This is a genomic window from Candidatus Saccharimonas sp. (assembly GCA_015256915.3).
GTDB lineage: Bacteria > Patescibacteriota > Saccharimonadia > Saccharimonadales > Saccharimonadaceae > Nanogingivalis.
The window spans coordinates 1-57,671 of record CP076101.2; the positions used below are offsets into that span (position 1 = coordinate 1).

A 57,671-nucleotide genomic window follows, 5' to 3' on the forward strand; every position below is an offset into this window, starting at 1 on the left:
ATGAATGAGTTGTGGAAAAATATCTTAGCTGAACTCGAAATGGATCCTAAAATTCAAGGTGCGAATTTTAAGACTTGGTTTGCTGACACGCAACTTCTATCTTTAGAAAATGATCATGCAATTGTTGGTGCTAAAAATTCTTTCATAACTAACACTATCAAGAAAAAATATATTGAACATATTAAAAAAGCTTTTCGAAACAATGGTAAAAATCCCGAAGTTATTTCTTTTGAGGTTATTTCTACAAAAAAGCTTAAAAAACAAGCCGAAGAAATCCCGGCACCTTCTCTAAAAAAACCTTCTATTGAAGATTTAATCAAAAAGAAAACTGAAAAAGCTAAACATTCTAGTGGTTTGAATAAAGATTATACTTTCGAAAATTTCATCGTTGGTGGCTCAAATGAATTAGCATATTTTGTTAGTCAAAATGTTGCAGAAAATCCTGGTAAAAAATATAATCCACTTTATTTTTATGGTGATTCTGGGCTTGGTAAAACGCACTTAATGCAAGCGATCGGAAACGCAATTGAAGAAAAGCATCCAGAAATGACTGTTCTTTATATTACAATCGAGAATTTTTATCGTGATTTTTTGGAAAATGTACGCTCAAAAAAGCAAGGCTATGCCGATAAATATCGAAATGTCGATGTTTTAATTGTTGATGATATTCAGTTTATTTATGGAAAAGATAAAACTCAAGAGGAATTTTTTCATACATTTAATGAACTTCATCGCGTAAATAAACAAATAATTCTTTCAAGTGATCGTGCGCCTTCTAGTATTCCAACTTTAACAGATAGGCTAAAAAGTCGTTTCGAAAGTGGAATGATGGTTGATATTCAACTACCGGATTTCGAAACTCGCCAAAGTATTGTTGAAGCTCGCGCTGAACACGAAAAAGTTAAACTTGAACCAGAAGTTTCAGAATTTATCGCTGAAAATTATCGTACAAATATTCGAGAAATTATTGGAGCAGTTACTCAACTGATTGCAATGGCAGAACTTAGAAACATTAAGCCAAGTCTCGAGCTTGCACAAGGTTTAATTCAAAACAGCCGGCCAACAAGACCAAATCACTTAAATTCAAAAAAAATTATTGATAAAACCGCTAAATATTTCGGGGTTTCGAAAGAAGATATTTTAAGTAAATCTCGGCAAAAAGATATTAATCATGCTCGTCAAACAGCCTGCTATTTGATGAAGTATGAGCTAAAAATGAGTTTTCCACAAATCGGTAAAGAATTTTCACGAGATCATTCGACCATTATGAATGGAGTTTCGAAAATTGAAAAAAGTATTAAATTAGATGCCGAAATTCGTTCACAAATTGAAGGATTACGAGATTTAATTTATGAATAGAGCTATAAAAGCTCTATTTTTATATCTGTTAATTTGACAATTATTTTGGTTTAGTTTATAAAAAGCGAACAGTTATTTTTGTTCGCTTTTGACTTTTTAAAATTATATTTTATTTATTTGCTATAAAAATACATATTTCTCCCTCCACTCATCTTGCAAAATATTATTTTTATTTCTTTATTATATTTGACATTATTTCTATAATATTTTAATAAAATGTTGAAAGCTTGTGGAAAAATAGCTAATTTGTTGAGTGAAAGTTATTTAAATCTTACCGAAAAAATCACCAAAGTTTTACACAGGTTGGTTGTGCATATTTTCGAAAGCTTAAAATTATGGAAAAGTTGTTATTTTTCCACAAAGTTTTTCAGAAAGTTTTACTTTGATTTTCCACACAAAAAATGGTATAATTTTAAGTAGTGAAAGCTTGGTTTTCCACAGTTTCCACAATACCTATTATTATAATTAACACTTTTTAAGAAAAAGGATTTAAATTTTTATGGAACTGACTGTTAAGAAAGATGATTTATCTAAGGCACTCAATAATATCTCAGGAATTGCAAGTAGTAAAACTAGCTTGCCAAGTTCTGAATATATTCTTTTTCAAACAGACGGTTCAAGACTTCTAGTTGCTGCTACAAATTTAGAAATTGCAATTTCGCAAAAAATTAGCGCAAGAATTGAAAAAACAGGTTCCATTTTAATGCCAGAAAAACTAACAAAAAGTTTTATTGATAGTCTACCTTCAAATAGCGAAGTTTCTTTTAAAGTTAATGGTGGAAATATTTCAATAGAAAGTGGAAATTATAAATCAAAAATTAATGGTAGTTTGGCTGAAGAATTTCCAGAGATACCGACTGTTGATGAACCTACTGCAAGATTTTTTATTGGTTCTGATATTTTTAAAGAGTCGGTTAGTCAAGTTGATACGGTAAGTAATGATACTTCCCGACCAATCTTGACTGGAGTTTTTCTTCATACTTTTGAGAATAATATTTATATGGCGGCGACTGATGGATATCGTTTGAGTGAACGCAAGCTTTTCGAAACAGATCAAGAATTTGAATCGCTTGTCCCAAGTAATGTTCTAAAAAAGGTTTCAGGCGTAATTCCTGAAAAACTTGATGAAATTGAAATTCTGATCAATGACAATCAAATTCAATTTATGGTTGGTGAAATTCTGGTTGTGAGTAATTTAATTGATGGAAAATATGTTGAATATCGGCGATTAATCCCAGAATCGACTGAAACTGTTTTAAAAATGAAACGGGCTGATTTTATGCAAACAATTAAAGTTGCTGAGGTCTTTACGAGAGATTCTGGTGGAAGCATTACTTTACGAGCCAATGAAGAAACTTCGAAATTATCAATTCATACAATTGCGAGTGAAATTGGCGAAAGTACATCTGAAACTGAAGCTGAAATTACTGGTAGTGGTGAAGTTACTTTAAATGTTAATTATATTAAGCAAGCTTTATCAGCAATTAAATCGCCTGAAGTTTCTTTTGGATTTTCTGGTAAACTTGCGCCAACAGTTTTTAAAAGTACCGAAAGTGATGATTATATTCATATCGTGATGCCACTGAAAAGTTAGGATTTAAATGATTTTAAAAACTCTGAGGGTTCAGAATTTTCGAACGCATTCTGATTTTATTTTAGAAATTGGCGAAAAATCAACTCTTATTTCTGGCGCTAATGGTAGCGGAAAAACTTCCCTTCTTGAGGCAATTTATTTTGCACTGCAGGGTACGAGTTTTCGCTCGAGCGATAAAGAAATTTTAAGAAATGATGGATCGAGCTGGTTCCGAATTGATTTAGAAGATTCAAGGGATTCGTTGAGAACGATTATTTTCAATGATGCTGTTCAAAAATCAAAAAAACAGTTCCTTGTCGATGGAAATAAAAAAGCACGTTTGAGTGCTAATTTGCGCATTCCTGTTGTACTTTTCGAACCGGATGACCTGCAACTTTTGAGTGGATCACCAACGCGACGAAGAAATTTTTTAGATTATTTTCTTTCACAAATTTTCCCCAGTTTTCAATTAGCTCTTACAATATATAATAAGGCTTTAAAGCAACGCAATAATCTTTTGAAACGCGATAATGTTTCGAAAGATGAGCTTTTTCCTTGGAACTTGATGTTGGCGGAATATGGCGCAGAAATAATCTCTAAAAGACAAGATTTTTTAGAGCTTTTAAATTCAAAAATTGAGGAAGTTTATTTTGAGATTTCAGGCGTTAAAGATGAAATTGAAATTGATTATTTAGGCGAAAAGGTTTCGAAAAATGAAATTTTAGCTATTTTAAGTGAAAATATTGAACGAGATAAGATTCTGGGTTACACGAATTTTGGCCCGCACAAGCATGATATTCAATTTATTTTTAATAAAAAGCCTGCACAGAATGTGGCGAGTCGGGGTGAAAATAGAAGTTTAGTTTTAGCTCTGAAATTTATTGAGACTGATATTTTGGCTGATTTAACTTCTAAAAGACCGATTGTTCTTTTGGACGATGTTTTTTCTGAGCTTGATGATGATCGACAGAAATTATTAACTAAGCATTTTTCGAAATATCAAACAATTATTACTTCAACAAATGAAATTGAAGTTGAAGATTGTAAAATAACCTCGCTAGAATAGCAGAGGTTATTTAAGTAAAACGTATTAATGAAGACTGCAAGTTGGATCTATGAAATCAACTTTATATTTTTTGAAAATATTCTTTTCTTTAGATTCAAGCCAATTTGTTGCTAAATCTTTGTAAAAATCATAGTTCGAACTATTACATTTACTGAATATTCTAACCGATATGTCTTTGACTTCTGTTTTATCTTTCGCATCCAGATTGTAAGTTATTGAAAAGCCTGTAGGTAATGATGTTTTTGTTGAGTTTGTGTATGGTAAATGTTTAACTATAGGGTGTTTTTCGGTCAATATCTTCATTGTTTCTGTTATTTTTGCATAACCAGCACCACTTCTAATTATATCATCTTTCTCATGTTCGTTATACCAGGTTCCGTTTGGATCATTTTGAGCTAAAGCTAATGAAATATTTGTTTTTTGACCAGATTTAATTTCGAACTCTTTCGAGGCACTTTCGAATCCATCCTTTGATACCTCAACTTTATATTTGCCTGGCGTTATTGTATGGGTTCCGTTTTGGATTTTTTTACCATTAATTGTTATATTTGAACTTTCTGGCGCAATACTGAGTAATAATTTACCGCAATAAATATCAGACCAAATCCACCAGCCTATAATTACTAACGATATTGTTCCAAAAATGGCCAAAACAGAATAAATTTTAACTTTTGTAGAATTATCAATATTTTGCATATTTTAACCTTTCCATCGCCAAACTTCAACTTCGCCGAGACTTTCCATAATCTGAAGATTCATTGGCTCAATAACGCCAGTTGTTCTACTGTGTCCAGCATTTGCAACTTTATCTTCACCATTAACCTGAACATAGAATTCTATGTGAGCTGCAGGTCCACCACCAGTTCCTGATGATATAATATCGCCTGGCTTCATATTGCTTGTGCTTCCATTATAAGGGATTTTTTCATATTTATCTGGGTTACTGCGCATATATTGAACAAGATTTACAACGCCACAACAATGCTTAGCATATTCTGGATCGACAGTTGTACTCATAACCATAGAAACGAAAGCATCACAACTCATACCTTTTTGAACATATGGTTCACCATAATTAATTAAGCCAGTTGCACGCAAGGCTTCCAGCTGCTTATCTGTCACTTCTCCAGCATAAGCAGCTGCTTTTTCTGATTCTGGGCGGGCAAGTTCCATTGCTCTATCTACGATTGTCGCATTTCCAAGTTTTCCTCCTGAAGACGAGCTACAGCTTCCTGATGAATTTGAAGAGCTATTTCCATCATTTGCAATTTCTTCTTTAAGGAATTTTACATAAGCTTCTTGACCTTCTGTACTATGATGAACTCCATCTGCTGCATAAAGTTTATCTCTACCACCATTCTTTTCAACATAACTCTTCCAATCTAGAATCTTCACTTCGTTGTGTCTAGATGTGAAAGCTGAAATTTTTTGGTTCACTACATTATAATCAACATTTTGGTTTTTTGAAAAGTTATTTACCCAATAAATTTTCTTGCCTTTAAGCTTGCCGATCAAAGCTTCTGCAGCATTTTCATCAAAGTTATCGTTAGTTCCTAAGTTAATAACGACCGTATCATGAATTGTATTTGGTAATTTTGATGTTGCAGCAGCAATTGAATCACCAACTGTTGCAGATACATTCGAACCACTGAAGGTTGATGATAATTTTTCTTGAACACCGACTGTAATTGAATCTCCAATGAAAGTTATAGGCCCTGAAGCTTTTCCTCTACCGCTAGAACCTTTTCCTGCGAACTGTGAAAGCATTTTGTTTCCAACTTCTTCACCTTCTTTAATACGGCCAGGTCGTAGATCTTCTCTTGGTCTTTCGAAGCCATTAGTCCAAGCTATGGTAGCCTCTCGGACTGTCGATGCTGATTTCACCATATTAAGAGCTCTATTCTCTGGGCCTTCTAACTCTTGCCATAAGAAATTTAGCTGAACGCCAAGGTCAGATACTGGTTTCCCTTTTTCTTTAGCATAATTTTCGAGATTTGTTCGCCGCCCAAATGACCACTGGGCAATACCGTAGCCGATTCCGTTTCCAGCTTCAACTAGATCTGGTTGGAAATGGTTAGATTCACCCCAGAGACTTCCCATAATACCAGCAGTTTGCTCATCTGTTAATCCTTTTGATTTAAAAAAGTTCCAAATCTTTTCAGCATTATCATTACCCTCAAGATTTATATCTGCCATATTACCGCTAGATGCTGGAGCACAATCCTCGCCTGCATCATAATAGATTATATCATTCAGTTTATAAAAACGTTCATCAAATTCAGCCCTCGCAACATTTGAAAGAGTGGAAGCTAAAATCAATGAGATTAAGATAATTGATGATATTTTTTTATACATTATGTGTCCTGTTTAATTAAATCTGGTGGATAGAAAGATGCCGATGTTGATGGTATTGCGGAACCCTTCGAAAGTTCGAAATGTAAGTGTGATCCAGATGAACAGCCATAGTTTCCAATAGTGCCAATATTCTGACCTTTTTTGACTTTCTCTCCAGTTTTAACCGAGTGTGAATCCATGTGCCAATAGAAAGAATATAAATCTCCTTTATGTTTAATAATTACGGCATGTGGGCCGCCCATCATATCAGCTGTTCCATATGTACAACCATTGTATGGGGCTACATCAAAACCACCATTAACAACCTCACCATCAGCTACAGCATGCACTTGCGCTCCGTGTGTCCACCCTTTTTCTTCATTGGCGAAATCAATAGCTGGGTGGTTTTGTCGAACTGGTGTATTAAAACCTTGGCCATCTGATACTCCCTGTATCTGTCCATTTTTAACTTTAGTGTTTTTTAGCGGCCAAATAAATTCACCACTTAATTTTGATAGTTCTGGATCTATTCCTCCTTTTGAAGTGGATGAGTTATTATTTCCACGACTTCCTCCGCTTGAGTCTGGCTTAAATTCTTCATTCATTCCCATCTCTGTTCGAAGATCAGTTAAAAATAGTGAATACCAGTTTGCTTTAGGATTTTTTTCAGTATTACAAATTCCACCACGAGTTTCATCGTCGTCATCTTCTGATGTTCCAATTGGTGATTTTCGGTTGAAACAATATTTATCATATTTTTTCAGGTCACCACTCATTTTGAAGGTATCTAGTAGATTATTTGTTTCGCTACTATTATCTTTCTCTACAATATCACCCCATTCTTTAAGTTTATTAACAACTTCTTCAGTATCGGTTTCAGCGATACTCATATCAATACCAGTATAAACATTGCAAAAAATATCGGTTGCAGCACCAGTTTCTGTGATTGATTTATCTTCACAAGTTTCCATATTGGCCGCAAAATTTGCACTATTAGCTGCACTTGCTCCTGGCGTAATTGATGCGAATGATCTCTGTGCTCCACTAATTATAGATGGTAATAAACCTTTAATTGAACCTAAAGTCCCAACATAGGGCATCATATTACTTACAATTGAACCCAAGAAAGTATGCCGTGTAGTTGGATCAAATGGACTGTGGGTTTTTCGAATATCTTCAGCATTTTCAGCAATTTGGCGGTCGGTTTCTTGGCGAAATGCAACTGCTTGAGATTTAGTTAAAACTCCACCACTTCCAGCCATTGAATTCTTTGACATTAATGCTGCAGATCCGGACATTATAGCGTTTCCAAAATTCTCTCCAGTTGTTGAGTTATTTAGGATTGTGCTGGTTAAAGCTTCACTTACATATTTAGAAACTACACCCATGGCTTGATCTTTTAGTATTTCAACGGCAACAGAAAGAGCCAATCCTAATGCTACTCCCCATGCTGCCACTTTTACAACTTCACCGATGCATCCTAGAAAACCAGTACCCATACATTTGAGTATTGTTAGCGATATTTGAGCTATACCTACTGCTACAGTAGCTATACCTGCAACTTTACAGCTTTGTCGTATAAACCAACCCACCATTCCTGTAGTTAATGTATTCATTAAACTTGCGAACCATCCAGTAATTCCAACCTGGTAGTCCTTTGCTGAATCATCTAGTTTCGAAATGCGATCATCATAAGCTACTGCTCGCCAACCTTGTGATTCAGTGGCGCTTTTAATACGATCGTTATTTGATGTAGAATCTGCAAAAAAAGCAAAAGCATTTTTTAGTCTTGAAGTATTAGAATTTTTACTGTCAGGATTTTTATTTTCTTGAGAATCTTTTCTATTAGCAATCCCCATTAAATTATTGCCTTGCGCTGTAACTTCTTGCTGGGTTGCTTCTCCAGCTTTAATTTTTGATGCCATTGAGAGGAAAGACAAACCAAATTGAGCTAACACTTCCACTTTAGCTATTTTAGCAACGCTCCAACCCATTGATACTAATGCATAAACTCCACAAACTTTATCTACCGCATTTAAACCATTCAAAGCACTACTTGCTCCTTCAAGTATTTCCAACCCCATAGCTGCTTTTTCAGATACACTTTGTGCACCTTTCTTGAGCTTATCTTTATATGTTTTTAGTTTTTCTTTAACTTTTCTAGTTCCTTTATCACCTTTTTGTGCTTTATTTTTACCTTCATCGTCAACATCTTCTTTGTCACCTGATAATTTTTTAGAATCAGTTTCCCCATCTTTACTATGGTCGTTTGCTGTTTTCTTTATATCCTCATCAATTTCTTCTTCGGTTTTACCTTTATTGTCTTTTTTGGCTTTTCGAAAGTTAAACCAACCCTTGAGCTTTTGCCAAGATTTATCAAGAAAAGATGCAAAACGACCGCTAAAACCACGGCGAAAAGCTTGCCGCACATCTGGGTTTTTAGTTAAAATATTTTTAATATCCTTAGAAGAATTTTTTATTTCAATATTTTTCCCATCTTTAATGTAGGTTAGTTTTGAAATTTTTTTCCTTCCAAATAAGCTTTCCTTCTCATCTAAATCAACTTTAAAACCAGCTTTTTCAAGATTTTTGATGTTTCGGTCTGTTACTTTTGACATTCGGCAAACTAAGCCGGCTGGACTACAATTAGTACCTTTTATTTTTAGCTTCATCACTTTAACAGAGCGATTATTCATACTTGTTGAGGCGGAATTGAGTTTTTCGGTAATAATTTCTTGAATATGAACTGGTGCAAGTGAAGCAATTCCTGTTGAAATTACAAAAATAAATGCACCACCACCACCAAGAAGGCCGCCAGTTGCCGCCATTGCTCCTTTATTTTTGAAGAATGATTTTGCACGGTTTTTCCAACCGCCTCCTGCTGAGTTTGCTGCGTTTCGAGATTTATGAGTTCCACCGCCGCTCACATTGTTTTGCCAGCCACCAGATTGGACTGGTTTTTGATCTTTCGAAAGTGTTTCTGAGTCGCTAATGTCGGAATTTGAAGTAGTAGAAGTTGAAGAATTTTCGGCATTCGCCAAAGCAGACGGATTATAACCGTCATTTCCTCGAATAACTTCAGCGTTTCCCCATCTACTTTTTGCTCGTTCGAGCGCAGATTGATTCGAATCACTCAAGTCGCTAAAATCAAGATTTTCATCTCTTTCGAAATCTCTAGCTGCTCCCATTTTATTCCTAAAACTCTATAATTTATAAATTAATTTTACCACATTTACGCTTGTGCTTCAAGCTTAAAATAATTCATTCGGGTCGGCGTAACCGTTAGTCATCATATTATCACCCTGACGGTTTTTTGAACTATTTGGGCTGGTTGAAATAAGCTGGTGTTCTGTGTCGCTGGCGATGATTTGAATATGAACGTGATTTTGGCCTGCAAAGAATAATCCTTGCCCAACTGGGAAGTTCGAAAGGCGCTTTCGTTCTTCTTCAGTTAATTTAAAGACATCACTCAAAACATCAACCGCACTTGAAGACTGTTTTAAAAGTAGTTGCATTGAGCTGTTCGAAACAATCGCTCGACCCATTTTCGAACCCATAAAGTCTTCGACGTCCTGCGAAATTGTAGTAAGGCCAAGATAATATTTTCGAGCGCGTTTTGCTAAACTGAACAAGAAGTTTGCCGAATCGTCGTATTTCATTAACTGCCAAGCTTCATCCACAATAAGCATTCGTTTTTTCTGTTCAGAACGCACAATATTCCAGATGTGAGAAAGTACGATATACATCGCAACTGGGCGAAGTTCATCTTCAAGGTCGCGAATATTAAATACAACCATCGAGTTATTGATATCGATATTTGATTGTTGCGAGAAAATTCCTGCGAAAGTTCCAGTTGTGTATTTTCGAAGGCGTTGCGCTAAGCTTGGGCCACTACCATCCATATGAACCAAGGTGTCATAAAGATTATGAATTGTTGGTGGTGTTGAATTATGCGTGAGAGGATCTGAAGTGATTCCAGCTCGAGCATAAGTGTCAATAATTGCTTGATCGAGGTCAGCTTCTTCATTTGGTGAAAGTCCAATTGATTGCCCTGCACTAGTTCCGCCAAGCATTAAACGGAATAGACCGTGAAGAGTTACGATATTTGCACGAAGCGCGTTATCTGCTTCTTCGGCATCAATAACGTGCGGTAAATCGAAAGGATTAATTCTAACATCCGAGTTTAAGCTGAGGCGAATATAACTTCCGCCAACAGCATCGCTCAATTTTTGATATTCATTTTCTGGGTCAATAATTAATACCTCTGCACCCATCATCATTGTTCGAAGAGCTTCAAGTTTCACTGTGAAAGATTTACCAGCACCAGATTTCGCGAAAACCACCATATTTGCGTTTTCAAGCGTATAGCGGTCAAAAATTACGAGCCCATTATTGTGCATATTAACGCCATAAAGAACACCATTTTCTTGGGTTAAATCGGCGGAAGTAAATGGAAATGAAGTTGAAATTGCGCCTGTGTTCATATTTCGACGAATTTGAAGTTGGTCAGAGAGTTGTGGCACGGTAGATTTTAAGCCTTGTTCCTGCTGGCTTGACGCAACTTTCGAAAACAGCATTTGTTGGCCAAGCATTGTTTCAACTTTGCTTCGAACGAAATTAAGCTCATCAAGACTGTCGGCGTAAATTGTTAAATATAAGCCAAAACGGAAGAATTTTTCAGCACCAAGTTGTAATTGATCTCGGAGTTCTTCAGCATCATTCAGAGCAGCTTCAAGCGCTGGATCTCGGGTTCTACCTTTTTCATTATTAATCGAAAGATCGGCTTCAAGCTGAGTAACTTTTCGACGAAGGTTTTTCATGACAATTTCAGTTTCAACAGGATAAATAAACATTGAAACATCTAAAACTTCATCAGCATTTAAGATTGGTGAAGCCCATCCAGTATAAAGCTGGCGTGGATAACCATAAACATAAATTGTTTGACCATATTTTGTGCCAAGTCGAAAATATCCTGAGTGAAATTCAAGACTTGATGGTGCGATTAAATCTCGCAAAGTGTTAATACCAGTTAAAAACGCTTGTTCAACTTCAGCTTGTTCTTGTGCTCGCTGTTGGGCTGCAATATCAACCGCATCTTTTTTCTTCGCCATAATTAAAATCCTCCTTGATCTGGTCGCTCACCTTCAGCTTTTCGAACGAATAAACTTGCTGTATCACGAAAATCGCCCAAAGGTTCATAAACAGCTGTATCTGGGTTATAAACATTATAATAAAGTTCACCGAGTTCTTTGGTGTTTAATTGAACTGATTTAATTCCCATTTGGTAAAGACCGCCAGTAATTGAATCAACGCGTTTTTTAATTTCTTCGCGTGCTTTATCCCAAGTGTTGCGGTCGATTTTCGAAATTTGACCACCTGGTTTTGCAAAAATTTTACCAAAAAATCCTTTTGCTGAACCCTTTAAATTGTTTAAATCGCCACTCGGATAATAAGGAACCACAATAAAGAAAGATTTATCCATAATATTCGCACTTCGGCTAAGGCTATCAATAAAGTTAATGTAATCTTCCATTAAGTCGCCAAGCAACATATTGTCTTGCGCTACTTGAATTTCAGCCAATTTATTTAAATAGGGCTCAATATCAACTCGTTGTGAGCGAACCAAAATCTGAATTGGAAAAGTTAATGCGTTCAAAAAACTTTGATAAGAATATTCTACACCCTCGCGTTCTCGTGAGCTCATAAGATCGAAGTTAATTGATTTGCAAGCAATAACAGCACGAAAGCTTCCGTCGCGCATTACAACCATTCCTTCGCGAAGTTCGGCAATGTCAAGCGAATTTTGCGTTGAAGATGGATTTGTTGGAGCACTTATATTTGTTTGATTTTGGCTCTGATTTTGTTGATTATTAACTTGATTATTATTCATATTACCTCAATGAAATTACTACTTCTTTTTCACCCAAGTCGACCTCGTTCGAATTTTCTTGGGTTTTCTTTTCCTTATCTGCTAGTTTATTTGCTTGGCGCGCAAGCGTTTCTACCGAAAGGTCTTTTCCTTCTGAAACTAACCTTTTCATTTCTGCGCTAATCTTATTTACAGATTCTCGTTCTGTGAAGTTTCTTCTATTTAAAAAAGGATTATTCTCTGGATTAGTAGAAATTCTAACTTTCGGATCTCGCTTTTCACGTTCAATAGTTTCATTATTTTGCCTAATTCGTTCAAAACTGTTGTTAATTCCTTCTAAATCTTGATTAAAATCATCTGGCGGATTTTCGAAATGGTTTTGTGACTCTGATTGTTGAGCTGGTTGTGGTGCGGGTGGTGTAAAATTCGAAAGTGGCTGTGGTGAAGGCTGCGTAAATTGTTGTGGTTGATCTTGCCAATTTGGTGAAATAACTGTTTGATTCATTGAGTCTGGGTAAGGATTGTAATTTAAATGAATATTTTCATCAAAATTTTGTTGCGGTTGATTTTGCCAATTTTTATTTTGCTGAAAATTATTATAATTTTGCGCTTGCGATTGATTCCAATTTTGCAAATTTGAAAAAGCCCCATTTTGCATTTGTGGCTGATTGTGGTTAAAATTCATTTGGTATTGATTTTGCTGATTTTGAGAAAAAGCCGTTGGCTTAACTTCAGCTGGTTCTAAAACTTGAACATCTTCAAATTTAATGTTGTCTGAACCTTCGTATCGATTTTTAGGGTCGAAATAATAAGTTTTGTCTTGAATATTTTCCGAATTTTCATTTGTAAATTGCGCTAAATTTCGTGCCATATCAAGATTTTGCATAATTTGCTGTTTTCGTCTCTGGTCGTGTTGGTTTAATAAATTATCAACATTTGAAGAAACTCGTGAATTATCAAACATATCTTCAGCTGCACGAGCTTCATTCGAATATTCTTCACGAACAGTTGTATTGATCGGTGCAATAGAGTGTTTAATAGCCCACCCTTCAGTATCAACAATATCCGCCAAGTAGCTGAGTCTGCGTGAGGCTTCATTTTGTGAAAGTTCTTTTGTGAGGTGTTCTTCTCTATTTACCGGTGCAGAAATTTGAATTAAATGTTCCACGCCATCTGGCTGCCAAAAACGCTTGTTTGGTTTTAAATAAAATGAAACAACCGCTGCAAGATAAGTTTCCATTGGTTGGTCTTTTCTAAGCGGTAAAGCGAGCGCACCGAAAAAGATAATAATAGGTAGTGGTAAAATAATTAACCCCGGGAAAATTCCCCAAAGAAAAATCTCCAGCGCAATACAGCCTGCCACAATAATCAGGTAAATGAATTGCCGAAAGTTAAACGGCCCAAGCAATTTGTCATCAGCCTCAACGTCTTGAGGAACTTTATAAACGCTCATTCTTTATTTGCCCACTTCTCCTTATTTCAATAATATTAATTTTAACATATTTTCGAAAAAAAATAAAGCTTAAAAATAAAATAGGCAAAACATTTAGATTCTGCCTATTTCTTGTCTTTAATATTTTCAGGTTTCCAATTTCCACCCAAAACTTTATCATAAAGATCTCTATTATTTCGTTCAATCTCTTTAAGCATTTTGCGAATTTCAGCACCTTGCACAGCATTGAGTTTTCCGTATTCTGAAGGGTTTTCATTAATCGCCTTAACACTTTCGAGTGTGGATCTAATGGTTTCATTCGACATATTCGAAATTGCTGATTTATCCCAAATGATTTTCATTGCGTCATTTGAAGCTTTAATAATTTTATCATCTGAGACATTTTTAGCGTAATTGTCGTGAATGGCATTATAAACTTCTTTCGAATTCATACCATTTACAGCAATATTTTCAAGTGCTGCACCACCAATAAATTGAAGATCGTCTTTTTTGGTTTTCTTGAAAGCTTCAACCAAGTCGTTGCGGTTAGCGTTTAATTCCCCACCAATTTCAGTTTTACCAAGTGAATCAATAGCACCTTTTAAGTCGGTCGTTCCCATAAACTTTTCGGCTGTTGCAGCGCGTAAGTTTTTAGTAATTTCGAAATTAATTCCATCTTTCTGGATTTTTTCACCCATATTTTTCGAAAAGATTTCGCTATAATCACTACCTGAAAAATTAAGTGATTTTGTGAGGTTTGTGAGTGATTCGACTTCTTCTTTGTTCTCTTTCGAAGCTGCTACTAAAGAACTTGCAAGCGCCGAGACTTTTCCAGCTTCACCACGCACACCAGATGCGGTTTCAAGCAAGTCGTTGCTATAGCGCATATTATTTGCCATTGCATTATTGAGTGAAAGATTATTATTCTTTTCAGCCAGTTTAAGAGCATTTGTTTGATTCATATTATCAACAAATCGAAGTGCTTGCTCGCCAAATTTCCCACGTAGAGCTTTTAGTGATGCTTCACTTAAATCAACAACACCAGTAATGTTTCCATTATCATCTTTTTTAAGCGTTGAATTAAATAATTCTGCTTTAATTTGCGAAAGTCCAGCATTTGTGCTTGCGGTTGCACGATTGAGAGCTTCGGTAGCTAACATTTCTTGATACTGAGTATCTGAATTTATTAAATGCTTTTTGCGAGCATTATAATACATGTTTGAAAATGCATTCGAACCTTCTGGCATATTTTGAATTGCATCTCGTCTTTCATTTTCAAGCTCCGCAAAGCGTTCTTTTTGATATAATTCTGCAATCGATTTTGAAGCACCTATTCGACGTTGGCGGTTGTAGTTCATCTGATTAATTCGTACAGGAAGTGAATTTGGCTTTTCTGCAATTGCACGATTTCGATACATTTCTTGGTTTTCTGAAAGGAATTTCTTTACACGATCAACCGGACCTTTATTCGGATTATTGATAATTCCGGCAAATTTACCAAGCAGACTACCGCTAATTCGCATAATTGTTGGCGTAATCGCTAGCGGCACAACTTGTACTACGGCACCAAGTAAGAAAATTAAAAAGCTACCGTTCGAACTTGCAATAATTGTTGTTCCAATTAATTGAGAACCCCCAAAAAGAAGTGAAATTAAAGGATACATCACGAGCATTGTTGTGAATAAATCTTTCCATTTTTCGAACCATTTTTCAGTATTTGGTAGAATATTCGCTGCAAATGCAAGTGGTGCTAAGAAAACTAAAACAATAATGATTGCCTGTCGTGCAGCTAAAATTACTAAAGCTACAACTGCCGAATAAATTACTGCAACTAGTGCTCCAAGAATCATCATTACTGCAGCACCAATATTACCCATAGTTGCAACCGTTACAGTGTAAGCACCATAAGCCACCACGCCAGTTCCGCTCAAAACCGCAGCGGTCATATTTGACCAATCAAGATTAGCTGTTTTTACCTTATTTTCACCACCACTGTTAAAAATGCTATCTCTAATTCCAATTAAAAGATTTTGAGTTTGTGCTCCTAAGATATTCGAAATATCAACTAGAATTGCACAAATATAATAGGAAACATTAATTAAAATTGCTGCAATAATTAGTTTTGGTAATAATTTTTTAATTCCGTAATTACTAATCCCAAAACCTGTTATTTGCGAATAAATTACGAAAACAAATCCAATCACAAAAAAGACGTTTGCGACATTTCGCATATAATCCCAAACTTGAAAAAGACCAGATTGATTTGATGTATAAAGTGGTTGTACTCGTAAAAATGCTTGGAGCCAGTCATAAATACCGTCCATCCATTTCGAAATTGTATTAGCAACCATACAAACCATCCAGCCGCCCCCACCTTCAACACTACAAAGTGACTTATCTTCGTCTTTCGAAACGCCATCAACTTTAACATCTTGTGCTTCACCGTTTTGTTTTACATTCCCGAGTGCGCTTACATCAAATGAATAAATTTTTCCGCTTGAAGTATCATTCTCATTATCAAGAGCGATTACTGTTGTTTTGTTTTCACCAGCATTTAATGAAGAATTTTCGGCATAAAGTTTTTTTGAACGAATTGATTCTGGAAATCTTGAAGTGTCAGAAACTTTTGAGTATGTTTTTCCGTTATATGTTATGCCATTTTTTGAAGAATCTGTCCATTTTGCTCCGTCAAGAGCAAGAGCGATATTCGAATTAAAAAATCCCAAGATTGCGACTACTGTAAAGATCGCGACAAAAAATCCATTTCGAAAATCTTGAGTTTTTGCTTTTTTAAACCTCGCCAAAGTTTGCATATGACCTGATTTTATCATAATTTAACCCTTTTGTCAACCTTAAAATTAAGTTTTTTAGAATAAAACACTTGCTTTTTCCCTAAAAATGGTTTAAAGTATAATTATCATGGTAAACAAAATAAAAAATATAATAATAGTTGGGTTAGTTTTGATGAGCTTTTTTACGTCTTTTCAGAGTGTTTTCTCTTTGAATTATACTTTTGCGAAAGAAGTGGTTCAAGATAGTAATGGTAATTATGTGGACCCTAGTGATTTAAAATCAAAATCGGATTCAAACAGTAATTCTGACAGTAAAAAAAATAAAGATACTCCCTCTACTGAAGCAAAAACTGCAATTCTCCCTTCAGACTGGAAAATTGAAGATATTTTAAATATGGTTTTAGTTGTAGTAACTACTGGTGTTGGAATTGCAGCAGTTGGCTCGATTGTTTTTGCTGGCGTTCTATATATTACCGCTCGTGATAATGCTGCACAAGTTTCGAAAGCTAAAACAATGATTACGAATACAATTATTGGTATTATAGCTTATATTTTAATGTGGGCGTTCTTAGAATGGATTATTCCAGGAGGAATTTTATAATGAAAAAGATTATTCTAGCGATTTTTATAACTTTTATGCCAGTTTTATATTTTTCGAATAATGCTTATGCGGCTGGTTGTAACGATAATCAAACTTTTTTCGGTCTCCCCGCTTGGTATCGTGGATTAACTAAATCTGGCGAAGGAGGATGTCAAATTAAAAATATTGGGCCATCTGGAAAGGGTGAAGTTACTTTAGAACAGTTTGTCTGGACAGTGGTTGCGAATGTTATTGATATGGCCTTTCGAATCGCTGGTGTCGCTGCAATAGGATTTATTATTTATGCAGGTTATCAATATATGATTGCTGTTGGTGATCCAGGAAAACTTGCGGGTGCTAAAAAATCACTAACCAATGCGATAATCGGACTAGTGATTGCGGTTCTTGCTTCAACAATAGTAACGTTTATATTAGGAATTTTAGGATAATGAAAGAATATAAATTTTTAGCAGAAGCATCCTTTGATAAATCAAAAGTATTAAACGGAATTGATACTTCGAATAAAAACAAAGCTAGTGATGCTTCGATGCAGAATGCTTTCAATACTGCTTTTATCTGGGCTGGAATTATCTGTGTAATTATAATTATCGTGGCTGGATTAACATTTATAACGGCTGCCGGAAATCCAGGAACAATTTCGAAAGCAAAATCTGCACTAATTTACGCTTGTGTAGGTATTGTTGTAATTATATCGGCTGCACTAATTGTTAACTTAATTCTTGGCGGATTACTAACGGGGTCAATATAATGAGAAAAATAATTTTAATAATTAGTATTTTATTTTCAATAATTCTATCACCTATCGCTTTTGCGGAAGGTGGAACTAACGGGACTAATGGTAGTGGAGGAACATTTAACGCTTGTAAACATGTTGTTTCTGGAAAGACTGCAGTTTGTTCTGGTGATTCGAAAAATGCTACAAATATTGCTAAAAATATAATCTCTATCCTCCTGTGGGTTGTTGGTATAGCGGCGGTTATTGTTATTATTTACGCAGGAATAACATTTGTAACAGCAGCCGGCAATCCTTCGAAAATTTCTCAAGCTAAAACTATGTTAATCTATGCTGTTGTTGGTTTAGCGGTTGCAATTCTTGCTTATGCGATTGTTAATTTCGTTATTAACACTTCAAGTGGAAAAGGGGTTGGCGGAGGATCATCTTGAAGCTAAGGCATATCTGTCGAATCTAATAATTTAAGTGACTTAACTAATATTGAATCGCAAAGCAAAAAAATGGTGAAAATAATTCAGGATAAAGTTCGAGCGGTTCGAACAGTTCAAATAATAATTAAAACAATATAAGGAGAATAAAATGAAGAAAATTTTAATAACTTTTGGATTAATCCTTGCGGTAGTTGGCTCTTTTGCCTTCAATGCTGGATTTTTCGAAAAACAAGCTTATGCAAATAGTGCAGCAGATTTAATTAAACAAGGTGCAGATTCAACTGGTCAAAAAGATACTCGTTCAGCTGGTGATATTGCTAAAGATGTTGTAAGTATAATGTTCTTTATTATTGGTGTTATGGCAGTTATTATGATTATTTGGGGCGGAATTCGATATGTTCTTTCAGCCGGAAATAGTGCTGCTCTCACTAGTGCAAAAAATACAATTGTCTATTCTATTATAGGTTTAATTATTGCAATCCTTGCATATGCAATTGTGAACTTTGTTATTAATACAGTTGCGGGTGGTAATCGGTAATCATAAGACTTCAAACTTAATTTTGTTTAGTTGAATGGATAACTAATAATTAAAATACTTGCAAAATAGTAAAAATTTGATATAATTTAAGTATATATAATTTAAGAAAGGAAATGTAATTTAAAATGAAAAATATTGTAAAAATGGCTCTATTGACCGCCGCAACAATATTCGCTGTTGGTGCTACTACATTTGCAACAATTCCAGCTTACGCCGCTGATTGTAAAGTTACTGGCGGTTTGAAGTCTGCTGATAGCTGTGCTAAAGGTGTTCAAGAAGAAAACGGCGGTCCGACAAGCTTGTTTGATGGCGACTCTCCAATTTTCACAACAGCAATTAATATTATGCTCTTCATTATTGGTATTCTTAGTGTGATCATGCTTATTTACGGTGGAATCCGATATGTTCTTTCGAGTGGTGATTCTGGAGCTGTTCAAAATGCTAAAAATACAATTATGTATGCTATTATCGGTCTTGTAATTGCAATCCTTGCTTACGCAATTGTTAACTTCGTTATTCATTCGATTACTAATAAAGAATAATAAAATAATAAATAAAGAGGCTTCATTTTTGCAGAGGTCTTTTTATTTATTCAAAAAATTATAAATTTTAAAAATAAACTTGATATAATAAAAATCCCGAAGTCTTATACTTCGAGAATTTTATTTTTCTACAGAACTTTAATTCGTGTTGCTTGAGTTTTAACTTTTGTGAAGCTGATTGTTAAAATTCCATCTTTTAACATTGCTTCAACTTCATCTTCTTTGATTGGAACTGGAAGAGCTAGTGTTCGGCTAAATTCTCCCCAGTAGCATTCTTGTGCATGATGAGCGATAATTCCCTCTTGATCACCGGGATTCAGACTTCCACTAATTGTTAAAGTTCCATCTGAAAGTGAAACATCCAAGTCATTTTTGTTTACGCCCGCAGTTCGTGCTTTAACAAAAAGCTTATCTTCTGTTTCATAAACATCAACAGCTAATTGACCAGGAAGTTCATTTTCTTCTTCCGCAATTTCAATTTGTTCAGATCCACTGAAAGCTTCGTTTTCTGAAGTTTCCATTAAATCATCTCCAAAATTGAAAGCAGCTTCCAATTCATCATTCAAAAAGCTATCATCATTTTGTCTTCTAGCCATTTTTCCTCCGCATTAAATTTCCTAAATAAGATTAATTTACTTTATTATACCGCACTTTTATTATATAATCAAGAGGTAGAAATGATTTTTTTATGAAGAAAAGCATATACGAAATAATTTTAAATTCTTTTGCGCCAGATGATTGCTATTTTTGCCAAAAATTGGGTGAACCTATTTGCAAAAAATGCCTTAAATCAAGGTGTAATTTTGGTAATTCCCTTTCTCGCTCGAATAGTATTATTTCGAAAGAATTTTATCTTTCGAAAAGGTCTGGAGAACTTCAAAAAATAGTTGATGAATTTAAATTTCAAAGCAAGAGACAAAATAATTATTATCTCGCGAAACTTTTATCTGATTTTCTGCTTTCGAATAGCGAATTTATTAGTAATCGTGAAAAATTGGTTTTAATTCCAGTTCCAACACTTTCGAATCATATTCGTGAACGTGGTTTAGATCATACTGAACTTTTGGCTCGCCAGCTTGCAAGGAATTTGAAAATTAAAAAATCGACATTAATTAAAAGAATATCAAAAACCACTCAACGTGGCAAAAATTTTAAAACGCGACAAATTCAGGCAAAAAGTAGTTATGAATTTATAGGAGAAAAGCTTTTGGAAGGTAAAATTTATGTAATTTTTGATGACATTCGCACAACTGGTGCAACTTTAGACTCTATTGCGAAAATTCTTCTCCAGAGTGGTGCTAAAGAGGTCTGGGCATTTTATTTACTTCAGCAAGAAAAATAACTTGAGAATTCAAAAAAAATGTGATATAATGGAAAATATCTGGAGAGGTGGCCGAGTGGTTGAAGGCACCGGTCTTGAAAACCGGCATGCGGTAAAACGTATCGAGGGTTCGAATCCCTCCTTCTCCGCCAAAATAGGTAATTCTGCTTAACGGCAGGATTTTCTATTTTAATAGAGATTTTTTGAATTTTTAAATAGCTTATGGTATAATTAAAATATTATGAATTTCGACAATGAAAACCGAAATGGCGTTCCTCGTGTAACGGGTTTGCCTGAATCACAATTTCGAACACCTGAGGTGGGTAGTTTTATGGCTGAAAACCCTAAAGAATCTAATGATTCGGTTTTTGAAGAAGTTAAACCCTTTAATCCAGAAGAGTATACGCAAGTTCGTGAAGTTAAAAATAGTCAATCACCCGCTGAAAATATTGAAGAACGAGAAATTGTTAATTGGCAAGCTCAAGACTTAATAATTGGCGATAAAAATAAATCTTGGTATATTATATTTTCAATTATTATTTTAGCATTTTGTCTTTTTGCAATTTTGAACCAATCTTGGACTTTTCTTGCTTTAATTATAGTGTCAGCCATTGGAATTTTAACTCTTCGAAAATCAAATCACACTCAAATTATATCTTATAGTCTTTCGACTCATGGAGTTTATATGGGTGAAACTTTTCATTCCTATGGTGAATTTCGAGCTTTTGGTATTCGAAAAGAGACAAATGCTTATGCTATTATTCTTTTGCCTAAAAAACGCTTTTCGCCCAGCACAATTATTTACTTCCCAAAGGAAAATGGTGAAAAAATCACAGATATTATTGGCGCTCGCCTACCAATGGAAGAAGTTAAACTTGATTTAATTGATAAAATTATTCGAAAAATAAATCTTTAATCTTGCAATATTTTAGAAAATGTGCTAAAATTTAAATGTCTGCTTAGCGCGGAAGAACTTCAAAAGTTAGCTACTGAAAAGTAGCATATGCACCTGTAGCTCAGCTGGATAGAGCGTTGGCTTGCGGAGCCAAAGGTCGTAAGTTCGAATCTTGCCAGGTGTACCATAGAAAAAGCATCAGAATAATCTGGTGTTTTTTCTATTTTGGTGATATAATCGTTTTATGATTAAAAAAATACCAAAAAGAATAAAAAATGACAAGGTTATATATATTTCAACTATCATTTTATTACTTTTACTGAGTGGAATTATATTTCTTAATAAAATTAACCATAATGTAGAAGAAAAACATAATCAAGATATTACAAAGTATTATTTTAAAGATTCAAAATATAATGGAATCAGTTCAAAATTTATTGAAAGAAAAAATTCAAAAGAAGATTCTATATTAGAAATCCCTGTTACGAAGAATAACAAAATCAATGAATTTATAAATAATAAAATTCAAGAAATTGATGATATTTTTAAAGATGATGCGAAAAAATCAACTTTCGAAAATATTTCAACCGAAAGAATTAGCTATCAAGTTTACTATAACAGCGATGACGCTATTTCAATTTTAATTTCAATTAAACAAGATACCCATGGAGCAAATTCGAATGATCAAAATTTATTTTGGACGTTCAATGCTAAAAATGGAGAAATTATAAAATTTAGTGACTTTTTAAACAATAAAGAGAAAGATAAATCTAGTATTTTAGAAATTATTAAAAATAAAATTCAAGATTATTTAAAAAATAGTAAAAAAGAATTCTCGAATGAAATTTTGAATGATTTAGATTTTGAAAGTTTCGAAAATATAATAATATTAGATAAACAAACGATTGATTTTCCTTTCTCTAAAGGTCAAATTATTCCTTCTAATTTTTCTTCAGTTCAATTTCAAATTAAAGTTTCAGAAATTTCTAATTTCTTGCAAAATGATTTTTCAAGAAAAATATTCGAAGTTCCTGATGTGCAAAATTCGAAACAAGTTCAAAAGACAACACCATTAACTTCTAAATCTCCGCTTCTAGATAAAGATTGTTCAAAATGTATTGCTCTAACCTTTGATGATGGACCAGGTATATATACCGATAAACTCCTTTCTTATCTTCAAAGTTATAAAGCGAAAGCAACTTTCTTCATGATTGGCCCAAGTGCTCAGAGATATCCTTCCATTGTAAAGCGAGTTTTTGATAATGGACATCAAATTGGTAACCATACCTGGTCTCATTCTTCCTTGCCAAGCCTATCTTCTGCACAAGTTCAAAATGAAATATCCTCAACTAATAATATCCTACAAGGAATTACAGGTGTAAAACCTACTACACTTAGGCCTCCATATGGTGCAACTAATGCGGCCGTGCAAAGAGTTGTTTCTAATCTTGGAATGAGTTCAATTTTATGGTCTGTTGACACTCGCGATTGGGCAGATAGAAATTCGAATATTGTTTGTAATAGAACAATTTCGAACACACGCCCTGGTGCAATAATTTTAATGCATGATATTCACCGAACATCGGTTGATGCGGTTCCATGTATTCTGCAGAATTTAAGTTCTCAAGGCTATCAATTTGTAACTGTTGATAAGTTGCTTGGCAATCTTCAGCCTGGGAGTATATACTATTCGGCAAAATAAATCTTTATTTAATCTCTGATATATGATAAAATATAAATATTGGAGAGGTGGCCGAGTGGTTGAAGGCGCACGACTCGAAATCGTGTATGCGGGCAACCGTATCGGGGGTTCGAATCCCCCCTTCTCCGCCACGAAAGTAGCTCGCATTTGCGGGCTTTTTTCGTATTTATTGACTTTAATTTTAAGTTTTGTTATAATCGAAAAATCTTTTTATAGATAGTTCTTTTAGAAATTAGGTTAAGATATGAAAAAGACGTTTTTTCTACTTACTTTTGTTTATGTATTTTCGCTAATTGCTGCGATATATCTGTTAATTTTCGAATTGGAAAATTCAGAAATTAGCTATCTTATAGCACAAATTTTACTTTTTGTATATAGTGTGTTGACAGGTACAGTGCTTTTTGCCCAAAGATTTGTAGTAAGGTTATTAAATAATATCTTCAAGAGCAGTTCTCTTAACCCTGATGAATATCCGGATGTTTCAATACCTTGGCTATGTTTTGTTTTAGTTGTTTTTATTCTAAATGTATTCTTTGGATTTACTTTAATGATCCCTATAGCTGTTATTGCGCAATCCAGTTGTGTTTTATATAGACTTACTGAAATATATAAAACTTTAATTTTAGAAAATCCAGAAGAATAACCTCTCTAAGTCAGCAAAAGCTGGCTTTTTTATTTTTTAAAAAAACTGCTATTTTTCTAATTCCGAGAATACATTTGAAATAAAAAAGAATGCTGACAAATCAAGATTCTTTTTATGTTCACATTGATAAACATTATAAAAATTTGTCTGTTTAGCTACCAAAAAGCTACCAATAGATTTGCAATTTTTAAAAAATAAATTAGTAGTACTATATTTAAATACCTAGTTATCTAAAAGAATAAATTTACTAGATTAGTAAATTAAATTAGACTTTGTCAGTAATGACATTGCCATGGTTTGTTGTTATATAATCATTTATGGTTATTGAAGGAGAATACGCCAACAACTACTATGTGCTTTTTATATATCCTAGATGATTTTTACAAACACCCAGATTATATATTAGCTAGCTTTGATTTGTAAAATTCTAACTCATCGTTAATTCTCATAACATAAAAAATGACTATTTGGAGCAACTCTAAGTAATTTTTTTGATGTTCCTCTTCACTTTTATAAGAAAATTTTCCATGAGAGAATTTATTTCGAATTTTCAACCCATTACCATATTTTTTATCATCCAAAATATAAGATAAATAATTACTTTCATATTCAGAAAAAAGCTTATCTGAATATTCACAATACCCTTTCTTACAAAGGTCTTCTGCAATGTCTAGTATCAATTTATCTTTATAGTATAGGCAATACGTACCTGATTTCCATAATTTATTCAAAATGTTAATTTCTTGGAAATTTGAAAACTTTATTACATCGTTTGATAGTTTTAAAAAATTCTTTTCTATTAGAACATTTATTTGTCTTACCTGATAATCATCAAAATCTGTAATCTTCACACCTTCTTTTATATGTTTGAAGAAGGTTTTATGTTCTTTTTTCGATGAAATTAAGCTAAGTGGACTTTGGTCATAAAAAAGCGCAGAGAACAATGCAGAATTATCAGGAGTATTGTTCAATTTGATAAATTTTTTCTCATTGAATGATTTTAATGAAGCATAAGAGGAGGCTTTAGATTTAATCTCTAATAAATCTTGGTTGATTTCCCTATGTCTAAAAAAAAGTTCATATTGGTCTAGGATACTATCCATCTCACAGATTATGGATTTCCCTCTTTCATAATAAGAAGATTCTTTATTGGAAGCGTGGAAGTGAAATCCTTTTATATTCAATTTAGTTTCTAAATAAATGTTGAAGTACCAATTAATAATCTCCTCAATATCAATATCATTTTTCTTTAGATACTCAAAATATGCATAAAATAATAAACCATAAGAATTTTTTAAATGAGAATCGTAGTCTTCGAAATGAGCATTTGATTTTGGGGAAAAGAAACGAGTGAAGCTGAATGTTTCTTCATTCGCAACTAGCCAAGGCAATCCCGTTTCATGATTAAAGAAGCCAAGTAAATAAAAATTATTTAATAATGTCGGAAAATCATGATGTTCATCTAGTATAATTTTATTTAAAAGAATACCATTCTCAATAGGCTTACATAATTTATCAGAATCTAAAGGCTTGATGACAACTGATATAGAGTAATGTATCCCTTCATTAGTTTCAAAATGTTTTTCCCAAAATTCCTTACTTTTTCTTTTAGCTAAAAGCTTAACCTCATCATCAAACTCATATTTGCTTAATTTTTTATAATCAACAATTGATTGTAAATAATTTGGGTTAATATTATCTGTCTGACAATATTCTATTGCTAGATTATTTATCTCTTCATTTGTGATACCTAACTTAATGTATAAACCATTAGAATCTATGAATTTTCCTGATTGATGATTCAAGAAAAATTCTATATTTCTAGACAGAGAGAGAAAATTTTCTTTGATAACTTGCGGAAATAGGTCAATCAGTTGTGTAACATTTTTAAGATTTATTGTCTGGATATTGTATTTTTTTATATATGATTCAAACTGACTAACATCATCTTTATTAATTTTTTCTAAGTCTAGTACTAACTCCCAGAAGACATCTTTATAAAAAACATCAATACTATCATAGTCTATTTCAAAAATGGTAATTGGGAAATTCGCGGATAAATCGTTATGAAACTTTCTAATTAGATATTTGAATTTAGAAAATTGATTTTCTTTTTTAATTAATTTCAGGATTAAATAGGTTTCTATTAAATTATTAATTTCAGTCGATGGCTGATATGCTTTAATGTAGTTCAGAGCTATATCGTATTGGTGTGGTTCTATTACATTGTTAGGAGCATGAAATCTTTTATGTTGCATATCTGTGATATCCTTCTTAAATTTGCGCGTTTCTATGTGATGCTTAAAATAATTGAGTATATTTTGAAGAATACCGTATTAATTTTTAGTTGACTCTTCATACATCTCAAATAATCTTGCTACTGTTTCACTTTTTGTTAACCAAGTCTTCTTACCATCGACAACTTTCGTCATGCCATAAGCTTCCATGACGGCTTTGTCGTTAGCTTGGTGTGCTTTTCTGAGTTCGACTGGCATGGTCAATTCATCATAGAGGTCAGCTAGCGAACTTTCTGGATAGAGCGCACGTGCATCGAGAATTGCTTGAGCAGTTTTAGAGATTTTACTCTTCTGCTCCTCAGTCAATTCAGGCCAAGGGAAATTATTATAAACAATGTCTTTTGAATATCTGTAATCAGATTTCAAACGACCAGATACTGTCCTCATCCATGCCATATGGACATTTGATGTCAATATTCCTAAATCAAGTAAATCTGCATCAGGCACTATCAAAGTTCCCATAACTGGAATTGTTTTATCATCTAAAAAACCAATTGGAACATATTTTCTTCTTTCAGAAGAAACACAAGGAATAATTAGATATTTATCAGGGTTTAATTGCTCTCTAAATAGTGTTGGTGTATTTGCTAATTTTAATGATTCAGAAGTATTCGCATTGATACGAGCTTCTCTACATTTTTCAACTCTATCCAAAACTATCGGCATTGAACGGAGTTCTTTAGGTGTGATTCCTACAAGCCACAAGCAATAGCGTTCTTTATTTTGAATAAATTCCTTTGCACCAACCATTCGCTTAATCCACTTTGCAGATTCAGGAGATGATTTGATAAAGTCGTCATACTCCGTGGCTTCAATTTTTAGATGATTATAGTCACATGGCTTATTTGGAGCAATCATTGGCTTAGCACCACTAATTGGCTTATTTCTACTTTCTATAAAGATATTTTCAGCTTCAATCTGATAAGCATTTATATTACTTACTTTAGATTCACTTCCATTATCATAAATAACTTTATTCGTTGTGACCGATGTAGAACTGAATCCTACAATGATACAATGAACATGAGCTTTTAAGTTTGCATCATTATTCCAAATAAAGGATTTATAGACAAAATCAATTTCATTACCCATATCAAAGATTAGTGGCCATAGAATAGAGATTTGCTCTCCTTGCATGATTGAGTTGGTCGATACAAATGCGCTCTTGATACTTGTACCTTCCATGAATTTAGAAGCTAACAGGTACCAACTAGCAACAAAGTCTAATTTTCTATATTTCTTAGTGTAGGGAGAAAATACGACATCCATATCTTTCTTTTGTTCAGGTGTTGAATATTTTGAGCCAACAAAAGGCGGATTCCCAATAATATAACTCAGCCTATCTTTAGGTACAATTGTTTCCCAATCAATCTTTAAAGCATTTCCTTCAACAATGTTTGTATAGGACTTAAGTGGCAAGAAATCAATATTCGCAAACACAATATCTTTAGTTTCTTCCAGCATCTGACTTTCTGCAATCCAGAGAGCCGTTTTAGCAACAGAAACCGCAAAGTCATTGATCTCGATACCATAAAATTGGTTCAGTTGGACTTTGACAAGTTCTTGTCCGACGTCAAGCGCAATAGTGTCCCCCATATAGAGCTTAATGGCTTCATTTTCTAAGCGTCTAAGAGAAACGTATGTTTCGGTTAAGAAATTTCCAGAACCACAAGCCGGGTCAAAGAATACTAGACTCGCTAGTTTTGATTGAAACTGTTTTGCTTTTTGTTCAACGATTTTAGGCTGCTTAAATTGACGAATCTCATTCAATTCATCTTTTAACTCATCTAAGAAGAGTGGATCAATAACTTTATGGATATTCTCAATAGAGGTATAATGCATCCCGCCACTACGACGTGTTTCGGGGTTGAGAGTTGACTCAAATACTGCACCAAAAATAGTAGGGCTGATTTCTGACCAGTCGAAACTAGAAGAAGCATGCTCCAAAATTAACTCACGTAGTTCATCGGTAAAATTAGGGATTTCCAAATTATTCTCGGCAAACATTCCTCCATTAACATAGGGGAAAGCAAGAAGTTCCGTATCCAAATACGGATCACGTTCTTTAATTGGCGTATCTAGTATAGAAAAGAGGTCAATTAAAGCACGCCTAAAATCACGACTACTAAAACGGGCAAGGTAATCATGAAACACCATGTGATGGCCAAAAATACCAGCATCTTCAGCATATAGACAAAATACTAATCGGACTATAAGTTGATTGATAGCATGAAGGCTTTCGGGGCTATCCGGATTAATATACTGCTTAAGAAGGCTTTCATAAATCTCACCGACAATCTCACCGGCTTCGATAGAAACCTTCATTTCACGTTCTAAGTGTTCATTAGTTTTGTCAATTAAAAATTCTAAACGATAGGCTTCTTTATCCAAATCAGCAAGTTTAATGACTTTAGGTTCGCCGTTTGGTTGCTCCATATCATAAACATAGAACTCTTTAAAATTACAAGTCACAATCCACCGTGGACGTTGAGAATATGGCAAGTTAGCAGAATATCGTTTAGCCTGTTGAAACGGTGTAAGGTAAGTTCCATCAGACTGTTTTATCGCCTTATTAAGGTCTTTGTTTGAACCTTTTTGTTCAATTAATACTTTTGTTTTATCAATAAAGCCATCTATAAAACTAGTATGGTCAAGCATCACTGTATCTTCAAATGTTATATACTCACTTGGGTTTTCTACTCCATAAACAGATTGAAGTAAGTCTAACCAGAAAGACTGACTATCTTGCCTTTCGTTTCCTCTATTTCCCCAGCGTTTAATAAATGCTTTAGCTTGCTTTTTTTGTTCCCGGATATTATTCACTTTGTTCTTTCTAACTACCACATTATTATTTCACCAATTCAATCTTTAATTTTTCAATTAACTCCACTGGTGTTGGGTTGACATTATTCAAAATTGCAAGATAAATACTTACGAAATCTGCTAAAATCGAACCCCAGAAAATTTGTTCAAGATAGGTTGAACCTTTAAGCTCGATATTTCGTGCAGCCGGGCGTTTTCCACTTAAAAGCCTATCTGATATTTCGAAACGCTTTTGAACTCGCGGATGGTCTAAATTACTTCGAAGATTAAAAATTGCAAAGAGTTTTTCAACTGGGTGCGAGCTCCAACCGATAAATTCATTATGATTGAATTCTGGATATTCGTTATAGAAGCTGACATTTTTAGCATTTTCATTCCAAGAAATCTTCCATTTATAAGCTAGTGGTGAAAAATCATTCGAACTTAGAAAAACTGCACTTCGCCCTGCCGAATAAAGCGCTAATTGTTTGGCATAGTTTCTCTCGGTTGAGATATTCGCCACCCAAGATTCGCTTTCTTTTCGCAAAAAATCAGCATAATGCTCAATCTCTTCGTGTTTTTCGTTCGAAATAATTCCAAAATTCACCAAAATTTTAGTTAAAGCTCTAAAATTATAAATTACCGCCATTCGTGGTTGAAGGCCTGTTGGCAATTTAACATGAGCAATCTGATTTTTGCGGGCAATTTCTTCCATTTTGCCGTGCGAAGAAACTGTGGCAACTTGTGCACCAATTTCAATTGCTTGAGTTAACGCTGAAATTGACTCTTCTGTATTTCCGGAATATGAGCTTGCGATCACTAAAGTATTTTTCGAAACACTTTTTGGTAAATTATAATTTCGAATAATTTCGATTGGTAAAGTTATTTCATTTTCGAGCCATTTTTTTACAATTAAACCGGCTAAAGCTGAGCCACCCATTCCTGTAATAACAATATTTTTGATTTCACGACCATCATTTTCTGGTGAAATAACTTCAACTTGAAAAAGCGCCTGTTTCCACTGCTCGCTAGCGACTAAAAGCGCATTTTGCGGGTCGCGCTGAACTAATAAATTAAAATTATCTAACATTTTCCACCCTTCCGAAAAAATAATCTTGATTATGCTTTAATTCTATGATACAATATAATTAATAAAAAGTAAAGTCAATTAAATATAAAGGTGGGTTATGGAAATTGATATGAATCAAACAAGTAAAATGCCAGTTAGCGATGATCCAGAACTCGCTAAGATTCTTTCTGGTGTTAGCGGTTCTTCAGATGATTCTGATGACAATCAAAGTACTGATGAACTCCAATATGAAGATTTAAACCAAGTTGAGGTTCCAGTTGCTGAAGAAGCTCAACCGATTGTTGAACAAACTCAGCCAACTGTAATGCCAAGTTTTGGTGGTTTAGATTTAGATACGATTAAAGGCTATGCTCTTGAAGATTTACGACCATTAGTTAATAAATTAACCGTTTCTAATGAAGAAAAATTTGATATTTATCTTTTACTTCTCCGTTCAAGTGATGATGATACCTTAATTGAACCGGCTTACAATGCTGCTCGAATGATTGAAGATGAAGCAAAGCGTGCAAATGCACTTCTCAATGTGATTAAAGAAATTGATTACTTTAAATCAAAATAATTATAAAGACTGCGATAGATTTTAAACTCTCGCAGTTTTTTATTTTATAAAATTTTAAATTGCACTCAGTTTTTTTATAAAATTATCTGTAAATTAATAAAAATAGGCCCTAAGTTCAGAGCCTATTTTGCTTTTTCAAAATTAGATTTTTTTCGAATTTCTCTTCAATTTTTTAGCGAAGAATGCAATTATTGGTGTGAAAATTACAGTAACCAAACCAATTAAAACTAATATAGTATTGCTGTCTTGTTGGTTTTGCTTTTCGCGTAAATATCCAGTTTCTGGAGAATTTAAATGTTGCTTTGCAATTTCCTCATCACGTTTTTTGATAGCTTCTGAAAGTTTGTCTACTTCAATTTGAGCTTCTTTTTGCTTGATAGAATTTTTAATTTCTTGCAATTTTTCGCTTAACTCTTGGCGTTTTTTCTCATCTTTAACTTTCGAAATTAAATTCTCAATATTTTCAATATCAACAGCTGGAAGCTCATTTTTCTTCGTTTTGTTATCTTCAATGATTTTTTCAATTTCTTTTAGCTTATCTTCAGATGATTTTTGGCGCTCACTTTCTGCTTTTTTAGCTTTTTCAATAGCCGATTTCAAATCTTCTTCTGCTTTTTTAATTTCTTCAAAAGTTGGATTATCTTCTTTTTGAACTTCTTTAGCTTTATCTGCTTCAGTTTTAACTTCATCTTTCAGCCATTTTTGTGAATCTTCGAAATCTTTAATTTGTGAATTTAAGGCTGTTTTATCAGCTCGTAAACCGTTCAAAGCGCTTTCAAGTTCATTAATTGCTTCTAATATTTCACTCTCTGAAGCAAGATCTTCGGTTGAATTTTTTATCGCCTCGGCAGTTTTAAGTTGGCTTGAAATATTTAAGTTTGACGCTGCATCTACAACTTCTTGCAACTGTGCTAAAGTTTCCTTAGAAAAATTATTAAGATTTTTTAAATTAGCAATTTTGTCTAAAGTTTGCTCCAACTTTTTGGTATTTTTATTATAGCGTTCAGCAATTTTCTCTAGCTCTTTAAGATTTGCTTGTTTTGCTACAGGGTCAAGAATTTTATCATTTTCATTCATGACATCTTTAAAATCGGTTATATATTCAATCATTTTCTTTAATTCGTTAATTGCATTTGAAATATCAGTTTTGCGCTCATTTTCTAGAGCTACGATTTCGGCAATTTTATTGTTTAAAGAATCTGCTGCGTTTTTAACGTCATCGTTGGTTATTCCTAAAGGCTGCGTTTCAGTACGCTTAACCTCAGTTAATAAATTAGCAGGGATTGCATTTTTAATATAATCTGGCTGTTTTTCGAAATTTTCAAGAGCTTTTTTAGCTGGCTCACGAGAAGCGAAAGCAGTTAAAAGCCTAAATTGAGCGGTCGTGGTATTTCCGTATTTATTTGTAGCCTTAACTGTAACCAAATAGTCACCATTTATTTGATTTTCTTTATTGCTGAATACTTCTTCGGCATCAGTTGTGAAAGAAGTAATATCTGATGTTGGACTACTTGTTGTAAAGAAATTTCCACCAGCTTGCGGATTATAACTCTTCTTGAAAGATTCTATTATAGTATCATTAATTGTAGAATTATCCTGTCTTGGTTTTTCCCAAACTAACGGAGTATCTTCTTTTAATGAAATCCTTTTGCCATTAAAGTTGAAATATATATCTGGTTTTTCTTCTGAATTTACGTCAATATCTTCAACTGAAGCAAAGCTTATACTATAATCCAAGTTAAACTTATTTCCATTTGGCAGAGTGTCATTTTTTTCTGGAATATTAAAACTGTGATTACCTTTTAAGATTGGTTTAATAATTTTAACATATCCACCATCTTGTTTCGGATTTCCGTTTATATCAACATTAATGAAGTTTTCATTTTCTTCGATCGGCATAATTGTGCCATCAAAATTGATAAAAGGGTTCTTAAAAATTCTCTGACCTTTTTGGACTTTAATTGCTATATTTGATCGAATTCCCCAAACTCCAGCATATGGAAGCTCGCTAAGGAATGAAAAATCAGTAACATGAGTATCATGAATCCAAATTAATCTAACTTGTTTCCAATTTTTTGCAGCCGACATATCTGAAATGTTTAATGAACTTAAGTAAGCTGTTCTAACTTTAGTTAGTGTAGAAGCTGCAGAGATATCCTTTAAGCTACTTATTCCGGCAATATGAATTGTCTCAAGATTTGTAAAATATTGAATTCCTTCAAGATTTTCAAAATTGCGATAAGGAATATCTGGCCAAAATGTAGTCATTTTTTTAGCCTCACCAACTGTAATTGGGCTATCGAGATTTCGAGAAGTTTCAGTTTTCATTAAAACTGAATTTAATGCACGCTTAAAATTCGCATCTGTAAATTTAATTTCATAACTATCTGGAGCGTTGCTTGGATCAACGGGGTTCACCGCTGAAGTATAAGCTGATACTTTCGAAAAAATATTTTGTTTGTTGATAATTTGTGTTCCATAGTACCCTCCACCGAGTACTAGAACTGCTACCGTCATTGCGGGTAATAAGATTCTATTATTTTTTACTTTCATTTAATCTTTCCTTGAATATATTTATGCTTATTCTATTTTATTAAATAATTGCAAAAAAATCAATATTATGCTAAAATTAAAAATACTTTTCAAAAAGGGGTGAATATAATGAAGAAGGTACCTTTAAGGTTTGGTAAAAACGATTTGTTTTTCTGGATTGCTGCCACTCTTTGCACTGAAAGAGTTACAGAGCCAGAGAAATCTTATCTACTTAGTGATAGCTCTAATTTTGAGGAATTGATTCTTGAAATTATTGTCAATGAGCCTACTGGAGTTTTTCGTAGAAAGAGTTTCTTTTTTGAATTAAATGATTATAATCTTAAAGAAGCTCGAATTGCGTTTCGTAGTGGTGAAATTGCGAATTGGTATATCCGTAAAATTACGGTTTCAGACGCTCAATTAAACTCACAAATTAACCAAACCCTTTAATAAAAATCAAAAGATTGATTTTTATTTTTAAAAACTAAAATCGCCCAGATATGAGCGATTTTTTGCTATTTTTTGAAGATTTCTTTTGTGATTTTTTGCACAATCTCTGTGTCATTCCAAGGTGTTTTTTTGCCGTCAATTACGCGGTAAACTTCATGCCCTAAACCTGTAATTAACACAATATCTCCCTTTCCTGCAATTTGTAAAGCTTTTCGAATTGCTTCTTCGCGATCTGGAATTTCTTGAATATTTGCTGGCAATTTTTCACCTTTTTTCGAAATTCCCGCAATAATTTCTTCACGAATTTGCTTAGCGTCTTCGGTGTAATTTTCTTCATCGGTAATAATAATTCGGTTGGCTAAATCTTGAGCGATTTTTCCCATAATTGGGCGTTTTTCACGATCACGGTCACCGCAAGCACCAAAAACCAAAATCGTGCGCGATTTAGTGATTTTTTTTGAAGCTTTAAGAAGTTTTTCAAGCGCGTCTGGCGTATGGGCGTAATCTACAACCACGTCAAAAGGTAAATTCGAAACAGCATATTCAAACCTTCCTGAAACTCCTTCAAGATTAGCGATTCCCTCTTGAATATCTTCTAGCGAGATTCCCAAAAGATAAGCGCCGGCCGCCGCCGCAGTCATGTTGTAAACATTAAATTCGCCTGGTAGATTTGTGGCGATTTCAAGTGTAACATTATTATCAATTCGCAAATTAGCTTCGCTTCCCTTTTTGTAAAGTTTGAAATTTTCAATTTTGACTTCTGCAGAATCACTTTCGCCATAAGTTATTTTTTGCTCGCCAGCCTCAAATTTATTGAAAAATTCGAAATAAGCATCATCAGTATTTAAAACAATAAATCGTGGTTGCATTTCGAAAAGTTTTGCTTTAGCGTTAGCGTAGTTTTCCATTGTTTTATGGTAATCAAGATGATCTTGCGTAAGATTGGTCATAATTGCCATCTCAATAGGAACTCCAGCAAATTTGTATTGATCAAGCGCGTGCGAAGTTGCCTCAATTAACGCAAATTCAACACCAGCTTTTTTTGCATCAGAGAAAAATTTTTGTAATTTCGAAACTGTTGCGGTTGTAGAATTGGTGTCATTCACTGTTTGAATACCCGCAATCTCAATATTTGCGGTTGAAAACATCGCAGTTTTATACCCAGCTTCTTTTAAGATTTCATTAAGAAAATTAACAGTGGTGGTTTTACCGTTCGTACCTGTTACAGCAATCACTCGCAAGTCGCGCGCTGGGTTGCCATAACGCGTGGCGATAACTTTTGCACGAGATTTTCGATAAGTTTTTTCAAGCCCAGAAATTGCCGTTTTTGGCAGAATTTTGCGAGCTGTTTTTGCTAAATTGTTCTTAATGCTCATAGTTAAATTATAGCACATCTCGCCCAGCAGTCCAAATCTGCATTCTATCATTAGAGCCAGTATCTGAATCGCAAAACTCAGAGATATAATATCGCCAAAAAGAACGATAAACAACATACAGCCTAAAGTCAGACTGTATTTCTGAAAATGAGGTGTTTTGGAAGATTTTTAATCTCAATAGTTTAGAAAAATGGTTGGTGGGGTAAAATTGGGGGTATGGTTAATGAAGAATCTTGGGTTCTTAATTTTGTAAGTTTGAAATTTTCTTTACTGTGTTTGCAGTATAGATTTCGAGGGCTTGGTTATTGTTAGTTTAATATTAGTTAAAGACTAGCAAAGATATAGAAATAAACAGTAAGTCGCCTGACTATTTGTAATGTGTTTAGCAATTTGTCGGGTAGAGTTGCCCATTCTTAAAACACCTGAAGCGAATGACGGTGCGAATAAGCATAATTTTTATACATTCCCAGACTTGCTACGAAATTTATCCCTACATCTTAGTTGATCAACCATTTCGTTTGCTATAAACCCTATAAAATGAGTCCTCCTCATGATAAGAACTTATCTTGCCCTCGCTTTTTAGATACTCTAAAATCCCTTCATTTACTTCAGTTATTGTTAATTTAGGGTTTTTACTTTTACTAATATTGCTCATCAAATTATTGTATATTTCTAAAAGCCGAACTTTTTGAAGTTGTTCATTTAATTCTAAGGCAGTAAAATTCGATAGCTGTTTACTTAATAAGATTTGACGACTCTCGATATCTATATCGTCTATAGAAATTATCTTTTTTAATAGCGAAGTGTCTACCGTAATTTCACCACTTAGAATATCATCAATATGGGTTTGCGAAATATTTTCAATAATTTTCTGAACCTCCTTACTGAAGTCAGAATAATTAGACACAATATATTCTAAATCATCCTCATCGAAACGATTTTTTAAAATATGACCTTGTAGTTTAGCACTGTACGCTTTATTTTGGATGCTGATATTAGTTTTAAAGCAATCCACTATAGAAATCGCATCTTCGATAGTAATATTCTCATCTAATACCTGAAGAGCCTCTTCTTCATTATAAACATTTATATCTGTAAATTCCTGAATATAACTATCTATATACTCTAAAATATAAATATTTACTTGATTTGGGTATCTTTCTCGCAAACTTTTCAGTACATCAACACTAAATTCAGAAGATACAGATCTAGTTTTTATAAGAATATTAATCTTACTTTCATCAATATCTTTATCGGGGAGTGATGTAAGCTCCCGCCCGATTACCGATAATATATTTCTATAATGTTCATCCTTCAACTTATTGCACATAGCCGTTTTCCTAAAGAACAGTCTTTGTTGCTCTTCTGAGTATTTATCAAAAATTGTTTTTTCAAAACGTATGTTCAACTTCGAATTAACAAAATCGAGAAGCAATTCGTTCCATTCCTCGTATTCATTGAATGAATCCATTAAATTTTGAGTATTGCAGATAATTTTATTGAACTTAAACGCGGCGTCAATCATCGGCATTGTTTCAAGGAGTGTTACGTTAAGTATTTCATCTGAAAGACATTTCATATAGTCAATTCGGGTCTCTTCAACTACCTCTTTATTGTTTAATATCTCATAGACATCAGGTAACTTATCATTAATCGAATTGCCAGAAAACCGAATAATTTGTTTAACATAATCTTCAATATTTTCTTGGATATACTCGCTCAGTTCTTTAAATAACTTAGTTATACTAATTGGTTGATTTTTAACCTGTTCCTCAGTAATTGAAGAATCTAGATAACTTATAAGATTAGTAATATTTGCCATATTTATTGCATACAGATTGTGATCATACACATATTGGCTCATTGATCCATGAGACCCATTGAAGTCAAAATCAGTAATTTTAACATTCAACTTTGACAAATTAGCTTGAATTTGCGAGTTATCTACCTTTAATGGGTCGCTAAAATTATCAAAACTTTCCTGAATTGATTTCCAATTCTCCTCAATAAAAATTACTAAAACATCTACTAGTTTAGAGTCAAGAGTATAGAGACTCAAGTTGGTCAGCGATAACAACAAGTTAGTAATATAGACTTTATCCCTATTCAAAATATTATCTGATAACAGTAAAATTCTCAGTGTTTTCTTATCAGACTTCAAAAGTTCTACAATTAAAGAAATTCGATAATCTATTTCAATTGTTTCATTTTGTAAGTATCTATTTAAAAATTCATAACGTTCCTCTACTATATACGAATTAATACGTTCTTGAATTTTACCTTCAGTCAAAGTATATTTCAATAAATCATAGTTCAGGATTGAAGCGTGATTAAAATCTGAATCATCCAATCGGTCGTAAACCTCAGAAATTTCAGTTAGCGAATAATCTTCTTCTAAAATATTATCTCCCTGAACTGCAATAAGAAATTCTTTATCTTCCTTTTTTAGTGTATTCGGATAAAAATAAGTAATATAATCCGAATATCCCTTATCTATATAACCGTTCTGAATCAAGAAAAAAATCATAGAAAGCTTTTCATCAGATTTTAGATATCCAAATTCTGCTTGAGAGCATATATCGTCAAAACTGGAACGCTCTAAGAGATGTGCAATTTTTTCTGAAGAAACCTCAGATAATTCTTTACGAAATGAAATGAGTTCGTCATTTAGTGAATTGATTTTTTCCCTGTCTTCTAGTTTTTTTAGTCGATTTTGAAACTCTTCATCGTTCGGAAAAATATTATCAAAGTTCTCTATTTGATCATAGTTATAGCTGTAACCAGATGATGTGGACTTAATTTCAACGCCTTCCTTGAGTAATTCCCTAATAAACTCAATTCTATTTGGGAACTCACTCTCGAGCTTTCCATCAACCTTAATCGCCTCTCTACCTTCTGGCACTTTTAAAAATATAGAATAAAGCTCTAATTTATTTCTTGAAAATTCTTGTTCAGCCTCCATAATTCTACTTTTAAGCGTTGATATTTCTTTATTTAATTTTTCTCTTTTGTGTTTTTTTAGACTAATCTCCTCTTGTAGGAGTTTGTACACTAAACCCGAATTCATTTGTAAATATGAAAAGTCTTTTGGAAATATATTCTTATAGACAATCATTGCAAATAATTTTTCATCAACGAGCTGAAGTTTATCAGCCTTCTCCGTGTCTGATAATGCTGAACGATAAAAGGCAAATTCATTACAAATATTATAAGCAAGACGCATTTCATCCACGTAAATAGAGATTTTTTGAAGAAATTTTTTATCTAAGGTGTTTTCGAGATGCATATCTTTCAAAATATCCGTAAAACGCTCTCCAGCATTAGATGAAGTAATTACAGGTATTATAGGAATAACAAAATCAAAAAACTTCGTACGTTCTCGAGAGATAAACATATCATCTTTGATTAAGTAAATAAATAATAGTTTTTCGCCATTTTTCTTTTTACCATTTACAAGCGTATTGATTTCTCGTAGCTTCTCAAAGATTAGATTGGTTTCAAACCTATCAATATCCTCAAAAATAATAACATTAGTTTTACAATTTTCAAACAAATATAATACATCATCTAAATACTTGTCAAAATATGAGATATTCGAATTTTGGAAAACTTCTATTTGACCCGAAATTCCCGCACCTTTGAAAGATATATTTCGAAGTAGTTTTTGATGAAACTGAAGCTTAACTAATTGATATATGATTTTATATAAGATAAATACAGTCACAGCATAAGCCACTAATCGGCTAATTGCTCCAATTACAGTCACAGCATAAGCCACTAATCGGCTAATTGCTCCAATTCTAGGTAATGGAGGGATAGTAGTAACTAAAGTTGAAGCGATAATATTATAATTAACTAAGAATAGTATCATGAAAAGAAGGCCAGCTAACAACGCAGTCCAATATCCAATATTGGTATTGCTTGGATTTTGTTTTGATTTAAAAATAGTCATTGGAATATCATTTGGGTCAATTCTATGAAGTAATTGATTTATGACTTTTCCCTCTAGGATATTAACCTGTTCATTGGTAGTTATCGTATTAAACTTATCATCACTCTCGTTCTCACTTTCATCTTTATTCTCTCGAGTAAAATGAGAAAGCGAGAGATGAATAGGATTAAAAGTCTCATCCTTCGTCTTATATGTTTCAATAAAACTACTTTTCCCTGCGCCATAATTTCCCGATATAGCAACATTCGTTATATCTTTTTCAGATAAAACAAAACGCATCGCCTTTATCTGTGATTCATCAATTTCTATATCATTTTTTGGCGTTAATTTATTAAAAATGTAGGTCATAACATTCTCCGTATCCGCACTTATACCCGATACAATACAACCAATTCTCCATCTATATTCCTCTCAACTTTTTCACCGAAGGAGCTAATAGAATTCATTATCTATGGATATAACTAATGAATAGAACTCTCTTCAGATTTATGTTTAACTATATTATAGCATAGTTCAGGGGATTTTTTGAGACAAGAAAACCCCACATAAGGCGGACTAAGACCAGCTACTAAGGAACTGTTCATTAAAAATCTGAAACCGTGCAGTTGACATTCCAAATATGCGAGCTAAGCCAATACTGTTCGACAAATCGAACTATATTATCACTTTATCGGCGAAATCTTAAAGGAGTAATCTTAAAAAGCTCGTTCCATAATTTAACAGATTAGACTGCTCCGGAAGGGGTGAACCTTATATCACTTTTTCAATATCATAGCAAATTACAAAATAAAAACAGCTTCTCTCGAAGTCTGCTTTTAAAAAATAATTTCTGGTACACGAGAAAGGACTTGAACCTTCACGCCAATTGGCACTAGTTCCTAAGACTAGCGTGTCTACCAATTCCACCACTCGTGCAAAATTACTTTACTATTTTAACTGATATTTTTCGAAAAGTCAAGGATTTTTTCAGAAAATAGATTTTTTGGCGGAGAGAACAGGATTCGAACCTGCGAGAGCTTGCACTCAACACGCGTTCCAGGCGTGCGCCTTAAACCACTCGGCCATCTCTCCATAAAAATATTTTACTTTATTTTTTCGAAATTTTCAATTGAATCATGATATAATTTGAAATATGGAAGTTAAAAAATATAAGCCAGAAGATATTTACCCAACACCGCAAGAAAAACCAAAAGAAAACCAAGAAAAATCGCGAGAAGCCCAAAACAATGAATTTATTCTTGAAGAATATAAAGTTATTCGAAAAGGCAAAAGCGAAAATTTTATGCCAATTCAAATTGCCGCAATATTGGGAATTTTAAGCCTATCTCCAACTTCTTCGCCAGTTCCAATCCTTAACTATGGTTTTAGCTTGCTTTCAGTTGTAGCTATTAGCTATTCACTTAAAACTGCAAATAAATTCGAAATTGAAACTGGGCGAAAATCAAAAGTTAAAATCTGGGCAGAAATTCTATTAACAATTCAAATTTGCATTTTTATAATGTACTTGATTTCTGGTATATTTTCTGCCGGAAGAATGTTGAACGGAATTAAATTATTTTAGGATTACATTGTTTTTTAAAAATGTTTATGATAAAATTTAATTGAATTTTAATCTAAAAGAGGTATTAATATATGAAAAAATTCACAAAACCACAAAAACTAAAAGATATTATCATCATTTCATTAGTTGTTTTTAATTTTATCGTGAGCATTTTTGCAATCTTTTTGGGAGTTCAATTTTACATTCAAAAAGATGCCCTATCGCATTATTTGGTGCAAGACCTAAATACTGACCAAATAAATTACGAATGCCACAAAGCACCCTCAGACCAGTGTACGAAAGAATATAACCGAATGGTTGATATTAAGAGACATATCCTTTCTGAAAGATTTTAATTTTTAAGTTATTTCTAAGCTACCAAATTATGGTGGCTTTTATTTTTTTTCAAAATTTTAAGATTTTTCTAAGCTGAATGTGTTAAAATATAAATAGAAAAGAGGTAAATATGAAAACGAAACTTGTAATCTTTGGCTTAACTGGTGATTTAGGGCGCCGCAAACTTTTGCCTGCGCTCGATTCCCTGCTTGAAAAAAATGAGATTTCACCAGATGAACTTGAAGTTGTTGGCGTTTCTCGGCGGCAAATTCAGCCTTTCGAAATTCTTGAAAGTTCGCTCGGGCTTTCGCGCGCAGAAAATTCTAAACTTTTGCAAATTTTAAGTTTTTTCGAAATGAATTTGGCAGATGAAACAGAATACAAAAAGCTTAAAAAATACCTTCAAGATGAAAATGAAGAATCACAAATTTTACTGTATCTTTCAGTTCCGCCAGCAAGTGCTGCACAGATTTCAACATTAGCCGGAAAAGCTGGTTTAAATGGTAAAAATGTTAAAATTCTTTTCGAAAAACCTTTCGGAATTGATCTAAAATCAGCGCAAGAATTTATTTCTCGAACGGCGGAATTTTTTAGTGAAAAGCATATTTTTCGAATCGACCATTATTTAGCAAAAGAAATGGCACAAAATTTACTAATTTTGCGGCACAAAAACGCATTATTTTCGCAAATTTGGAGCGGAAAATCGATTTCGAAAGTGCAAATTATCGCCAGCGAACAGATCGGAATCGAAGGTCGTGGCACTTTTTATGAACAAAGTGGCGCTTTGCGTGATTTTATTCAAAGTCATTTAATTCAGATTTTGGCATTATTTTTGGCGGATTTTCCAAAGAGCTGGAACGATTTGCCTGAAGCTCGCTTTAAAGCATTAGAACAGATTGAAAAATTACAAAATCCTAAAGAAAATGCAATTCGTGGTCAATATCAAACCTATCGTGGAGAAGTTGAAAATCCAAAATCTTGCGTTGAAACTTTTGCTAAAATTCGACTATTTTCGAAAGATGAAAATTGGAAAAATGTGCCTTTCGAACTAATTTCTGGTAAAAACTTGAGTGAAAAACGCAGCGAAATTCGTATTCATTTGCGCAAAACCGAAGAAAATCAAGCCAATTTAATTCAAATTTCGCTTGATGATTCGGCGAGTGTAAAAATTGAACTTGCAACGAAAATTCCAGGTTTAAATCGTCGCACAGAAATTCGAAATTTGAGTTTTTCTTATGATGAAAATGCTCAGCCTGCCGAAGCTTATGAAAAAGTTTTGGCTGAAGCGATTCGGAATGAAAAAGCGTTTTTTGCTGAGAGCGATGAAATTTTGCGTGCGTGGGAAATTCTTCAGCCAGCTTTGGATTTTTGGCAAAATTCGAATGAAGAAACTTTGCGATTTTATAAAAAAGGAACAGATTGGAGCGATATTTAATGCAAGAAAAATCAATTTTTACACGAATTATTGAGGGAGAAATCCCCTGCCACAAGATTTATGAAGACGAAAAAGTTTTCGCAATGCTTGACATTGAGCCGCTTTCGAACGGCCATGTTTTGGTTATTCCAAAAAAACAAGTTGATTTGCTTTGGGATTTAGAGAAAGATGATTATGATTATCTGTGGCAAATTACTAAAAAAATTGCCCAGAAAATTCAAGCTGAAATGAAGCCGATCCGTGTGGGTGTTATCGTTGAAGGTTTCGGCGTGCCACATGCGCATATTCACCTTGTTCCGCTTTATGATAAAAATGTTTTGCAGCTCCACCACGGCTACCCCGCCGAAACTGCTTCTGAAGAATTAACGAAAATTACACAAAAAATTGCTTTCGAAAAATAAAAAAGCCCCACGATTTTGTGGGGTTTTGAAGTGAATCTGCTTTTAGAGAATGATGATATTGTGTCTTTCACAAAAATCAATTGTGTCTCTAACATGAGCTTCGAAATATTTGTCGTGCTTGGAAGCGCAGTTGATTGAGTAAGGGCCTGTTTTACCCTTAATTAGGTAATTATCAATGTGGCGTTCCTCGCGATCGAGGAATGCTTTACGGTCATCTTCTGATGCATCCTTAAAGTCGAGTCCTTCGACAGGTTTTGGCTCTTTATGGTCACATGAACTGAGCATGAGCAAAACTGATCCGTCTTCTTGAGTCTCAAACTTTTTTAAAACTTTAACCATACTGGTTCTCCTGCGTTTAAAGTCCGCCTGACTATAGATTTTTTCGAAACTTTCAGCTTCGAAAGCTAAGTTTAACTTTTTAAACTCAATTTTCGAAACTGAAAAATCGGCAAAACTAGTCAGATTCACACTTTTGAAATGTCCTCTCACTCCGCGCAAGTAACTTAATTATATCACAAAAAAATAAAAAAGTCAAGAGTTATAACATAAAAAAGAAAAAGCCTTGCTTTTTTGCAAGGCTTGAATTGATAGAACTGAGCTATTCAAATATGCACAATGATTGGCAGCCAATAATTTGGCCTTTGTCATTTCTCACCGTTTTACCAGTGATAAATAAATCTCTAGTGGTTCGACCACTTGATTTTGCAGCTTTCGCGGTTATAACGCTGACGATGTAAAATACGCGATCACTGGGTTCCGGCAAACCAACTGGCTCACCGAAAGTCATTTTAATGATTGGAATACCTTCAACCGTTCTAATCTCAACTTCATCTTGAGTAGCTCTCGCTTCTCCATCAGATGGAAAGGTTTTAACTACTTTTCCATCTTTATCGATAATGTTGATTTCGTGTGGAGTCAAATTATTAATAATAATTTCCATTTTATCTACCTCTCTTTTCGAGATCTTTCTTTATTTTACCAAGTTTTACTACTTAGCAAGAAATCTTTAAAGGATCTTTAAAAACTTATTGCTAAGTAGTAAAAAGATAATAAAATGGATAACATCTTTTAGCTCAATTCTGATAATGTTCGGTTGTGTTTTTAATAATCACAACTGTTTTAATTATAGCATAATTACATTGAAAAGTCAAGTCCGAAAAAAGTTAAAAAAATGTTAAAATAAGAATATGAAAATTATTGCGATTGGTAAAAAACATGAAAAATGGGTTGCAAGCGGAATTGAAATGTTCGAAAAACGATTAAAAAAACCGTTTGAAGTGGAGTGGCAAATTTTAGCGCATTCGAATTTTGCCGAAGAAAAAGCGCGCGAAGAAGAAACCCAGCGAATTTTAGCAAAAATTAAACCGAGCGATTTTGTGATTTTACTGGATGAGCGTGGTAAAAATATTTCTAGCCCAGAGCTCGCCAAAATGCTTTCGAACGGATTTGTGAATTCGCAGAATTTTGTGATTATTATTGGTGGAGCTTTTGGTGTGTCTGAAGAACTTAGAAAGCGTGCAAATTTTGTTTGGAGCCTTTCGAAATTAGTTTTTCCGCATCAAATTGTGCGCTTAATTTTGGTTGAACAAGTTTATCGTGCGCAAGAAATTTCTTCTGGCGGAAAATATCACCATGAATAAATTATTTTTTGTGGAAAAAGCTGTGGAAACTCCTTGAACATTCGAAAAAACTCGCCTGAAAGTATTTGCGAAAAATGGTGAAAAAATATATAATAGAATTACTATGGCGAAAAATGAAAAAGAGATTGTTAGACTTCGAAATTTGAAAAAGCGTTTTGGTGTTGGTGATGCTGAGAATTATGCTTTAAATGGTGTGAATTTAAGTATTAAACAGGGCGAATTCATTATAATTATGGGGCCTTCTGGTTGTGGAAAGACCACACTTTTAAATACAATTGGTCTTCTTGATCGTGCAACTGAGGGAGATTATGTTCTTGACGGGCAGAACGTTGCACGAATGTCGCGCCGCAACCAAGCTAAAATTCGAAGTGAAAAAATCGGTTTTATTTTTCAAAATTTTAATTTAATTCCCCGCCTAACTGTAATTGAAAATGTGGCTTTACCACTGGTTTATAAAGGAATTGGAAAAGTTAAACGGCTCGAAAAAGCTTCAGAAGTTTTAAAGCAATTTCATCTTGGTGAGCGCGAGTTCTATATGCCGTGGCAACTTTCTGGTGGGCAAACTCAGCGCGTAGCAATTGCGCGGGCGCTCGTGAATAAGCCTTCAATTATCCTTGCTGATGAGCCAACAGGAAATCTTGATTCGAAAAGTTCGCATATTATTATGGAAGAGCTTGCTGAAGTTCATGAAAAAGGCAACACAATTATTATGGTAACGCATAATCCAGATTTAATGGCTTATGCAACACGAATTATTACAATGTTCGATGGCAAAATTGATACCGATGTTAAGAAAAAACCTGCAAAAAAATCTTCGAAAAAAGATGAAAAGCTAAATACGCTCGATAAAATTGAAAAAGTTGAAGAAAAAATTGATGAAATTAAAGAAGAATTGGGAGTTTAAATGAGCTTGCGAGTTTTAAAAACTAATATTGAAAATGCATTTGAATCGTTGCAAGCCAACCGTTTGCGAACTTTTCTTACAATGCTAGGTGTAATGATTGGAATTTCTAGTGTTGTGATAATTTTTTCACTTTCGGGCGGGGTTAGCTCAATGATTTCGAATCAAATTATAGCCGAGGGTGAATCTTTGGCTGTGGTTCGACCAAAAGAATTGACCACAAATAATAAAAATGTTATTACAAATTTGGCAACTTCTCGAAATTTTACACAGAGTTCAATCAAAAATGAAGATTTAGGCTTAATTTCGAAAGTAAAAGATGTTTTAGCTGTAGCACCGCTTGCGAATTTTTCAGCAAAAGTTAAGGGTGATGGAGATGAAAAATATGCAAATTTGCTAGCAACCAGCCCAAACCTTGACCAAACTGTAGGTTTGAAAGTTCGTGAAGGCCAATTTATTGCAGAAAGTGCCAATGCAAACACTGTTGTGATTGGTAATCAAATGGCGATTGATTTGTTTGGTACAACTCAGGCTTTAGGAAAAGAAATCACAATGAAAGGTGAAAAATTTATTGTGATTGGTGTTTTAGCTCATCAAAGTTCATCAATTAACTTTAGTAATGTTGATTTTAACAATACAGCGATTATTCCATATGTGACTGCAAAACGAATTATCGGTGAAAATCTCCAGATTCAGCAAGTGAATATTCGTGTGAAAAGTATTAATAATTTAAATCAAGTTCAGCAAGAAATTGAAAAAGGAATGTTAAAAAACCACAATGGCGAAAAAGATTTCGAAGTTTTGACTGGTAAAAATATTTCGCATCCATCAGACAAATTTATTGAGCTTTCAACATTTATTTTGGCAATTGTGGCGAGTATCTCACTAGTTGTTGGTGGAATTGGCATTATGAATATTATGCTCGTGAATGTAAGTGAGCGAACGAGAGAAATTGGTATTCGAAAAGCGCTTGGTGCAAATAATCGGCACATTTTGTTTCAATTTTTAACAGAATCAATGATAATTTCATTAAGTGGCGGATTTTTTGGTTATCTCATTGGTTATGCATTTTCTTTTGGAGTGAGTGTATTTCTACCGTTTAGTCCGGTTATTTCTTGGCAAATTGCTGTTTTGGTTTGCGGAATTTCGATGTTGGTTGGTGTAATCTTTGGCCTTTATCCTGCCTTCCGTGCAGCTCGAAAAGATCCGATCATTAGTTTACGCCAATATTTATAAGAATAGACAAAATAAAAAAGTCGCTTAGAAGGCGACTTTTTAGTTTCGAAAATTAAACATTTGTTGGAGGAATACCATTTGCTCCATTTGAGCTACCGCCAAAACCAGTTCCGGCTCCTCCTAAGAATAAGCTAATAATGAAGTTAATAATTGCATAAGAAAGCATTGCAATAATTAAACCAACGATTGCATAAAGAATTGTATTTTTTGCAGCATCAACCTTTTTCGAATCGCCGTTTGATAGTATATAGCGTAAACCGCCATAAATTAACATTATAACACTTAAAATTCCAACTGCAAAAAGCATCATATTCACCATTTGGGTGAAAATTCCAGTGTTGCCTTCACCGAAAAGTTGAGTTGGAACACCTTCGCCACGTCCTTTATCAGCTCCGCCTTGAACGCCACCGCTAAATATTCCACCGGTTGCAAAAGCATTTAATGCCAAGAAGGTTGCAGGAAATGTAGAAGCTACAAAACCGCTGATTGAGATTTTCGAAACTTGTTTAAAATTCTTCATAATGGCTATATTATAGCAAAAAAAGTGATTTTTGTCAATACTCTTGTGTTTTTTGGCAAAATTTGATAAAATAGAAATATTGGAGGATTACCCAAGTGGCTGAAGGGGACGGTTTGCTAAATCGTTAGTCTGGGGAGACCTGGAGCGGGAGTTCGAATCTCCCATCCTCCGCCAAATAAAAAAGCTTATTATAAAGACTAGCGATATTTAGTATTCTAAAATATATAAGCTCATATATATTATAAGTAAATTGAAAGATGGTTCGAATGAACTGTCTTTTTATATTTAGCTATTATTTAAAAGTATGAAAAGCCCCACTATGAGTGAGGCTAAAAGTGTATAAATTCATACTGAGGCCTTCTGGCTTGTGCTTCAGCAGTTTTTCTGCACTCTTCTCTAAGTTTTTTACAACTAGCAATCTCTTCTTTGAGACCGCTGATGATATCTCCTTCAAGTTCTCTCTCTATATATATTATCAGAGAGTCTGGAATATATAGAGGTTTAACTTTAACTCCTACATATTCAGATAGAGGCACCCAGCCGTCTACAGGTGTAGATAGATAGCTTTTGTAATATGCTCTATCTATAGTTAGAAAGACATCGACACTATTGTAAGGGTGAATAAATTTAAATTTTAGCTTTATTTCTTGAGGGATATTCCCTACGATTATACTAAAAATTAAACCACCATCTCCATCCACTTTTTCAGCCTCAAGAGCTTTTTCAAACTCTTTTTCGGCCTTTTTTTGTAAAAGATTTAGAATTATTTCATTTCTTGCTTTTGTCATAATGTACTCTTTTCTAGTAGTAGATATATGTATTATAATGAAAAGATTTTATAATATTAGTCAATTTCCACTACGCTATAATTATAACATAATAATAGCAATAAGTCAATATAGAGTTATTGTTAAAAATTAAAGATCACTCATATTTTATGAGTGATCTAGTGGGCAGAATTATTGCTTAACACCTTTCATTGTGAGGTTTAATCTTCCCTTTTCGTCAATTTTATCTAGTTTAACCCAAATTTCTTGATTTTGTTTTAAAACATCAGTCACTTTTTCAGTTCGCTTTTCAGATATTTGTGAGATATGCAGCATTCCGTCAATTCCGGGTAGGATATTTACGAAAGCGCCAAAATCCTTGATCGAAACCACTTTTCCGTGGTAGATTTTACCAACTTCTGGCTCTTCAACCAAAGATTTAATCCAGTTGAGGGCTTTTTCGATTTGCTCGGCGTTAGGGCTGGCAATTGTGATTAAGCCATCTTCTTTGATGTCGACTTCGGCTCCAGTTTCAGAAGTGATTTTATTGATTGTTTCACCACCCTTACCAATAATTGCACCAATTTTATCGGGATTGATTTTAATTTTTTCGATTCGTGGTGCATATGGCGAAAGCTCAGCTTTTGGCTCAGAAATTACGCTCAGCATATGGCGCAGAATATGTTCTCGGCCTTTACGAGAGGTTAAAATTGCTTTTTCAAGAACTGAAACCGGTAAACCGTGAACTTTCATATCCATTTGTAGTGCGGTAATTCCATTTTTTGAACCTGTACATTTGAAGTCCATATCGCCAGCAAAATCTTCTGCGTCGGCAATATCACTTAAAATATAAGGCGTTTCACCGTCCATCATGAGCCCCATTGCAATTCCAGAAACCGCATTTTTTAGTGGCACACCAGCACTCATTAGCGCCATACAACTTGAGCAGGTTGCGGCCATTGATGTTGAACCATTCTGGCTCATAATTTCAGTTACGCTACGAATTGCATAAGGGAAATCCTCTTCGCTCGGCAAAACTGCTTCCAAAGCGCGCTGAGCTAAATACCCGTGGCCGATTTCACGGCGACCAGGGCTACCTAATCGACGCGGTTCACCGACAGTGTAACCAGGAGCGTTATAGTGATGCATATAACGGCGTTCAATTTCGTTAAATTCCATTGTGTCAACCAGTTGCGAATATGAAAGTGGCGCAAGTGTCACTATATTCATTGCTTGAGTTACGCCACGAGTAAATAAACTCGAACCGTGCGCGCGTGGCAAAAAGTCGATTTCGCTTGAAAGCGGGCGGATTTCATCTAGAGCTCGCCCATCTGGTCGCTCACCATCTTCCACAATTCCCTTTCGAACAGCTTTATGAACCGCCAAAGTGAAAGCCTCGTCGTAATCTTTTCGAATTTCTTCATAAACTTCTTCGCCAAATTTTTCGAGCATTTCTGAGTGGAATTTTTCACGAATTTCGGTAATATTTTGGTTATATTTTGGGTAGGCTTCACGAATCTTGGAGCCGAATTTTCCTTCTGTCCAGGCTTCAACTTCTTTCGAAATTTCTTCATCTGGCAAAATAAGCTCAAATTTTCTCTCTTCAAAATAACCTGCCTCGATATATTTGGCGCGAAGTTCATTTTGGAGTTTAATTGCTGGCTGAAAATTCTCAAAAGCCCAAGCGAGCCCTGCAATAATTTCTTCTTCAGGAACTTCATTTGCACCCGCTTCAACCATGGTAATTCCGCTTTTGATTCCAGCTACAACTAAATCGAGCGAGGAATTTTCGCGCTCCTCAGTATTTAGAAAGGCTTTAAACTCGCCATTCACTTTACCGATTCGGAGCCCAGCAACTGGGCCATCAAACGGCACGCCAGCTAGATGAAGTGCGCTTGAGGCTGCAATCATTGCAATCATATCTGGGCGAAATTCTGGGTCGGCGGAAAGAACAGTTGCGACAATCTGCACTTCCTCGCGATAGCCTTTTGGAAAGAGTGGTCGAATTGGTCGGTCAATCAAGCGCCCAATTAAAATTGCATCGTCGCTTGGTCGCCCTTCACGCTTGATGAATCGTGAACCAGAAATTCGTCCGCTGGCATACCATTTTTCTTCATAATCAATTGATAGCGGAAAATAATCTAAAGCTACTGGTTTTGAGCCCAGCTGAACTGTTCCTAAAACCACAGTTTCACCGTATTTTGCAATCACGCTCGCGGTTGAACGAAAACCAACTTTACCAACTTCTAACGTTAATTTTCGCCCCAAAAAATCAGTACTAACCGAAATCACGCTCTTGCCCGTTGGGTTTATAATCATATTTTCTCCTTCTGCCAAATGAGTTGCAGGAATCTTCTTCGAAAAGGCTTTCGAAAATAATTTCTACCACACATTCAGCGTTAATTTTACTATTTCATTATAACATTTTTGAGTGAATTTAGCAAAAATAAAACCGCCAAGCATTTAAGCGTGGCGATTTTACGGTTTTGAAATTATTTTCGCAAACCTAATTTAGAAACAACAGCTTTGTAGGCTTCAAAATCTTTTCGTTCAAGATATTTTAGAAGTTTTTTACGGCGACCAACCATTTGCATCAAACCGCGTCGAGCCATGAAGTCGTGCTTGTTTGATTTAAGGTGTTCCGTCACTTCTTTGATACGAGCCGTCAAGATTGACACTTGTGCCTGTGGCGAACCAACGTCATTCTTTGAAACCTGAGTCAAAGCGATTGCCTTCTCTTTATTCTCTTTAGTAATCATCTTTAAGATTTTATCATTTTTTAAGATTTTAGTCAAGAGTATATTATATTTTAATTACAATTATTTGTAATATAAATAATAAAAAGCCCCGCACTAAGTCGGAGCTTATAGGAGCTTATATTTTTATTCATCTTTTTGCAACTTCTTTTTGAGCTCTTTGGCGAATTTTTCTAGAAACCAGTCTTCGAGTTCGTTATCGATCCAGTATTCTAGTTTTTCTAGATCGCTCCACTCGGATAAGACGCGCACTATAGGATAAGGATAGTATTCTTCCCAATCTCCATTCGTGTAATAATGAAATACTTGGTGCGGGAGTAAACAAAGATATTCCTCCCACTGATCTTCATCTAAGTAAATGTTACCTCCTCCTGCTTGCTGTTTTAAACATATTTCGACTTCAAATTGACCATTTCCAGGGCGTAAGTAGACGAAAACAAACTGACCGAATATTATTTGATTGGAGAATTCGATACAATTCGGATTGATAGTGCTTAGAATAATCTTAAGTTTATCCTTTGCGGCTTGAAGAAGAGACTTCTCTTTATCTCTAATTTTTTTGAATTCAATAGCTTTCAGCCATTCTTTTTTATCTTGGACTTTAATTATACTTTCGAATTGTTTCATTTTAATGTTCTCTTTCTAATAATTCTCACATTTCAATATTACCGTCGCTAGAAAGTTTTTGCGCCAGTAATTATTTTTTCCTCCTTATAAGTATTTAAAACATGCGAATTATATACATATTCTACCATAAATATAATAAAAAGTCAAGCAAAAACCGCCATTTTCTGGCGGTGATGCTTTTATAAAATTTCGAAAGCTTTTTTAACTTTTTCAAGCTCGGCTTTTTTGTTTGAAAATTCTTCACGAGTTTCTTCAACCAAATATGCTGGCGCTTTTGAAACATAATTTTCGTTCGAAAGGCGTTTTTCAAGTAAATTAATTTCGCTCGAAATTTTATTGATTCGTTCGGCGAGCTCGGTTTTATATTCAGCCAAAATATTGGTTGGCACATCAAGATAAGCACCTAAACCGCTAGCGGCAAGGCTAAATCCGTGTGGCGCATCTGTTTGAACAATTTCTGGCACGCGCGAAAGGTGGCGAATAGTTTCAATATTTTTTGCAATTAGTTCATCTTTTTCAAAAACCAAATTATAGCGTTTTTTGCCAGGTAGTTCAGCCGTAATCAGGCGAATTTCACCAACTAAATCTTGGATTCGTTCAAATTGAAGTGCTTCGAATTCGTTAAATTTCAAAGATTCGGCTAGTTTTTCGTTCGCTAAAATTCCCTCAGTCCAAGGCAGAGTTTGCCAGATGGTTTCAGTCACAAATGGTGCAAAAGGATGCGTGATTTTAAGACAAGTTTCAAGAACCCAGGCAAGAAGTTCAGGATTATCTTGTGTTTTTGAAGCTTCAATATACCAATCGGCAACGGTGCTCCAAATTGTGTGATAAACCGTTTCTGAGGCCTCGGCAAAACGGTAATTTTGCATATGGCTTTCAATTTCAGCAATTGCTTTATCAAGTTCTCGCACGATCCAGTGGTCCGCTGGCGTGAAAGCTTCAGGCTGTTTTGTACTCTTAATTTCGCCAACTTTTTCAGAAATGAACCGTGAAATATTCCATAATTTATTACAGAAATTACGGCCAGCGATAACTTTATTTTTCGAAAATGCCTGATTCTGCCCTGCTGAACGTGAAGCGATAATTCCAAGGCGAAAAGCGTCGGAACCAAACTCGGCAATTACATCCATTGGGTTAATTACATTCCCCTTTGATTTACTCATTTTTTGGCCATGCTCATCAAGAACCATTCCGTGCAAGTAGACTTCGCGGAATGGAATTTGCCCTGTGCAGTAAATTCCCAACATAATCATTCGAGAAATCCAAGGAAAAATCAAATCATGACCAGTTTCCATTACACTATTTGGATAGAATTTCGAAAGCTCACCGCCTTCCAAAAAATCGGTTGTAATGAACGGCCATTGACCGCTCGAGAACCAAGTATCAAGCGTATCTTCATCTCGTTTGTATGTCTTGCCGTTAACTTCAATTTGTGATTCATGTACGCGCTCATCAAAAATCCAATCAGTTGGATCTTCAATATTTTGAAAAGCCGGAATTGGAATTCCCCAAGGGATTTGACGTGAAATATTCCAGTCGCGAATATTTTTCAAGTATTCAGCTAAAACATTTTTCTTATTTTCTGGCGTAAATTTAATTTCATTATTCTCAAGAGCTTCAAGGGCTTTTTTAGCTAAAGGCTTAGTTGAAATAAACCACTGCTCTTTTACGAGCGGCTGAATTGGTTCTCCAGATTTATAATCGTATCCAACAACATGAGTAATATCTTCTTCTTTAAACAATGCATTGATTTTTCGAAGATCCTCAAGAATCTTCTTACGCGCCTCTAACACTTCTAAGCCAGCATATTTACCTGCATTTTTGGTCATTTTTCCATCAAATCCAATTACTTGGATTTTTGGCAAGTTGTGGCGATTACCAACTTCAAAATCATTTGGATCGTGGAATGGTGTAATTTTAACAACGCCAGTTCCAAATTGTGGGTCGGCATATTCATCAGCGATAATTTTGATTTCACGATTTATTAAGGGTATGCGGACTTTTTTACCAATCAGATTTTCGTATCTTTCATCTTCTGGATTAACCGCAAGAGCTGTATCGCCGAGCATTGTTTCAGGGCGAGTTGTTGAAACAAGCATATATTCGCTTGCTCCACCAAATTCATCAAGAACTGGATACGCAATCGTCCAGAGCTTCCCCTTCTCTTCTTTGTAATCTACCTCAATATCGGCATAAGAAGTTTGATATTTTGTTGAATAATTAACAATGCGCTCACCTCTGTAAATTAAGCCATCGTTCCACATTTTTTCGAAAGTTTTATAAACGCGATTAACTACTTTTTCATCTAATGTGAAAGTGAGATTTTTCCAGTCAACACCAGCTCCCAAAGCGCGCAATTGAAGTTCCATATTTCCGCGTTGACTTGCTACGAAGTCCCAAACATTTTTATAAAGTTCATCACGAGAATAATCTAAACGACTCTTCCCTTCAGCGTTCAAAAGGCGTTCATAAACAACCCAAGTTTCGAAGCCCGCGTGGTCGGCGCCAGGCAAATAAATTGCATCATAACCCTTCATTTTGTGATAACGCACTAAAATATCTTCAACCGCAGCCATTAGTCCGTGGCCGATATGAAGATTTCCATTTGCATTTGGTGGTGGCATTACGATTGAATATTTTGGGCCAACTCCACTACTTTCGAAAGCGCCAGATAGCTCCCATAAATTATAAATTTCAGGTTCGTAATTATTCGGTTCGTAAGTCTTTGTAATTTTCATATTTCCCTTTAAAATCGCATTTATTCAACAACATTTCACACGAAAGTTAAACTGTGCGAAATTCTACATTTACAATTATACCACATTCGGTGTATAATATAAATATGCTAAAGATTATCGAAATTACTGATAAAAAAGAATGGAATGATTTTATTAACGAGCACGGCGGTCACCCTTTGCAACTTTGGGGTTGGGGTGAGTTAAAATCGCAATCAGCAAATTGGCAAGTTGTGCGAGTTTTTTTGAAAAATGGTGAAGAAAAATATATTGATCGCAAAAAAAATGACCACTCAGATATTGTAGCAGCGGCTCAAATTCTGGTTCGAAAGCTCCCTTTTCCGCTTCGTAATTTTGCTTATATTCCGCGCGGTGCTTTGGTGATTTCGAAAAAACCAATCGAGCGAGCCCGCATTTCGCGTGAAATTGCTCTTTGGGTTTCGAAGAATATCAAACCAAAGCCAGTTTGTTTAACCATGGAACCAGATTGGAATAGCGGTGAATTTGACTTGCGTGATGGCTGGAGAAGTTCAAAAAACACAATTTTAATTCCAAGAACCTTAATCCTTGATTTAGCGCAAAATGAAGATGAGTTACTCGCCAAAATGAGCAAAAAAACGCGACAATATATTCGAAAAAGTGGTGGAGAAGTACGAGTTAGACAGCTGTTTTCAAAAGAAGAAATTGATCGCGCATTAGAAATTTACACAGAAACCGCCAAAAGGGCAGGGTTTGCGATCCATTCGAAAAATTATTATCATGAACTTTATAAAAAAATGGGCGAAAATTCACCGATTTTTGGAGCTTTTATTGAAAAAGAGCAGGGTAAGTCTATAGAAAAAAATAAAAATACTGAAGATTATATAGCGGAAAAGCTTAAAAATCAAGAAATGGTGGCATTTTTATGGTTTGCTCAAAGTAATGATGTGGCGTTTGAACTTTATGGTGGAGTGACTGAGGCGGGGCAAAAATCACGCGCAAATTATGTTTTGAAGTGGATTGCGATTATTGAAATGAAAAATCGCGGAGTTAAGCGATATGATTTTAACGGCCTTTTGAACGATGGAATTTCAAAATTTAAAGCTGGTTTTGCAAATCACGAGGATTTATTGGTTGGCACACTAGATTTTCCGATTTCGAAAACATACTTTATCTGGAATTCATTTTTGCCAACTGCTAAAAAAATTGTTCGAAAATTCAAAAAATAGGGAAGTGAGAATATAAAAATTCGCTCAAATCGGGCGAATTTTATGTTTTTGAAAATGAAAAAGCCAATAGAGATTTTCGAAAATTGACCAAACTTGTAAAAAGTAGTAAAATAGTAGTTATGAAAATCTTAGGAATTGAAAGCACTTGTGATGAAACTGCGGCAGCTGTGGTGGAGTTTGATGCAAATAAAATTTCGCGTGAAAGCTCACCAAAGTTAAAACTGCTTTCAAACGTAGTTCATTCACAAATTGATATTCATGCGCAATTTGGCGGGGTAATTCCAGAGGTGGCGGCACGTTCTCATATTGAATATGCTAACCCTGTTGTGCGAGAAGCGCTTTCGAAAGCAGGGATTTCCTTTAAAGATTTGGACGGAATTGCCGTTTCTTATGCACCTGGTTTGGTGGGCTCGTTATTAGTTGGCACGCTTACGGCACGAACTTACGCTCGAATTTTTAATAAACCGTTTTACCCAATTCATCATGTTGAGGCTCATGTTTATGCAAATTTTCTAAACGAGGAGCCGCCAGAATTTCCATTTTTAGCATTAGTGGTTTCGGGCGGTCATTCACAAATTGTATTATTTAAATCGCACGGAAATTACCAAATTTTAGGAGAAACTCAAGATGACGCAGTTGGTGAGGCTTTCGATAAAGTTGCAAAAATCCTTGGCTTACCGTATCCTGGTGGCCCTGCAATTTCAAAAGCAGCATTAAGTGGTAATTCTTTAAAATATAAATTGCCAAAAGCTCGCTTAAAAGGGAAGTATGATTTTAGTTTTTCGGGATTAAAAACAGCAGTTTTACGTGCAGTTCAAAAAGAGGTTGGTGTAGATTTTAACTTTCCGTCTTTTAAGTTGGCAGCAAAATTAAATGAACAACAGAAAAATGATTTCGCTGCAAGTTTTCAAAAAATAGCTGTTGAAACTTTAGTTGATAAGCTTGAGCTTGCGGTTGAAGATTTTTCGCCAACAACTGTTGTGATTGCGGGCGGTGTAGCAGCGAATTCAGCTTTAAGAGAGGAATTAATTAAGAGAGTTTCGAAAAAACTGCCAAACCCTGTAATTTTCACTCCGCCAGAACTTTGCACTGATAACGCCGCAATGGTGGCGACTTTGGGCGCTTTTCAAGCTGTGCTGAGCGAACCGCAAAATCCGCTCAAGCTTGAAGTAAAACCGTCGCTTTCGATGAGTGACTCAAATTGGTAAATAATTTTCAAAAAATGTTAGAAATAAAATAACCCGCAAATTTCTGCGGGTTTTGTTTTTTGATGACCTTTCTAAAGAAATACACGAATACCCTTAAAGATGAACTTTTTATCCATATAGGTATAAATAGAGCTGCCACCGTTTTTGGCAAGTGCTTCCTGATATCCAGCCATATGCGGGTCAAGATAATTTGTATTCTCAAACTCTTTGACATCGTAAATCTTTTTGAATTTGATGTCTTCATTTTCAAGAAAGTGTTCGATGACACGCACCTTGTAACCATATTCGTCCGTAAGAGGTAGGAAAACACTAGATTCGCCACTTTTTGCAGCTGCTAGCAAAGTTTCTTTTACCTTTGCTGTGATAGCGTTGCAATCGCGCCCTTCTTGTTTGGTTTCTTCCAATTCGTCTTTAAATGACATAATGCATCCCCCTTACTACAAAAATACACGAATTCCCTTAAACCGACGTTTGTTCACAGTGACGGGCTTACTATCATCAATATCACTAGCGCCACCCATGTGCGTATCGATGTACGGAAATTGAGTTGTTTGATATGATTCGTAAGCCTTTTCGAAATCAATTCCTTCCTGGGTTAGAAAATAACGCACAAATTGGGTTTTGCAATCATTCTCATTGTCAAGGTAGATGAGCACGCTTGATCTACCATCCTTGGCGGCCTCGACAAGGATGCCTTCAACTTGCTTGGCAATATTTTCATAGGTTAAAGCAGCTTCTTTTTCTGCAGCTAGTCGTTCTTTTAGTGACATAACTAAGTCCTCCAAATGTTCTATTTTTACCAAAAGGTAAATCTTTTAAATTATAGCATTTTTAAGTAGAATTGTCAAGTTTTTGAAAAAAGAAAAATAAAAAACCGCCCAATTTTGAGCGATTTTCGAAAAAGTATCAAATTAAGCAAGTTTTACGCCAGCTTTTTTTGCGGCAGCGGCAAGAGAAGCTTTTCGGCGAGCAGCTGTATTTTTCTTGATAAGACCTTTTTTAACAGCTTTGTCAAGTTCGCTTTGTGCTTTCGAAAGGCTTTTTGCGCTTGGTTCAGCAACAAAAGCTTTAACTGCACCTTTGATATCTTTTTTAATTCCAACGTTGCGTTCGCGTCGTTTTGCGGTTTGTCGCATTCGCTTTACAGCAGATTTAATAATTGGCATTTAATTCCTTCTTTTAGGTTGTTATTTACAATTCAACATCAATTATATATTATTTCGAAATAAAAAGCAAGTATTTCAAATAAACTGTTGACATTTCATTGCGATTATGCTAATATAGAGCTATAAATTATAAAAATAAACAATAGGATTCAATAAATGTCAAAAAATAATGCTCAAGAGCAGATTATCGCAAAATTGAAAGAATCAGAGAGTATTTTGATTGCGGTAAATGATAACCCAAGTGTTGATGAGCTTTCTTCAGCATTGGCTTTAACTCTCGCAATTAATAATTCTGGCAAGCATGCG

50 protein-coding genes and 6 tRNA genes (1 of these 56 running past the window's edge) are annotated in these 57,671 nt (G+C 34.5%); 29 read left to right on the forward strand and 27 right to left on the reverse strand.

Going from position 1 to position 57,671, the window contains the following annotated elements; genetic code table 11:
* From dnaA to recF, 3 genes are all read left to right on the forward strand, one after another.
* Positions 1-1,359 (forward strand): chromosomal replication initiator protein DnaA, encoded by a 1,359-nt coding sequence (gene dnaA, locus HXL38_000005; protein ID QWB90968.1) that lies wholly within the window; start codon positions 1-3, stop codon positions 1,357-1,359.
* Positions 1,360-1,858: 499 nt separating this feature from the next.
* Complete coding sequence (gene dnaN, locus HXL38_000010; protein ID QWB90969.1) at positions 1,859-2,953, forward strand: DNA polymerase III subunit beta; 1,095 nt, start codon at positions 1,859-1,861, stop codon at positions 2,951-2,953.
* Positions 2,954-2,960: 7 nt separating this feature from the next.
* Positions 2,961-3,998: a DNA replication and repair protein RecF gene (recF, locus tag HXL38_000015; GenBank protein QWB90970.1), complete on the forward strand. Its 1,038-nt coding sequence runs from the start codon at positions 2,961-2,963 to the stop codon at positions 3,996-3,998.
* Between the two features lie 24 nt (positions 3,999-4,022).
* On the opposite strand, the gene HXL38_000020 is transcribed toward recF, so the two are convergent.
* The 7 genes from HXL38_000020 to HXL38_000050 all read right to left on the reverse strand — a co-directional run bounded on the left by HXL38_000020 (position 4,023) and on the right by HXL38_000050 (position 16,464).
* Complete coding sequence (locus tag HXL38_000020) at positions 4,023-4,694, reverse strand: PEGA domain-containing protein (GenBank protein QWB90971.1); 672 nt, start codon at positions 4,692-4,694, stop codon at positions 4,023-4,025.
* A gap of 3 nt (positions 4,695-4,697) precedes the next feature.
* On the reverse strand, positions 4,698-6,353 hold the full coding sequence (locus HXL38_000025) for a hypothetical protein (GenBank protein QWB90972.1): 1,656 nt from the start codon (positions 6,351-6,353) through the stop codon (positions 4,698-4,700).
* Entirely contained in the window at positions 6,353-9,520 is a 3,168-nt protein-coding gene (locus tag HXL38_000030) for a M23 family metallopeptidase (GenBank protein ID QWB90973.1), read from the reverse strand. The genes HXL38_000025 and HXL38_000030 overlap by 1 nt, the downstream gene beginning before the upstream one ends.
* 63 nt (positions 9,521-9,583) lie before the next feature.
* Positions 9,584-11,443 (reverse strand): DUF87 domain-containing protein, encoded by a 1,860-nt coding sequence (locus tag HXL38_000035; protein QWB90974.2) that lies wholly within the window; start codon positions 11,441-11,443, stop codon positions 9,584-9,586.
* A 2-nt stretch (positions 11,444-11,445) separates the two neighbouring features.
* A complete protein-coding gene (locus HXL38_000040; GenBank protein QWB90975.1) occupies positions 11,446-12,222 on the reverse strand; it encodes a hypothetical protein in 777 nt (258 codons plus the stop codon).
* A gap of 1 nt (position 12,223) precedes the next feature.
* Positions 12,224-13,654, reverse strand: coding sequence for a PrgI family protein (locus HXL38_000045; GenBank protein QWB90976.2), 1,431 nt, complete (start codon positions 13,652-13,654; stop codon positions 12,224-12,226).
* 104 nt (positions 13,655-13,758) lie between these two features.
* A complete protein-coding gene (locus HXL38_000050) occupies positions 13,759-16,464 on the reverse strand; it encodes a hypothetical protein (protein ID QWB90977.1) in 2,706 nt (901 codons plus the stop codon).
* 88 nt (positions 16,465-16,552) lie between these two features.
* Between HXL38_000050 and HXL38_000055 the strand changes: the two genes are divergently transcribed.
* The 6 genes from HXL38_000055 to HXL38_000080 all read left to right on the forward strand — a co-directional run bounded on the left by HXL38_000055 (position 16,553) and on the right by HXL38_000080 (position 19,270).
* On the forward strand, positions 16,553-17,026 hold the full coding sequence (locus tag HXL38_000055; GenBank protein QWB90978.1) for a hypothetical protein: 474 nt from the start codon (positions 16,553-16,555) through the stop codon (positions 17,024-17,026).
* Entirely contained in the window at positions 17,026-17,454 is a 429-nt protein-coding gene (locus tag HXL38_000060) for a pilin (protein QWB90979.1), read from the forward strand. The genes HXL38_000055 and HXL38_000060 overlap by 1 nt, the downstream gene beginning before the upstream one ends.
* Positions 17,454-17,774: a hypothetical protein gene (locus HXL38_000065; protein QWB90980.1), complete on the forward strand. Its 321-nt coding sequence runs from the start codon at positions 17,454-17,456 to the stop codon at positions 17,772-17,774. Before HXL38_000060 ends, HXL38_000065 begins: the two co-directional genes overlap by 1 nt.
* A complete protein-coding gene (locus HXL38_000070) occupies positions 17,774-18,190 on the forward strand; it encodes a pilin (protein ID QWB90981.1) in 417 nt (138 codons plus the stop codon). Before HXL38_000065 ends, HXL38_000070 begins: the two co-directional genes overlap by 1 nt.
* A 148-nt stretch (positions 18,191-18,338) precedes the next feature.
* Positions 18,339-18,728: a hypothetical protein gene (locus tag HXL38_000075; GenBank protein QWB90982.1), complete on the forward strand. Its 390-nt coding sequence runs from the start codon at positions 18,339-18,341 to the stop codon at positions 18,726-18,728.
* A 125-nt stretch (positions 18,729-18,853) separates the two neighbouring features.
* A complete protein-coding gene (locus tag HXL38_000080) occupies positions 18,854-19,270 on the forward strand; it encodes a pilin (GenBank protein ID QWB90983.1) in 417 nt (138 codons plus the stop codon).
* Between the two features lie 128 nt (positions 19,271-19,398).
* Here the strand turns inward: HXL38_000080 and HXL38_000085 are convergent, their stop codons facing one another.
* Positions 19,399-19,866 carry an Hsp20/alpha crystallin family protein gene (locus HXL38_000085; protein QWB90984.1) on the reverse strand — a complete coding sequence of 156 codons (468 nt, stop codon included), beginning with the start codon at positions 19,864-19,866 and terminating at the stop codon, positions 19,399-19,401.
* 92 nt (positions 19,867-19,958) lie between these two features.
* On the opposite strand from HXL38_000085, the gene HXL38_000090 reads away from it, so the two are divergent.
* The 7 genes from HXL38_000090 to HXL38_000120 all read left to right on the forward strand — a co-directional run bounded on the left by HXL38_000090 (position 19,959) and on the right by HXL38_000120 (position 23,831).
* Entirely contained in the window at positions 19,959-20,612 is a 654-nt protein-coding gene (locus HXL38_000090; protein QWB90985.1) for a hypothetical protein, read from the forward strand.
* Between the two features lie 41 nt (positions 20,613-20,653).
* Positions 20,654-20,743: transfer RNA gene (locus tag HXL38_000095), tRNA-Ser, on the forward strand.
* Between the two features lie 89 nt (positions 20,744-20,832).
* Positions 20,833-21,507, forward strand: coding sequence for a hypothetical protein (locus HXL38_000100; GenBank protein ID QWB90986.1), 675 nt, complete (start codon positions 20,833-20,835; stop codon positions 21,505-21,507).
* Positions 21,508-21,596: 89 nt separating this feature from the next.
* Positions 21,597-21,673, forward strand: a tRNA-Arg gene (locus tag HXL38_000105).
* 57 nt (positions 21,674-21,730) lie between these two features.
* Positions 21,731-23,188 carry a polysaccharide deacetylase family protein gene (locus tag HXL38_000110; protein ID QWB90987.1) on the forward strand — a complete coding sequence of 486 codons (1,458 nt, stop codon included), beginning with the start codon at positions 21,731-21,733 and terminating at the stop codon, positions 23,186-23,188.
* A gap of 41 nt (positions 23,189-23,229) precedes the next feature.
* Positions 23,230-23,319 (forward strand) — tRNA-Ser (locus HXL38_000115).
* Between the two features lie 113 nt (positions 23,320-23,432).
* Positions 23,433-23,831, forward strand: a complete 399-nt coding sequence (locus HXL38_000120) for a hypothetical protein (GenBank protein ID QWB90988.1) — start codon at positions 23,433-23,435, stop codon at positions 23,829-23,831.
* A gap of 395 nt (positions 23,832-24,226) precedes the next feature.
* Here the strand turns inward: HXL38_000120 and HXL38_000125 are convergent, their stop codons facing one another.
* The 3 genes from HXL38_000125 to HXL38_000135 all read right to left on the reverse strand — a co-directional run bounded on the left by HXL38_000125 (position 24,227) and on the right by HXL38_000135 (position 30,020).
* Positions 24,227-26,089, reverse strand: a complete 1,863-nt coding sequence (locus HXL38_000125; GenBank protein ID QWB90989.1) for a hypothetical protein — start codon at positions 26,087-26,089, stop codon at positions 24,227-24,229.
* Positions 26,090-26,167: 78 nt separating this feature from the next.
* Positions 26,168-28,951, reverse strand: coding sequence for an N-6 DNA methylase (locus HXL38_000130; GenBank protein ID QWB91261.1), 2,784 nt, complete (start codon positions 28,949-28,951; stop codon positions 26,168-26,170).
* A 25-nt stretch (positions 28,952-28,976) separates the two neighbouring features.
* Positions 28,977-30,020 (reverse strand): bifunctional phosphoglucose/phosphomannose isomerase, encoded by a 1,044-nt coding sequence (locus HXL38_000135; protein QWB90990.1) that lies wholly within the window; start codon positions 30,018-30,020, stop codon positions 28,977-28,979.
* Between the two features lie 97 nt (positions 30,021-30,117).
* On the opposite strand from HXL38_000135, the gene HXL38_000140 reads away from it, so the two are divergent.
* Entirely contained in the window at positions 30,118-30,579 is a 462-nt protein-coding gene (locus HXL38_000140; protein ID QWB90991.1) for a hypothetical protein, read from the forward strand.
* A gap of 141 nt (positions 30,580-30,720) precedes the next feature.
* On the opposite strand, the gene HXL38_000145 is transcribed toward HXL38_000140, so the two are convergent.
* A complete protein-coding gene (locus HXL38_000145; protein QWB90992.1) occupies positions 30,721-33,132 on the reverse strand; it encodes a hypothetical protein in 2,412 nt (803 codons plus the stop codon).
* A 108-nt stretch (positions 33,133-33,240) separates the two neighbouring features.
* Here HXL38_000145 and HXL38_000150 point away from each other — a divergent pair, with 108 nt between their 5' ends.
* Complete coding sequence (locus tag HXL38_000150) at positions 33,241-33,561, forward strand: hypothetical protein (GenBank protein QWB90993.1); 321 nt, start codon at positions 33,241-33,243, stop codon at positions 33,559-33,561.
* 65 nt (positions 33,562-33,626) lie between these two features.
* Here the strand turns inward: HXL38_000150 and HXL38_000155 are convergent, their stop codons facing one another.
* The 4 genes from HXL38_000155 to HXL38_000165 form a co-directional block, all read right to left on the reverse strand.
* Positions 33,627-34,937 carry a UDP-N-acetylmuramoyl-L-alanyl-D-glutamate--2,6-diaminopimelate ligase gene (locus HXL38_000155; protein QWB90994.1) on the reverse strand — a complete coding sequence of 437 codons (1,311 nt, stop codon included), beginning with the start codon at positions 34,935-34,937 and terminating at the stop codon, positions 33,627-33,629.
* 505 nt (positions 34,938-35,442) lie between these two features.
* Complete coding sequence (locus HXL38_000160) at positions 35,443-39,237, reverse strand: DNA-binding protein (protein QWB90995.1); 3,795 nt, start codon at positions 39,235-39,237, stop codon at positions 35,443-35,445.
* Positions 39,238-39,719: 482 nt separating this feature from the next.
* Positions 39,720-39,804 (reverse strand) — tRNA-Leu (locus HXL38_03245).
* 68 nt (positions 39,805-39,872) lie between these two features.
* Positions 39,873-39,960, reverse strand: a tRNA-Ser gene (locus tag HXL38_000165).
* Positions 39,961-40,021: 61 nt separating this feature from the next.
* On the opposite strand from HXL38_000165, the gene HXL38_000170 reads away from it, so the two are divergent.
* The 4 genes from HXL38_000170 (at position 40,022) to HXL38_000185 (ending at position 42,601) form a co-directional block, all read left to right on the forward strand.
* Complete coding sequence (locus HXL38_000170) at positions 40,022-40,450, forward strand: hypothetical protein (protein QWB90996.1); 429 nt, start codon at positions 40,022-40,024, stop codon at positions 40,448-40,450.
* Positions 40,451-40,521: 71 nt separating this feature from the next.
* Complete coding sequence (locus tag HXL38_000175; protein ID QWB90997.1) at positions 40,522-40,785, forward strand: hypothetical protein; 264 nt, start codon at positions 40,522-40,524, stop codon at positions 40,783-40,785.
* Positions 40,786-40,895: 110 nt separating this feature from the next.
* Positions 40,896-42,200, forward strand: coding sequence for a hypothetical protein (locus HXL38_000180; protein QWB90998.1), 1,305 nt, complete (start codon positions 40,896-40,898; stop codon positions 42,198-42,200).
* Entirely contained in the window at positions 42,200-42,601 is a 402-nt protein-coding gene (locus tag HXL38_000185) for an HIT domain-containing protein (GenBank protein ID QWB90999.1), read from the forward strand. Before HXL38_000180 ends, HXL38_000185 begins: the two co-directional genes overlap by 1 nt.
* Positions 42,602-42,643: 42 nt before the next feature.
* Here HXL38_000185 and HXL38_000190 read toward each other — a convergent pair whose 3' ends face one another.
* Positions 42,644-43,069, reverse strand: a complete 426-nt coding sequence (locus tag HXL38_000190) for a hypothetical protein (GenBank protein QWB91000.2) — start codon at positions 43,067-43,069, stop codon at positions 42,644-42,646.
* Between the two features lie 130 nt (positions 43,070-43,199).
* On the reverse strand, positions 43,200-43,541 hold the full coding sequence (locus tag HXL38_000195) for a hypothetical protein (protein QWB91001.1): 342 nt from the start codon (positions 43,539-43,541) through the stop codon (positions 43,200-43,202).
* Between the two features lie 247 nt (positions 43,542-43,788).
* On the opposite strand from HXL38_000195, the gene HXL38_000200 reads away from it, so the two are divergent.
* From HXL38_000200 to HXL38_000210, 3 genes are all read left to right on the forward strand, one after another.
* Positions 43,789-44,241: a 23S rRNA (pseudouridine(1915)-N(3))-methyltransferase RlmH gene (locus tag HXL38_000200; protein QWB91002.2), complete on the forward strand. Its 453-nt coding sequence runs from the start codon at positions 43,789-43,791 to the stop codon at positions 44,239-44,241.
* Positions 44,242-44,344: 103 nt separating this feature from the next.
* Positions 44,345-45,145: an ABC transporter ATP-binding protein gene (locus tag HXL38_000205; GenBank protein QWB91003.1), complete on the forward strand. Its 801-nt coding sequence runs from the start codon at positions 44,345-44,347 to the stop codon at positions 45,143-45,145.
* Complete coding sequence (locus HXL38_000210; GenBank protein ID QWB91004.1) at positions 45,146-46,378, forward strand: ABC transporter permease; 1,233 nt, start codon at positions 45,146-45,148, stop codon at positions 46,376-46,378.
* A 52-nt stretch (positions 46,379-46,430) separates the two neighbouring features.
* Here the strand turns inward: HXL38_000210 and HXL38_000215 are convergent, their stop codons facing one another.
* On the reverse strand, positions 46,431-46,898 hold the full coding sequence (locus HXL38_000215; GenBank protein QWB91005.1) for a pilin: 468 nt from the start codon (positions 46,896-46,898) through the stop codon (positions 46,431-46,433).
* Positions 46,899-46,979: 81 nt separating this feature from the next.
* Between HXL38_000215 and HXL38_000220 the strand changes: the two genes are divergently transcribed.
* Positions 46,980-47,072, forward strand: a tRNA-Ser gene (locus tag HXL38_000220).
* A 155-nt stretch (positions 47,073-47,227) separates the two neighbouring features.
* Here the strand turns inward: HXL38_000220 and HXL38_000225 are convergent.
* From HXL38_000225 to HXL38_000245, 5 genes are all read right to left on the reverse strand, one after another.
* Positions 47,228-47,686, reverse strand: a complete 459-nt coding sequence (locus tag HXL38_000225) for a hypothetical protein (GenBank protein QWB91006.1) — start codon at positions 47,684-47,686, stop codon at positions 47,228-47,230.
* A 171-nt stretch (positions 47,687-47,857) separates the two neighbouring features.
* Positions 47,858-49,984 carry a polyribonucleotide nucleotidyltransferase gene (gene pnp, locus HXL38_000230; protein ID QWB91262.1) on the reverse strand — a complete coding sequence of 709 codons (2,127 nt, stop codon included), beginning with the start codon at positions 49,982-49,984 and terminating at the stop codon, positions 47,858-47,860.
* A gap of 173 nt (positions 49,985-50,157) precedes the next feature.
* Positions 50,158-50,424 (reverse strand): 30S ribosomal protein S15, encoded by a 267-nt coding sequence (gene rpsO / locus HXL38_000235; GenBank protein QWB91007.2) that lies wholly within the window; start codon positions 50,422-50,424, stop codon positions 50,158-50,160.
* Between the two features lie 123 nt (positions 50,425-50,547).
* Positions 50,548-51,048, reverse strand: coding sequence for a hypothetical protein (locus tag HXL38_000240; protein ID QWB91008.1), 501 nt, complete (start codon positions 51,046-51,048; stop codon positions 50,548-50,550).
* A 179-nt stretch (positions 51,049-51,227) separates the two neighbouring features.
* Positions 51,228-53,786 carry a valine--tRNA ligase gene (locus HXL38_000245; protein ID QWB91009.1) on the reverse strand — a complete coding sequence of 853 codons (2,559 nt, stop codon included), beginning with the start codon at positions 53,784-53,786 and terminating at the stop codon, positions 51,228-51,230.
* A gap of 104 nt (positions 53,787-53,890) precedes the next feature.
* Between HXL38_000245 and HXL38_000250 the strand changes: the two genes are divergently transcribed.
* Positions 53,891-54,991 (forward strand): aminoacyltransferase, encoded by a 1,101-nt coding sequence (locus HXL38_000250; protein ID QWB91010.2) that lies wholly within the window; start codon positions 53,891-53,893, stop codon positions 54,989-54,991.
* Between the two features lie 119 nt (positions 54,992-55,110).
* Entirely contained in the window at positions 55,111-56,199 is a 1,089-nt protein-coding gene (gene tsaD / locus HXL38_000255) for a tRNA (adenosine(37)-N6)-threonylcarbamoyltransferase complex transferase subunit TsaD (protein ID QWB91011.1), read from the forward strand.
* Between the two features lie 71 nt (positions 56,200-56,270).
* On the opposite strand, the gene HXL38_000260 is transcribed toward tsaD, so the two are convergent.
* From HXL38_000260 to rpsT, 3 genes are all read right to left on the reverse strand, one after another.
* On the reverse strand, positions 56,271-56,621 hold the full coding sequence (locus HXL38_000260; protein ID QWB91012.1) for a hypothetical protein: 351 nt from the start codon (positions 56,619-56,621) through the stop codon (positions 56,271-56,273).
* Between the two features lie 15 nt (positions 56,622-56,636).
* Positions 56,637-56,969, reverse strand: a complete 333-nt coding sequence (locus tag HXL38_000265; protein ID QWB91013.1) for a hypothetical protein — start codon at positions 56,967-56,969, stop codon at positions 56,637-56,639.
* 141 nt (positions 56,970-57,110) lie between these two features.
* On the reverse strand, positions 57,111-57,365 hold the full coding sequence (gene rpsT, locus HXL38_000270) for a 30S ribosomal protein S20 (GenBank protein QWB91014.1): 255 nt from the start codon (positions 57,363-57,365) through the stop codon (positions 57,111-57,113).
* Between the two features lie 156 nt (positions 57,366-57,521).
* Here rpsT and HXL38_000275 point away from each other — a divergent pair, with 156 nt between their 5' ends.
* On the forward strand, positions 57,522-57,671 hold the 5' end (the start) of the coding sequence (locus HXL38_000275; GenBank protein QWB91015.2) for a hypothetical protein. Its footprint extends 2,064 nt past the window's final position; the window shows 150 of its 2,214 coding nt (coding positions 1-150); it begins with the start codon at positions 57,522-57,524; the stop codon falls past the right edge of the window.

Coding starts and splice junctions, on each gene's coding strand:
- HXL38_000140 (QWB90991.1), top strand. CDS start 30,118: ATGGAAATTGATATGAATCAAACAAGTAAAATGCCAGTTAGCGATGAT.
- HXL38_000185 (QWB90999.1), top strand. CDS start 42,200: ATGCAAGAAAAATCAATTTTTACACGAATTATTGAGGGAGAAATCCCC.
- HXL38_000150 (QWB90993.1), top strand. CDS start 33,241: ATGAAGAAGGTACCTTTAAGGTTTGGTAAAAACGATTTGTTTTTCTGG.
- HXL38_000135 (QWB90990.1), bottom strand. CDS start 30,020: ATGTTAGATAATTTTAATTTATTAGTTCAGCGCGACCCGCAAAATGCG.
- HXL38_000195 (QWB91001.1), bottom strand. CDS start 43,541: ATGGAAATTATTATTAATAATTTGACTCCACACGAAATCAACATTATC.
- HXL38_000225 (QWB91006.1), bottom strand. CDS start 47,686: ATGACAAAAGCAAGAAATGAAATAATTCTAAATCTTTTACAAAAAAAG.
- HXL38_000050 (QWB90977.1), bottom strand. CDS start 16,464: ATGATAAAATCAGGTCATATGCAAACTTTGGCGAGGTTTAAAAAAGCA.
- HXL38_000200 (QWB91002.2), top strand. CDS start 43,789: ATGAAAATTATTGCGATTGGTAAAAAACATGAAAAATGGGTTGCAAGC.
- HXL38_000210 (QWB91004.1), top strand. CDS start 45,146: ATGAGCTTGCGAGTTTTAAAAACTAATATTGAAAATGCATTTGAATCG.
- HXL38_000060 (QWB90979.1), top strand. CDS start 17,026: ATGAAAAAGATTATTCTAGCGATTTTTATAACTTTTATGCCAGTTTTA.
- HXL38_000125 (QWB90989.1), bottom strand. CDS start 26,089: ATGCAACATAAAAGATTTCATGCTCCTAACAATGTAATAGAACCACAC.
- HXL38_000040 (QWB90975.1), bottom strand. CDS start 12,222: ATGAATAATAATCAAGTTAATAATCAACAAAATCAGAGCCAAAATCAA.
- HXL38_000215 (QWB91005.1), bottom strand. CDS start 46,898: ATGAAGAATTTTAAACAAGTTTCGAAAATCTCAATCAGCGGTTTTGTA.
- HXL38_000045 (QWB90976.2), bottom strand. CDS start 13,654: ATGAGCGTTTATAAAGTTCCTCAAGACGTTGAGGCTGATGACAAATTG.
- HXL38_000110 (QWB90987.1), top strand. CDS start 21,731: ATGATTAAAAAAATACCAAAAAGAATAAAAAATGACAAGGTTATATAT.
- HXL38_000240 (QWB91008.1), bottom strand. CDS start 51,048: ATGAAACAATTCGAAAGTATAATTAAAGTCCAAGATAAAAAAGAATGG.
- HXL38_000145 (QWB90992.1), bottom strand. CDS start 33,132: ATGAAAGTAAAAAATAATAGAATCTTATTACCCGCAATGACGGTAGCA.
- HXL38_000120 (QWB90988.1), top strand. CDS start 23,433: ATGAAAAAGACGTTTTTTCTACTTACTTTTGTTTATGTATTTTCGCTA.
- HXL38_000265 (QWB91013.1), bottom strand. CDS start 56,969: ATGTCACTAAAAGAACGACTAGCTGCAGAAAAAGAAGCTGCTTTAACC.
- tsaD (QWB91011.1), top strand. CDS start 55,111: ATGAAAATCTTAGGAATTGAAAGCACTTGTGATGAAACTGCGGCAGCT.
- HXL38_000100 (QWB90986.1), top strand. CDS start 20,833: ATGAATTTCGACAATGAAAACCGAAATGGCGTTCCTCGTGTAACGGGT.
- HXL38_000160 (QWB90995.1), bottom strand. CDS start 39,237: ATGACCTACATTTTTAATAAATTAACGCCAAAAAATGATATAGAAATT.
- HXL38_000035 (QWB90974.2), bottom strand. CDS start 11,443: ATGGCGAAGAAAAAAGATGCGGTTGATATTGCAGCCCAACAGCGAGCA.
- rpsO (QWB91007.2), bottom strand. CDS start 50,424: ATGATTACTAAAGAGAATAAAGAGAAGGCAATCGCTTTGACTCAGGTT.
- dnaN (QWB90969.1), top strand. CDS start 1,859: ATGGAACTGACTGTTAAGAAAGATGATTTATCTAAGGCACTCAATAAT.
- HXL38_000070 (QWB90981.1), top strand. CDS start 17,774: ATGAGAAAAATAATTTTAATAATTAGTATTTTATTTTCAATAATTCTA.
- HXL38_000055 (QWB90978.1), top strand. CDS start 16,553: ATGGTAAACAAAATAAAAAATATAATAATAGTTGGGTTAGTTTTGATG.
- HXL38_000065 (QWB90980.1), top strand. CDS start 17,454: ATGAAAGAATATAAATTTTTAGCAGAAGCATCCTTTGATAAATCAAAA.
- HXL38_000075 (QWB90982.1), top strand. CDS start 18,339: ATGAAGAAAATTTTAATAACTTTTGGATTAATCCTTGCGGTAGTTGGC.
- HXL38_000250 (QWB91010.2), top strand. CDS start 53,891: ATGCTAAAGATTATCGAAATTACTGATAAAAAAGAATGGAATGATTTT.
- HXL38_000085 (QWB90984.1), bottom strand. CDS start 19,866: ATGGCTAGAAGACAAAATGATGATAGCTTTTTGAATGATGAATTGGAA.
- HXL38_000090 (QWB90985.1), top strand. CDS start 19,959: ATGAAGAAAAGCATATACGAAATAATTTTAAATTCTTTTGCGCCAGAT.
- rpsT (QWB91014.1), bottom strand. CDS start 57,365: ATGCCAATTATTAAATCTGCTGTAAAGCGAATGCGACAAACCGCAAAA.
- pnp (QWB91262.1), bottom strand. CDS start 49,984: ATGATTATAAACCCAACGGGCAAGAGCGTGATTTCGGTTAGTACTGAT.
- HXL38_000260 (QWB91012.1), bottom strand. CDS start 56,621: ATGTCATTTAAAGACGAATTGGAAGAAACCAAACAAGAAGGGCGCGAT.
- HXL38_000025 (QWB90972.1), bottom strand. CDS start 6,353: ATGTATAAAAAAATATCATCAATTATCTTAATCTCATTGATTTTAGCT.
- recF (QWB90970.1), top strand. CDS start 2,961: ATGATTTTAAAAACTCTGAGGGTTCAGAATTTTCGAACGCATTCTGAT.
- HXL38_000205 (QWB91003.1), top strand. CDS start 44,345: ATGGCGAAAAATGAAAAAGAGATTGTTAGACTTCGAAATTTGAAAAAG.
- HXL38_000170 (QWB90996.1), top strand. CDS start 40,022: ATGGAAGTTAAAAAATATAAGCCAGAAGATATTTACCCAACACCGCAA.
- HXL38_000175 (QWB90997.1), top strand. CDS start 40,522: ATGAAAAAATTCACAAAACCACAAAAACTAAAAGATATTATCATCATT.
- HXL38_000180 (QWB90998.1), top strand. CDS start 40,896: ATGAAAACGAAACTTGTAATCTTTGGCTTAACTGGTGATTTAGGGCGC.
- HXL38_000080 (QWB90983.1), top strand. CDS start 18,854: ATGAAAAATATTGTAAAAATGGCTCTATTGACCGCCGCAACAATATTC.
- HXL38_000030 (QWB90973.1), bottom strand. CDS start 9,520: ATGGGAGCAGCTAGAGATTTCGAAAGAGATGAAAATCTTGATTTTAGC.
- HXL38_000155 (QWB90994.1), bottom strand. CDS start 34,937: ATGAGCATTAAGAACAATTTAGCAAAAACAGCTCGCAAAATTCTGCCA.
- HXL38_000245 (QWB91009.1), bottom strand. CDS start 53,786: ATGAAAATTACAAAGACTTACGAACCGAATAATTACGAACCTGAAATT.
- HXL38_000020 (QWB90971.1), bottom strand. CDS start 4,694: ATGCAAAATATTGATAATTCTACAAAAGTTAAAATTTATTCTGTTTTG.
- dnaA (QWB90968.1), top strand. CDS start 1: ATGAATGAGTTGTGGAAAAATATCTTAGCTGAACTCGAAATGGATCCT.